At 68.8% G+C, this 57,041-nt stretch carries 57 protein-coding genes (2 of these 57 running past the window's edge); 27 read left to right on the forward strand and 30 right to left on the reverse strand.

Annotation, left to right across the window (positions count from 1 at the left end):
- Both QUE68_RS24760 and QUE68_RS24765 read right to left on the reverse strand, forming a co-directional pair.
- Positions 1-993, reverse strand: partial view of a long-chain-fatty-acid--CoA ligase gene (locus QUE68_RS24760; RefSeq protein ID WP_286274581.1) — the 5' portion only. 570 nt of this gene lie to the left of the window's left edge; the window shows 993 of its 1,563 coding nt (coding positions 1-993); its start codon is at positions 991-993; its stop codon lies off the left edge, out of view.
- A gap of 30 nt (positions 994-1,023) precedes the next feature.
- On the reverse strand, positions 1,024-2,631 hold the full coding sequence (locus tag QUE68_RS24765) for an amidohydrolase (RefSeq protein WP_286274582.1): 1,608 nt from the start codon (positions 2,629-2,631) through the stop codon (positions 1,024-1,026).
- Positions 2,632-2,772: 141 nt separating this feature from the next.
- On the opposite strand from QUE68_RS24765, the gene QUE68_RS24770 reads away from it, so the two are divergent.
- The gene (locus QUE68_RS24770) at positions 2,773-3,201 is read left to right on the forward strand and encodes a YciI family protein (RefSeq protein WP_284229033.1); all 429 of its coding nucleotides are present in this window, start codon (positions 2,773-2,775) and stop codon (positions 3,199-3,201) included.
- A gap of 50 nt (positions 3,202-3,251) precedes the next feature.
- On the opposite strand, the gene QUE68_RS24775 is transcribed toward QUE68_RS24770, so the two are convergent.
- Positions 3,252-3,959, reverse strand: coding sequence for a hypothetical protein (locus QUE68_RS24775; RefSeq protein ID WP_284234994.1), 708 nt, complete (start codon positions 3,957-3,959; stop codon positions 3,252-3,254).
- Between the two features lie 125 nt (positions 3,960-4,084).
- Positions 4,085-4,309 carry a DUF3253 domain-containing protein gene (locus tag QUE68_RS24780; protein ID WP_286275939.1) on the reverse strand — a complete coding sequence of 75 codons (225 nt, stop codon included), beginning with the start codon at positions 4,307-4,309 and terminating at the stop codon, positions 4,085-4,087.
- 106 nt (positions 4,310-4,415) lie between these two features.
- On the opposite strand from QUE68_RS24780, the gene fadD8 reads away from it, so the two are divergent.
- A complete protein-coding gene (gene fadD8, locus QUE68_RS24785; RefSeq protein WP_284234992.1) occupies positions 4,416-6,017 on the forward strand; it encodes a fatty-acid--CoA ligase FadD8 in 1,602 nt (533 codons plus the stop codon).
- A 78-nt stretch (positions 6,018-6,095) separates the two neighbouring features.
- Here the strand turns inward: fadD8 and QUE68_RS24790 are convergent, their stop codons facing one another.
- Complete coding sequence (locus QUE68_RS24790; RefSeq protein WP_286274583.1) at positions 6,096-6,761, reverse strand: FadR/GntR family transcriptional regulator; 666 nt, start codon at positions 6,759-6,761, stop codon at positions 6,096-6,098.
- 47 nt (positions 6,762-6,808) lie between these two features.
- Here QUE68_RS24790 and QUE68_RS24795 point away from each other — a divergent pair, with 47 nt between their 5' ends.
- From QUE68_RS24795 to QUE68_RS24820, 6 genes are all read left to right on the forward strand, one after another.
- Complete coding sequence (locus QUE68_RS24795; RefSeq protein WP_284234990.1) at positions 6,809-8,005, forward strand: CynX/NimT family MFS transporter; 1,197 nt, start codon at positions 6,809-6,811, stop codon at positions 8,003-8,005.
- Between the two features lie 67 nt (positions 8,006-8,072).
- Positions 8,073-9,275, forward strand: coding sequence for an RNA polymerase sigma factor (locus QUE68_RS24800; protein WP_284231339.1), 1,203 nt, complete (start codon positions 8,073-8,075; stop codon positions 9,273-9,275).
- Entirely contained in the window at positions 9,272-9,958 is a 687-nt protein-coding gene (locus QUE68_RS24805) for an HAD family hydrolase (RefSeq protein WP_284229042.1), read from the forward strand. Before QUE68_RS24800 ends, QUE68_RS24805 begins: the two co-directional genes overlap by 4 nt.
- 10 nt (positions 9,959-9,968) lie before the next feature.
- Positions 9,969-10,424, forward strand: coding sequence for a nitroreductase family deazaflavin-dependent oxidoreductase (locus tag QUE68_RS24810; RefSeq protein ID WP_286274584.1), 456 nt, complete (start codon positions 9,969-9,971; stop codon positions 10,422-10,424).
- A 14-nt stretch (positions 10,425-10,438) separates the two neighbouring features.
- Positions 10,439-11,353: a 1,4-dihydroxy-2-naphthoyl-CoA synthase gene (locus tag QUE68_RS24815; RefSeq protein WP_284229045.1), complete on the forward strand. Its 915-nt coding sequence runs from the start codon at positions 10,439-10,441 to the stop codon at positions 11,351-11,353.
- A gap of 10 nt (positions 11,354-11,363) precedes the next feature.
- Entirely contained in the window at positions 11,364-13,505 is a 2,142-nt protein-coding gene (locus QUE68_RS24820) for a thiamine pyrophosphate-dependent enzyme (protein WP_454786308.1), read from the forward strand.
- A 64-nt stretch (positions 13,506-13,569) separates the two neighbouring features.
- Here the strand turns inward: QUE68_RS24820 and QUE68_RS24825 are convergent, their stop codons facing one another.
- Entirely contained in the window at positions 13,570-15,009 is a 1,440-nt protein-coding gene (locus tag QUE68_RS24825) for a PucR family transcriptional regulator (protein ID WP_284229047.1), read from the reverse strand.
- A gap of 119 nt (positions 15,010-15,128) precedes the next feature.
- Here QUE68_RS24825 and QUE68_RS24830 point away from each other — a divergent pair, with 119 nt between their 5' ends.
- From QUE68_RS24830 to QUE68_RS24845, 4 genes are all read left to right on the forward strand, one after another.
- Complete coding sequence (locus QUE68_RS24830) at positions 15,129-16,226, forward strand: Zn-dependent alcohol dehydrogenase (RefSeq protein WP_286274585.1); 1,098 nt, start codon at positions 15,129-15,131, stop codon at positions 16,224-16,226.
- Positions 16,227-16,252: 26 nt separating this feature from the next.
- Positions 16,253-17,698 carry an APC family permease gene (locus QUE68_RS24835; protein ID WP_284229051.1) on the forward strand — a complete coding sequence of 482 codons (1,446 nt, stop codon included), beginning with the start codon at positions 16,253-16,255 and terminating at the stop codon, positions 17,696-17,698.
- A 25-nt stretch (positions 17,699-17,723) separates the two neighbouring features.
- Positions 17,724-18,599: an SDR family oxidoreductase gene (locus QUE68_RS24840; RefSeq protein WP_286274586.1), complete on the forward strand. Its 876-nt coding sequence runs from the start codon at positions 17,724-17,726 to the stop codon at positions 18,597-18,599.
- A gap of 97 nt (positions 18,600-18,696) precedes the next feature.
- A complete protein-coding gene (locus QUE68_RS24845; RefSeq protein WP_286274587.1) occupies positions 18,697-19,083 on the forward strand; it encodes a VOC family protein in 387 nt (128 codons plus the stop codon).
- A 15-nt stretch (positions 19,084-19,098) separates the two neighbouring features.
- On the opposite strand, the gene QUE68_RS24850 is transcribed toward QUE68_RS24845, so the two are convergent.
- From QUE68_RS24850 to QUE68_RS24860, 3 genes are read right to left on the reverse strand one after another with little or no spacing between them, the layout of a single operon-like run.
- A complete protein-coding gene (locus QUE68_RS24850) occupies positions 19,099-19,407 on the reverse strand; it encodes a DUF3349 domain-containing protein (RefSeq protein WP_284229057.1) in 309 nt (102 codons plus the stop codon).
- Between the two features lie 11 nt (positions 19,408-19,418).
- The gene (locus QUE68_RS24855) at positions 19,419-19,703 is read right to left on the reverse strand and encodes a hypothetical protein (RefSeq protein WP_284229058.1); all 285 of its coding nucleotides are present in this window, start codon (positions 19,701-19,703) and stop codon (positions 19,419-19,421) included.
- A gap of 39 nt (positions 19,704-19,742) precedes the next feature.
- Positions 19,743-20,984 (reverse strand): inorganic phosphate transporter, encoded by a 1,242-nt coding sequence (locus QUE68_RS24860; RefSeq protein WP_284229060.1) that lies wholly within the window; start codon positions 20,982-20,984, stop codon positions 19,743-19,745.
- A 254-nt stretch (positions 20,985-21,238) separates the two neighbouring features.
- On the opposite strand from QUE68_RS24860, the gene QUE68_RS24865 reads away from it, so the two are divergent.
- Genes QUE68_RS24865 through QUE68_RS24880 form a run of 4 tightly spaced genes read left to right on the forward strand, consistent with a single transcriptional unit; the run spans position 21,239 to position 24,158 of the window.
- Positions 21,239-21,568: a DUF3349 domain-containing protein gene (locus QUE68_RS24865; protein ID WP_286274588.1), complete on the forward strand. Its 330-nt coding sequence runs from the start codon at positions 21,239-21,241 to the stop codon at positions 21,566-21,568.
- Positions 21,569-21,615: 47 nt separating this feature from the next.
- Positions 21,616-22,713 (forward strand): o-succinylbenzoate--CoA ligase, encoded by a 1,098-nt coding sequence (gene menE / locus QUE68_RS24870; protein ID WP_286274589.1) that lies wholly within the window; start codon positions 21,616-21,618, stop codon positions 22,711-22,713.
- A gap of 29 nt (positions 22,714-22,742) precedes the next feature.
- On the forward strand, positions 22,743-23,009 hold the full coding sequence (locus tag QUE68_RS24875) for a DUF6131 family protein (protein WP_284236246.1): 267 nt from the start codon (positions 22,743-22,745) through the stop codon (positions 23,007-23,009).
- A 15-nt stretch (positions 23,010-23,024) separates the two neighbouring features.
- Entirely contained in the window at positions 23,025-24,158 is a 1,134-nt protein-coding gene (locus QUE68_RS24880) for an AI-2E family transporter (protein ID WP_286274590.1), read from the forward strand.
- 4 nt (positions 24,159-24,162) lie between these two features.
- Here the strand turns inward: QUE68_RS24880 and QUE68_RS24885 are convergent, their stop codons facing one another.
- Positions 24,163-25,728, reverse strand: a complete 1,566-nt coding sequence (locus tag QUE68_RS24885) for a cation:proton antiporter (RefSeq protein WP_286274591.1) — start codon at positions 25,726-25,728, stop codon at positions 24,163-24,165.
- A 207-nt stretch (positions 25,729-25,935) separates the two neighbouring features.
- Between QUE68_RS24885 and QUE68_RS24890 the strand changes: the two genes are divergently transcribed.
- A complete protein-coding gene (locus QUE68_RS24890) occupies positions 25,936-27,114 on the forward strand; it encodes an NAD(P)/FAD-dependent oxidoreductase (RefSeq protein ID WP_286274592.1) in 1,179 nt (392 codons plus the stop codon).
- Between the two features lie 31 nt (positions 27,115-27,145).
- Here QUE68_RS24890 and QUE68_RS24895 read toward each other — a convergent pair whose 3' ends face one another.
- Positions 27,146-27,805 carry a phosphate signaling complex PhoU family protein gene (locus QUE68_RS24895; RefSeq protein WP_284234978.1) on the reverse strand — a complete coding sequence of 220 codons (660 nt, stop codon included), beginning with the start codon at positions 27,803-27,805 and terminating at the stop codon, positions 27,146-27,148.
- A 157-nt stretch (positions 27,806-27,962) separates the two neighbouring features.
- Between QUE68_RS24895 and QUE68_RS24900 the strand changes: the two genes are divergently transcribed.
- The gene (locus QUE68_RS24900; protein ID WP_284229077.1) at positions 27,963-28,112 is read left to right on the forward strand and encodes a hypothetical protein; all 150 of its coding nucleotides are present in this window, start codon (positions 27,963-27,965) and stop codon (positions 28,110-28,112) included.
- A 4-nt stretch (positions 28,113-28,116) separates the two neighbouring features.
- Here QUE68_RS24900 and QUE68_RS24905 read toward each other — a convergent pair whose 3' ends face one another.
- Positions 28,117-28,887: an endonuclease/exonuclease/phosphatase family protein gene (locus QUE68_RS24905; RefSeq protein ID WP_286274593.1), complete on the reverse strand. Its 771-nt coding sequence runs from the start codon at positions 28,885-28,887 to the stop codon at positions 28,117-28,119.
- A gap of 130 nt (positions 28,888-29,017) precedes the next feature.
- Here QUE68_RS24905 and QUE68_RS24910 point away from each other — a divergent pair, with 130 nt between their 5' ends.
- Positions 29,018-30,373: a hypothetical protein gene (locus tag QUE68_RS24910; RefSeq protein WP_284229081.1), complete on the forward strand. Its 1,356-nt coding sequence runs from the start codon at positions 29,018-29,020 to the stop codon at positions 30,371-30,373.
- A 102-nt stretch (positions 30,374-30,475) separates the two neighbouring features.
- Here the strand turns inward: QUE68_RS24910 and QUE68_RS24915 are convergent, their stop codons facing one another.
- The 3 genes from QUE68_RS24915 to QUE68_RS24925 are packed head-to-tail and all read right to left on the reverse strand — an operon-like array spanning position 30,476 to position 32,410.
- Entirely contained in the window at positions 30,476-31,108 is a 633-nt protein-coding gene (locus tag QUE68_RS24915; RefSeq protein ID WP_284229082.1) for a methyltransferase domain-containing protein, read from the reverse strand.
- Positions 31,098-31,766, reverse strand: a complete 669-nt coding sequence (locus QUE68_RS24920; protein ID WP_284236123.1) for a TIGR04282 family arsenosugar biosynthesis glycosyltransferase — start codon at positions 31,764-31,766, stop codon at positions 31,098-31,100. The genes QUE68_RS24915 and QUE68_RS24920 overlap by 11 nt, the downstream gene beginning before the upstream one ends.
- 14 nt (positions 31,767-31,780) lie before the next feature.
- The gene (locus QUE68_RS24925; RefSeq protein ID WP_286275940.1) at positions 31,781-32,410 is read right to left on the reverse strand and encodes a glycosyltransferase family 2 protein; all 630 of its coding nucleotides are present in this window, start codon (positions 32,408-32,410) and stop codon (positions 31,781-31,783) included.
- A 129-nt stretch (positions 32,411-32,539) separates the two neighbouring features.
- Here QUE68_RS24925 and QUE68_RS24930 point away from each other — a divergent pair, with 129 nt between their 5' ends.
- Both QUE68_RS24930 and QUE68_RS24935 read left to right on the forward strand, forming a co-directional pair.
- Positions 32,540-33,229 carry a response regulator transcription factor gene (locus tag QUE68_RS24930; RefSeq protein ID WP_284234974.1) on the forward strand — a complete coding sequence of 230 codons (690 nt, stop codon included), beginning with the start codon at positions 32,540-32,542 and terminating at the stop codon, positions 33,227-33,229.
- A complete protein-coding gene (locus tag QUE68_RS24935) occupies positions 33,216-34,244 on the forward strand; it encodes a sensor histidine kinase (protein WP_284229088.1) in 1,029 nt (342 codons plus the stop codon). The genes QUE68_RS24930 and QUE68_RS24935 overlap by 14 nt, the downstream gene beginning before the upstream one ends.
- A gap of 64 nt (positions 34,245-34,308) precedes the next feature.
- On the opposite strand, the gene QUE68_RS24940 is transcribed toward QUE68_RS24935, so the two are convergent.
- From QUE68_RS24940 to QUE68_RS24950, 3 genes are read right to left on the reverse strand one after another with little or no spacing between them, the layout of a single operon-like run.
- On the reverse strand, positions 34,309-35,439 hold the full coding sequence (locus QUE68_RS24940; RefSeq protein ID WP_284229091.1) for a nitronate monooxygenase: 1,131 nt from the start codon (positions 35,437-35,439) through the stop codon (positions 34,309-34,311).
- Positions 35,440-35,497: 58 nt separating this feature from the next.
- Complete coding sequence (locus QUE68_RS24945; protein WP_284234973.1) at positions 35,498-36,538, reverse strand: NAD-dependent epimerase/dehydratase family protein; 1,041 nt, start codon at positions 36,536-36,538, stop codon at positions 35,498-35,500.
- Positions 36,535-37,311, reverse strand: coding sequence for an S-methyl-5'-thioadenosine phosphorylase (locus QUE68_RS24950; RefSeq protein ID WP_284234972.1), 777 nt, complete (start codon positions 37,309-37,311; stop codon positions 36,535-36,537). The genes QUE68_RS24945 and QUE68_RS24950 overlap by 4 nt, the downstream gene beginning before the upstream one ends.
- A 61-nt stretch (positions 37,312-37,372) precedes the next feature.
- On the opposite strand from QUE68_RS24950, the gene QUE68_RS24955 reads away from it, so the two are divergent.
- Genes QUE68_RS24955 through QUE68_RS24965 form a run of 3 tightly spaced genes read left to right on the forward strand, consistent with a single transcriptional unit; the run spans position 37,373 to position 42,026 of the window.
- The gene (locus QUE68_RS24955; RefSeq protein ID WP_284234971.1) at positions 37,373-40,420 is read left to right on the forward strand and encodes an arabinosyltransferase domain-containing protein; all 3,048 of its coding nucleotides are present in this window, start codon (positions 37,373-37,375) and stop codon (positions 40,418-40,420) included.
- Between the two features lie 23 nt (positions 40,421-40,443).
- A complete protein-coding gene (locus QUE68_RS24960) occupies positions 40,444-41,313 on the forward strand; it encodes a 1,4-dihydroxy-2-naphthoate polyprenyltransferase (RefSeq protein WP_284234970.1) in 870 nt (289 codons plus the stop codon).
- A 47-nt stretch (positions 41,314-41,360) separates the two neighbouring features.
- Entirely contained in the window at positions 41,361-42,026 is a 666-nt protein-coding gene (locus QUE68_RS24965; protein WP_284234969.1) for a hypothetical protein, read from the forward strand.
- Positions 42,027-42,058: 32 nt separating this feature from the next.
- On the opposite strand, the gene QUE68_RS24970 is transcribed toward QUE68_RS24965, so the two are convergent.
- Positions 42,059-42,340, reverse strand: coding sequence for a DUF4229 domain-containing protein (locus tag QUE68_RS24970; protein ID WP_284236122.1), 282 nt, complete (start codon positions 42,338-42,340; stop codon positions 42,059-42,061).
- 111 nt (positions 42,341-42,451) lie between these two features.
- On the opposite strand from QUE68_RS24970, the gene QUE68_RS24975 reads away from it, so the two are divergent.
- Positions 42,452-42,613 carry a hypothetical protein gene (locus QUE68_RS24975; protein ID WP_454786309.1) on the forward strand — a complete coding sequence of 54 codons (162 nt, stop codon included), beginning with the start codon at positions 42,452-42,454 and terminating at the stop codon, positions 42,611-42,613.
- A 13-nt stretch (positions 42,614-42,626) separates the two neighbouring features.
- On the opposite strand, the gene QUE68_RS24980 is transcribed toward QUE68_RS24975, so the two are convergent.
- The 9 genes from QUE68_RS24980 to QUE68_RS25020 form a co-directional block, all read right to left on the reverse strand.
- Positions 42,627-43,760 carry an AAA family ATPase gene (locus QUE68_RS24980; protein ID WP_284234968.1) on the reverse strand — a complete coding sequence of 378 codons (1,134 nt, stop codon included), beginning with the start codon at positions 43,758-43,760 and terminating at the stop codon, positions 42,627-42,629.
- A gap of 2 nt (positions 43,761-43,762) precedes the next feature.
- Entirely contained in the window at positions 43,763-44,746 is a 984-nt protein-coding gene (gene ccsB / locus QUE68_RS24985) for a c-type cytochrome biogenesis protein CcsB (protein ID WP_284234967.1), read from the reverse strand.
- Complete coding sequence (resB, locus tag QUE68_RS24990; protein ID WP_284234966.1) at positions 44,743-46,317, reverse strand: cytochrome c biogenesis protein ResB; 1,575 nt, start codon at positions 46,315-46,317, stop codon at positions 44,743-44,745. Before resB ends, ccsB begins: the two co-directional genes overlap by 4 nt.
- The gene (locus tag QUE68_RS24995) at positions 46,314-47,066 is read right to left on the reverse strand and encodes a cytochrome c biogenesis CcdA family protein (protein ID WP_454786516.1); all 753 of its coding nucleotides are present in this window, start codon (positions 47,064-47,066) and stop codon (positions 46,314-46,316) included. Before QUE68_RS24995 ends, resB begins: the two co-directional genes overlap by 4 nt.
- Positions 47,067-47,104: 38 nt before the next feature.
- The gene (locus QUE68_RS25000; protein ID WP_284234964.1) at positions 47,105-47,689 is read right to left on the reverse strand and encodes a TlpA disulfide reductase family protein; all 585 of its coding nucleotides are present in this window, start codon (positions 47,687-47,689) and stop codon (positions 47,105-47,107) included.
- Positions 47,686-48,300, reverse strand: a complete 615-nt coding sequence (locus QUE68_RS25005; protein WP_284234963.1) for a histidine phosphatase family protein — start codon at positions 48,298-48,300, stop codon at positions 47,686-47,688. The genes QUE68_RS25000 and QUE68_RS25005 overlap by 4 nt, the downstream gene beginning before the upstream one ends.
- On the reverse strand, positions 48,297-49,598 hold the full coding sequence (hemL, locus tag QUE68_RS25010) for a glutamate-1-semialdehyde 2,1-aminomutase (RefSeq protein ID WP_284234962.1): 1,302 nt from the start codon (positions 49,596-49,598) through the stop codon (positions 48,297-48,299). Before hemL ends, QUE68_RS25005 begins: the two co-directional genes overlap by 4 nt.
- A gap of 93 nt (positions 49,599-49,691) precedes the next feature.
- On the reverse strand, positions 49,692-49,994 hold the full coding sequence (locus QUE68_RS25015) for a hypothetical protein (protein WP_284234961.1): 303 nt from the start codon (positions 49,992-49,994) through the stop codon (positions 49,692-49,694).
- A 46-nt stretch (positions 49,995-50,040) separates the two neighbouring features.
- Positions 50,041-53,472 carry a YVTN family beta-propeller repeat protein gene (locus tag QUE68_RS25020; protein WP_284234960.1) on the reverse strand — a complete coding sequence of 1,144 codons (3,432 nt, stop codon included), beginning with the start codon at positions 53,470-53,472 and terminating at the stop codon, positions 50,041-50,043.
- A 130-nt stretch (positions 53,473-53,602) separates the two neighbouring features.
- On the opposite strand from QUE68_RS25020, the gene QUE68_RS25025 reads away from it, so the two are divergent.
- Together QUE68_RS25025 and QUE68_RS25030 are read left to right on the forward strand one after the other, a co-directional pair.
- Positions 53,603-53,800, forward strand: coding sequence for a hypothetical protein (locus QUE68_RS25025; protein WP_284234959.1), 198 nt, complete (start codon positions 53,603-53,605; stop codon positions 53,798-53,800).
- Between the two features lie 97 nt (positions 53,801-53,897).
- On the forward strand, positions 53,898-56,507 hold the full coding sequence (locus QUE68_RS25030) for a LuxR C-terminal-related transcriptional regulator (protein WP_284234958.1): 2,610 nt from the start codon (positions 53,898-53,900) through the stop codon (positions 56,505-56,507).
- 1 nt (position 56,508) lies between these two features.
- On the opposite strand, the gene QUE68_RS25035 is transcribed toward QUE68_RS25030, so the two are convergent.
- A complete protein-coding gene (locus QUE68_RS25035; protein WP_284234957.1) occupies positions 56,509-56,907 on the reverse strand; it encodes a nitroreductase/quinone reductase family protein in 399 nt (132 codons plus the stop codon).
- Between the two features lie 32 nt (positions 56,908-56,939).
- On the reverse strand, positions 56,940-57,041 hold the end of the coding sequence (locus QUE68_RS25040; RefSeq protein ID WP_284234956.1) for a pyridoxamine 5'-phosphate oxidase family protein. It continues 384 nt past the right edge of the window; only the last 102 of its 486 coding nucleotides appear in the window; its start codon lies off the right edge, out of view; the stop codon is at positions 56,940-56,942.

Consider the following 57,041-nt stretch of genomic DNA (forward strand, 5'->3'; position numbering starts at 1 on the left):
GTCACCGTTGCGGTGATCTTCGGGCGCCAGCAGGCTGATGACGCCGCCGACCTCGGTGAGCCCGTAGGCCTGGATGAAGTCCGTATCCGGCCACGCCTCCAGCGCCTTGCGCAGAAGCGGTAGCGGCATCGGCGACGCCCCGTACCCGTAGGTCTTGAGCGCACTGAACAACTTCACCGCGTCGTCACCGGACTCCAGCACCTTCGCCAGCACGGCAGGCACCAGGAAGGTCCGGTTGGCGCCCGACAGGATCCCGCCGGCCAGTTGCGCCCCGTCGACGTCGCGCGTCATGTAGCTCGCTACCCCGGTGTGGAGCCCCAACTGCATGTACGACGAGCCGCCGACGTGGAACAGCGGCATCGCGACCAGGTTCTTGTCGCCCTCTTCGAGTTCCCACCCGGCGAAGGCGCTCTCGGTGTGCGCGATCAGGTTGGCCTGCGTGAGCGAGACACCCTTGGGCCTCCCCGTGGTGCCGGACGAATACATGATGATCGCGACGTCGTCGGGCTCGACGTCCTTCGACCGGCCGACCGGTGTCGCGGCCGCCAACATCGCCTCGTACTCGTCGCCCTCCCCGCCCTCGGGAGTCACCACGACGACGTGCTTCAAGCTGGTCAGCTTGTCGCGAATCTTCTCGACGGCGGGCTTGAACTCCTCGCCGGTGATCAGGAGGGTGGCGCCGCTGTCGTTGAGCACGTAGTCCAGCTCATCGGCGGCCAGCCGGAAGTTGATGATCGCCGTCGCAGCACCCAAAGACGCTGCGGCCAAGGTGGTTTCGACGCACGCCGGGTGGTTCTTGTCGAGGAACGCGATGACGTCCCCGCGGGTGATGCCCCGTTCGGTCAACGCGCCGGCGAGCCGCCGGATGCGCTCGTACCACTGCGACCACGTCCAGGTGCGGTCCTTGAACGTAATGGCCTCGTCATCGGGCCTGGTCTGCGCCCAGTGGGCCGTGCGTTCGTCGAGGAAGCGGGGTGTTGGCAACTCGGACATGAGCAGAGCGTGCCACGACGACACCGGCCGCTAGTCAGATTTCGAATAAACGCGACGACCCGCCAGGTAGGTGGCGCGGATCTCGAGGTCCGCGATGTCTTCCGCCGGCACCGACCGGGGATCTGCCGACAGCACCACGAGGTCGGCGTACTTGCCCACCTCCAGTGAGCCGATGACGTCGTCGGCAAACAATTGCCACGCCGCGTCCAGCGTCTGCGCCCGGATCGCCTGGTCTACCGTCAGCCGCTGCTCCGGGCCCAGCACCCGACCGCTCGGAGCGACGCGGGTGGCCGCGACGCTGATGTTGCGCAGCGGTTCCTCGGGCGTCACGGGCGGATCGTTGTGCAGGGAGATGCGCATCCCCGTCGCCACGGCCGACCCGGCAGGCATCCATCGCGAGCCGTGGTCCGCGCCGAACAACCCGTCGACCAGGACGTCACCCCAGTAGTGAATCTGGTCGACGAAGATGCTGCACGTCACCCCGAGATCATGGGCGCGCTGGAGTTGCTCGTCCGAGATGGCGCCGACGTGCTCCAGCCGCAATCGGTGATCATCGCGCGGATTCGCTTGCAGCGCTTGCTCGTACACGTCGAGAATGGTGTCCACGCCGGCGTCGCCCTGGACGTGGCAGGCCATCTGCCAGCCCAGTGGGTAATACGCCGCGACGATGTCGGTCAGCTGTTCGCGGGTGTAGTTGGCGTGCCCGCAGGACCCGGGCGTCACTCCGATGGCCCGGGTGGCGTCGGTATCCAGGTACGGGAACGACAGGTCGATGTTGCCGATCCAGGGCGACCCGTCGACCCAGATCTTGATGCCGACCTGACGGACCACGTCGTCGCCGTTGACCGGTACCGCGGCGGTCGTCATCGCCGCCGTCGACATCTCGTAGGTGCGCAGCCGGACCGTCAGGTCGTCGTGCAGCGACTCCAACGCTGGACGAAACATCGGGTCGAACGCCATCTCCGAGCATGTCGTCAGACCGGCGCGGTTAAGCCGCCCGCACTCGGCTAGCAGCATCGCCGGGTAGCCGCCAGGGTCGATCGCGCCGCCGATCAGCGAGAAGACGGCACCGGCCTCCTCCGCGGTGCCGTCGAGGTCACCCGCCGCGTCGCGGCCGTACCTGGCCCCCTTCGGGTCGGGGGTGTCGCGGTTCAGCCCCAGCTGCCGGGCGGCCGCGGTGTTGAAGTACGCCTTGTGCCCGGAGTTGTGGATGATCACCAGCGGGGTCTCGGGGGCCGTCCGGTCGAGCCACTCCAGCGTCGGCTCGGGCAGTCCGACCTGAAGCAACGGATCCCAGCCGTTGAGGTAAGCGCCGGAGGCCCCGCGGTGCTCGACCTCCCCCGCCACGGCCGCCGCGACGTCGTCCGCGCTGGGCATGGTGACGGGCCGGATGTCGACGATCCGATCGGCGAGCACGATCGCCTCCATCAGCGGATGCCCGTGCGCCTCGATCAGCCCCGGAAGCAGGCAACCGTCACCGAGCTCGACGACCTCGGTGTCGGGTCCGACCAGTCGCTCGACGTCGGCCCGGTCACCGACCGCGACGACCTTCCCGTCGGCGACCGCGAGCGCCTCCGCCGTCGGGCGGTCCTCGTCGACGGTGAGGACGGTTCCGAAGAATGCCAGGTCAGCGGCCATCGGGCCATCCTCGCAGGAGCCCGGCGAGAATTCGCTCGAATCCATCGTCCCGCCGTGTCGATTTCCGGGGGGTGCCGTTCGACGTAGTGGCGAGGGCACGATGGACGGTGCCCCTTCCCACCGATAGAAGGAGACATCGAAATGCGGTACATGCTGATCATGCGGTCCACGCCGGAGGCCGAGGAGTACGTCCAGGAGAACGTCGATTTCAGCGAGATCATCGCGGCGATGGGTCGCTTCAACGAGGAGCTCACGAAGGCCGGAGTGCTACTCGCGGGCGAGGGCCTGGCCGGACCCGAAGAGGGTTTCGTCGTCGACTTCAGCAGCGACCCGCCGGTCGTGACGGACGGTCCGTACACCGAGGCCAAGGAGCTGTTCAACGGCTTCTGGATCCTGGACGTGTCGTCGGTCGACGAAGCCAAGCAGTGGGCGAGCAAGTGCCCGCTGGGCGCCGGCGTGAAGCTCGAGGTGCGTCGTGTATCCGAGACCGAGGACTTCGACCAGAACGACGAATGGATCCAGAAGGAGACGAAGTGGCGAGAGGAGAACGATCCCCGCTACGCGAAGTGAGTCCCCGGCGTCCCCGGCGGCCGTCCCCCGGCCGCCGGGGACCGCGCGTCCTAGAAGAACTCGCTGGTGTTGGTCGTGGTGCCGTTGTCGCACTTGACGGTGACGTTCCAGTTCTGGAACTTCGGGATCGCGGGCACGATGACCAGGTCGTAGGTCTGGTTGGCGGGCAGGAAGAAGCTCCGCTGGTAGAAGTCCGACGTGTACGTGCACTGCGAGGCGACGCCGCTGCGATCGGTGATGTGGGCCGTGAGACCACCGATCCTCGGATCCCACGACACACCCGGCCCCTGCTTGGGTGCCGGCGGCGGGGGTGGCGGCGCCGGGGCGGGCGGCGGAGGTGGCGCGGGTTGCGGAGCCGGCGCGGGTTGGCTGGTCTGCCTGCGGGACGTCGCCGCCGCATTGTCCGTGGCAGCCTGATCGCGGACCGCGGGCACCACGCACACCTGATCGCCGCCCCAAGCGTCACGCCAGACGAAGCCCTGTTTGCAGGTGTTGGGGCCATAGGCGCCGCCGCCCGGCTGCCGGTTCGCCGCGGCCGCGGCGTTCTGCGCCGCGGTCTGACTGCGGACGTCGGGGGTGACGCAGACGTGGTCACCGGCCCGGCCGTCCCGCCAGACGAAGCCCTGGATGCAGGTGTCGGGCCCATACGGCAGTGGGTCGGCCGACGCCGGTGGTGCGGCGGCGAGGGAGCTCAGGGCCCCGAGTGCCGCGGCCGAGAGTGAGGCGAGCGTGCCCGCCCTCGTGAGTTGACGGTTCATGGTTCATTCCTCCATTTGGGATGCCCGCGAATGAGCAAGCACCGCTGCGTTTCTCGGTTGCGCTCGAGTGCACCAGCGCAAGATCGACGCTATGGAGGGCGGCAACGAAGGGCGCGAGTAGTGCGCTACTCGATTTCGTCGCGGAGCGTGCGGATCCGAATCGGACCGCGCCATGCGGCGTCCGGATCGAGCGCGTTGCCCTTCTGGGTGATCTCGACGTCACCCGCCTTCGCGAGCTCGCGCGCCACGTCCCGGGCGTCGTCCATCAGACCGCGCCAGTCCTGGCCGCCGACCGCGCGGGCGGCGTCCGAGGGACAGATGGTCTTCGACGGCCCACGCTCCCGGGTCATGTCGAGGATGGCGTCACGCAGCTTCGCCCGAGGAGTCACGGCATCGAGTCAAGTCGAATGCCGCGGCCCTTGCCACCGTTTCTGTAACACGTTCTAATCTGTTGCCATGAGTGATGCAATGCTGCGCCATCCCATCCACTCCGGACACCTCACCGTGGGTGCGCTCAAGCGTCATCGCGACAAGCCGGTGCTGTTCCTTGGGGACACCACGCTGACCGGTGGCCAGCTCGCCGACCGCATCAGCCAGTACATTCAGGCGTTCGAGGCGCTCGGTGCGGGCACCGGCGCCGTCGTCGGACTGCTGGCGCTCAACCGGCCCGAGGTGCTGATGATCGTCGGCGCCGGGCAGACGCAGGGCTATCGCCGCGTGGCACTACACCCCCTTGGTTCACTCGACGATCACGCGTACGTGCTGAGCGACGCCGGCGTCACCTCGTTGATCGTCGACCCGAATCCGATGTTCGTCGAGCGTGCGGTCGGGCTGGTGGAGAAGGTGCCGTCGCTCAAGCATGTCTTGACGATCGGGCCGGTGCCGCCCGAGTTGGCCGACGTGGCAACCGATCTCAACGCCGAGGCGGCCAAGTACCCGCCGCGGCCGCTGGTCGCTGCGGACCTGGCCCCCGACACCGTCACCGGGCTGGCCTTCACCGGTGGAACGACCGGCAAGCCGAAGGGCGTCATGATGACGTCTCAGGCCACCACCACGATGACGACGATTCAGCTCGCCGAGTGGGAGTGGCCGGAGAATCCGAAATTCCTGATGTGCACCCCACTTTCGCACGCCGGTGCGGCCTTCTTCCTGCCGACGATCGTCAAGGGCGGCGAGATGGTGGTGCTGGCCAAGTTCGATCCCGCCGAGGTGCTGCGCACCATCGAGGAGCAGAAGATCACGGCCACGATGCTCGTGCCGTCGATGATCTACGCGCTGATGGATCACCCCGATTCGCACACCAGGGACCTGTCGTCGCTGGAGACCGTTTACTACGGCGCGTCCGCGATGAACCCGGTGCGGCTCAAGGAGGCGATCGCCCGCTTCGGTCCGATCTTCGCGCAGTACTACGGCCAGTCCGAGGCCCCGATGGTCATCACGTACCTGGCCAAGGCCGAACACGACGAGAAGCGACTGACCTCTTGCGGGCGCCCGACGCTGTTCGCCAGGACGGCACTCCTCGGCGAGGACGGGCAGCCGGTACCGCGCGGTGAGGTCGGTGAGATCTGCGTGTCGGGGCCGCTGCTGTCCGGCGGCTATCTCAACAAGCCCGAAGCGACGGCCGAGACGTTCCGCGACGGGTGGATGCACACCGGCGACCTGGCCCGCGAGGACGAGGACGGCTTCTGGTTCATCGTGGACCGCACCAAGGACATGATCGTCACCGGCGGGTTCAACGTGTTCCCCCGCGAGGTGGAAGACGTCGTCGCGGAACACCCTTCGGTCGCACAGGTCTGCGTGATCGGTACCCCCGACGAGAAGTGGGGCGAAGCAGTGACGGCCGTCGTCGTGCTGCGGCCCGACGCGCCGACCGACGAGGCGGCGATCGCGACGATGACCGCCGAGATCCAGGCCGCGGTCAAGGACCGCAAGGGCTCGGTGCAGTCGCCCAAGCAGGTGATCGTCGTGGAGTCGGTCCCGGTGACCGCGCTCGGCAAGCCGGACAAGAAGGCCGTCCGGGCGCAGTTCTGGGCGGGTGCGGGCCGCGCCATCGGCTAGCTAACTCCCCGCGAGCAGACGCAAAAGGCCCTAAATGCGCATGTTTCAGGGCCCTTTGCGTCTGCTCGCGGGAGGGGGCTAGGGAGCGAGGCCCGCGAGGATGGTGTCGAGCAGTTCGCCTGCCGTCCTGGCAGCCTGCTCGACGTCACCGGCCGCGACGTGCTCGAGCAACACCCCGTGGTCGACGATCTCGACGGGCAGCTCGGTGGTGGTCGCGACGCTGGCGGTGATCGCCTCCATCAGCCCGCGATACAGCTCGGTCAGCATCACGTTGTGCGAGGCGCGCACGACGGCGAGGTGGAATTCCGCATCGGCGCGGGCGAACTCGTCGGTACGACCGTCACGCTCACATTCGTCGCGCTTGGCCAGCAGGGTGCGCAGCTCGGCGACGTCGGCGGGCGTGCGGTGGGCGGCGGCCAGCCTGGCGCCCTCGACCTCCAGCCCGCGGCGCACCTCGAGCACGTCGCGTAGCTCGGCGCCGCACAGCCGGCGCAGCGCTCCGGACACTTCGCTCGTCGCCCGGACGTACGTACCGTCACCCTGCCGGACCTCCAAAATGCCGGCGTGCGCGAGCGCCCGGACGGCCTCGCGGACGGTGTTGCGGCCGACCCCGAGCGACTCGACGAGTACGGCCTCATTGGGGATGCGGTGGCCGACCGGCCATTCGCCGGTCGAGACGGAGTGCCGGAGCTGGTCGATGACCTGGTCGACCAGGCCCGTGCGGCGTGCTGTGCTCAACGGCACGGGGACATCCTTTCAACCAATCATGGGATGTATGGCAATGTAGCAGCGTGCGCGTCCAGCAGCAGGAGGAACGAACCGTCCCGACCCTCGCGGGCGGGATCCTGCTGGCCGTCGCGGTCATCCTGACGGCGCTCAACCTTCGGCCCGCCGTCACCAGCGTGGCGCCGCTGCTGGGTGACATGCGTGCGGATCTGGGCACCTCGGCGACGTGGGCCGGGCTCCTCACGACCATGCCCGGCCTGTGCTTCGCCGCCGCGGGCCTTGGCGCGCCGCGGCTGGCGAACCGGTTCGGGCTTGGACGCGTCATCTCCCTGGCCCTGCTGACGCTGACCGTGGGCCTGGCGATCCGCGGCCTCGACGGACCGGTGGTCGTGATCGGCGCGACACTGCTCGCCTGCGCGGGCATCGCGCTGATCAACGTCCTCATCCCCGTCGTGATCAAGGGGTCGTTCCCCGCCAGGATCGGCCTGATGACCGGCATCTACACCGCCGCTCTGCAGGGTGGCGGCGCGCTGGGATCCGCCGTCACGCCCGGCCTCGAGGAGCCCCTGGGCGGCTGGCGCGTGGCCCTGGCGGCATGGGCGGGAATCGCCCTGGTCGCCCTGTTTGCCTGGCTTCCCGCGTCGCGGCGGCACCGAGGGTCGTGGGCCGCGACGACCGCACCGACGGGTGAACGACGCTCACTGTTGCGCAACCGACTCGCCTGGACCGTGACGCTGTTCTTCGGCTGCCAGGCATTCATGGCCTACATCGTGATGGGGTGGCTGCCGCAGATCTTCATCGACAACGGCGTCGGCAAGGTCCAGGCCGGGCTGCTGGTCGGACTGGTGTCACTGATCGGGGTGCCCGTGGCGCTGATCATCTCGCCGCTGGCGGCGCGGTCGGCCAGCCAGAGCGGGTGGATCGTCGCGCTCGGCGTGCTCGGTGTGGGCGGCGCGGTGGGCCTGTTGCTCGCGCCAGGAGCCGCCCCCCTCGTGTGGAGCGTGCTGATCGGCATCGGCATGAGCGCCTTCTCGCTGGCGCTGACGATCATCGCGCTGCGGGCCCGCAACGCCGAGGACACCGCCCAACTCTCGGGTATGGCACAGGGATTCGGTTACCTGTTCGCGGGCACGGGTCCGTTCCTGTTCGGGCTGCTTCACGACCTCTCCGACGGCTGGACCATTCCGTTCGTCATGTTCCTGGCGGTCTACGTCGTCCAGATCATCGCCGGAGCGGCGGCGGGTCGCGCTCGGTACGTCTGACTACGGTGGGTACGTGTCCGACCCCGAGATCCCCGACGTCACGCGAACCGTGGACGCGGTGTGGCGCATGGAGGCCGCCAAGATCGTGGCGACGCTGACCCGCGCCGTCGGGGACGTCGCGATGGCCGAAGACCTGGCTGCCGACGCCCTGGTCGACGCGCTGGAGCAGTGGCCCGCGACGGGCGTACCGCGCAATGCCGCCGCCTGGCTGGTCACCGTCGCCAAGCGCAAGGCGATCGACCACTGGCGCCGGCTGGGCCGCCTCGACGCCAAGTACGCGACGATCGCGCGCGACCTCGAGAGCCGGGTCGACGAACCGTGGGACCCCGACCGCATCGACGACGACGTCCTGCGGCTGATCTTCGTCGCCACGCACCCGGCGCTCCCACCGGAGGGCCAAATCGCGTTGACGCTCCGCATCGTCGGCGGACTCGGCACCGACGAGATCGCGCGGGCGTTCCTCGTCCCCAAGGCCACGGTCGCGCAGCGCATCGTGCGGGCCAAGAAGACCCTCGCCGACGCCGACGTGCCATTCGAGGTGCCCGATCCCAGCGAGTATCCGACCCGGCTGGCAGCGGTCCTCAGCGTGATCTACCTGATTTACAACGAGGGCTACTCCGCGTCGTCTGGCCAACGCTGGATCCGTGACGAATTATGCACGGAGGCAATGCGTTTGGGTCGGGTCCTCGCGGCGCTGACACCCGACGAAGCCGAGGTGCACGGCCTGGTGGCGTTGATGGAGTTCCAGTCGTCGCGGTTCGCCGCCCGCACCGCGGCCGACGGGCGGCCCATTCCGCTCGAGGATCAGGACCGCAGGAAGTGGGACAGGGCGCAGATCGTGCGGGGCACCAACGCCCTACGACGCGCCGCCAAGACGCTGCGCGGCAACGGAATTGGCTGGGGACCGTACGCGCTGCAGGCGGCGCTGGCCGAATGCCACGCCTGCGCGCCAACCGTGGCGGACACCGATTGGGCCCGCATCGTGGCGCTGTACGACGGTCTCCTCCAGATCGCGCCGTCCCCGGTGGTCGAGCTGAACCGTGCGGTCGCGGTCGCGATGCGCTCGGGGCCCGCCGAGGCGCTGACCATCGTCGACCAGATCGGCGGGCTCGCCGGCTCCTACCTCCTGCCGAGCGTGCGCGGCGAGTTGCTGTCACGGCTCGGCAGGCAGTCCGAAGCGGTCGGCGAGTTCCAGCGGGCCGCGAAGATGGCCACCAACGACCGGGAGCGCGACGTGCTGGTCGACAAGGCAGAGAGGGTCAGGACATGACCACCACCCGCGCCGTTCTGTTCGACTTCTCCGGGACCCTGTTCCGCCTCGAGGAGGACGCCAGCTGGTTCACCGACATCCAGGTCGACGAGCGGGAGGTCGACGGTCACGTGCAGGCCGAGCTGATGCGGCGACTGACCGCACCGACGGGCGCCTCGGTCCACATGGACGAACGGGCGCGTCAGGCCTGGGTGAACCGCGACCTGGCGCCGCATCTGCACCGCGAGGCATATCTGCACGTGCTCCGCGAATCCGGGCTGGCCGACCAGCACGCCGAATCCCTCTACGGCCGGGCGATCGACCCCGCGAGCTGGCACCCGTACCCCGACACCGCGACGGTGCTCGCGAGCCTGCGCCGGCAGGGTCTCAAGACCGCCGTGGTGTCCAACATCGCGTTCGACGTCCGGCCCGCGTTTGCCGCGCTCGGCGTCAAGGACGACGTCGACGAGTTCGTACTGTCCTTCGAAGTCGGCGCGGTCAAACCGAATCCCGACATCTTCCGCACCGCGCTGGCACGGGTGGGGGTGGACGCCGAATACGCGTTGATGGTCGGTGACAGCGAGGAGGCCGACGGGGCCGCCCGCGCAGTCGGGTGCCGCTTCGCGCTGGTCGATCCGCTGCCCACGTCGATGCGCGAGGACGGCCTCATCGCGGCTCTGCAGAGCGCCGGTGTCGCGGTCTAGGCTCGAACGCATGCCGAGTGACGCGGACATCAAGCCGCCGTGGTGGCTCAAACCGATGAACAAGGTCATGATGACCGCGATGCGGCTGGGGCTGATGCGCGAGGGCCCGCTCGTGCTGACCGTGGCGGGACGCACCTCGGGCACACCCCGCCCGACGCCGGTCACCCCGTTCACCGTCGACGGCAAGCGCTACGTCGTCGGCGGCTTCCCGAAGGCCGACTGGGTCAAGAACCTTCGTGCCGCCGGTGAGGCGACGCTGACGCAGGGCCGCCGCGACGAGCGCGTGTCGGTGGTCGAGCTGACCGCCGAGCAGGCCAGGCCGCTGCTGCGCCAGTTCCCCGCCCTGGTGCCCACCGGCGTCAGCTTCATGACGCGCTCGGGTCTGGTGACCGGGCCCAACCCAGACGAGTTCGAGGCACTCGCGGGCCGGTGCGCCGTCTTCCGGTTCGACCCGATACTGCCCTAGCTACAGTCAACCGGGTGAGTGCTGACAACCCGTTCGACCCGACCGTGTGGCAGCCCGTCCCGGGCTTCGAGCTGACCGACATCACCTACCACCGGCACGTAGTGGACGGTGTCGCCAAGCCGACGGTCCGCATCGCGTTCGATCGGCCCGAGGTGCGCAACGCGTTCCGTCCGCACACCGTCGACGAGTTGTACCGCGTCCTCGACCACGCCCGGATGAGCAATGACGTCGGGGTGATCCTGCTGACGGGGAACGGACCATCCGAGAAGGACGGCGGCTGGGCCTTCTGCTCGGGCGGAGACCAACGCATCCGCGGCCGCACCGGCTACCAGTACGCCGCCGGCGAGACGGCCGACACCGTCGACCCCGCCCAAGCGGGCCGGCTGCACATCCTCGAGGTGCAACGCCTCATCCGCTTCATGCCTAAGCCGGTGATCTGCCTGGTGAACGGCTGGGCCGCAGGCGGCGGGCACAGCCTGCACGCCGTGTGCGACCTGACGCTGGCCAGCCGCGAGCACGCCAGGTTCAAGCAGACCGACGCCGACGTCGGCAGCTTCGACGGCGGTTACGGCAGCGCGTATCTCGCCCGCCAGACCGGACAGAAGTTCGCCCGCGAGATCTTCTTCCTCGGCAGGCCGTACACCGCGGAGCAGATGCACGCGATGGGCGCCGTCAACGAGGTCGTCGATCACACCGAGCTGGAAACCGTTGCGCTGCAATGGGCGCATGAGATCAATGGAAAGTCGCCACAGGCCATCAGGATGCTCAAGGCCGCGTTCAACCTGCTCGACGACGGACTGGTCGGTCAGCAGATCTTCGCCGGCGAGGCCACGCGACTGGCCTACATGACCGACGAGGCGGTCGAGGGACGCGACGCCTTCCTGGAGAAGCGCGATCCCGACTGGACGACGTTCCCGCGCTACTTCTGAGGGTGGGGCCGTGACCGAGAAGATCGACGAGTACTTCACCGCGACGGTCCGCGCACTGCCCGCGGGCAGGGGCGGTTCGCCGCTGACCGGTTCGCTGCTGAGCACGGCGGACGTCCTCGGCCTCTTCGACTCTCAACTCGGCAGCCGACATCTCGACCTCGCCGCCCGCTGGTTGCGCGGCCGCGGCAAGGGCTTCTACACGATCGGCTCGTCGGGCCACGAGGGCAATGCCGCGGTCGCGGCGGCGCTGCGCCCGACCGATCCCGCACTGCTGCACTATCGTTCGGGCGGCTTCTTCCTGCAGCGGGCGCGTCAGGTGGACGGCAGCAACCCCCTGCGCGACGTGCTGCTCGGGGTATGTGCCGCGACCGACGATCCGATCAGCGGCGGCCGGCACAAGGTCTTCGGTCGCCACGACCTCGCCGTGATCCCGCAGACGTCGACGATCGCCTCCCATCTACCGCGGGCCGTCGGGGTGGCGTTCTCGATCAGGCGGGCCGCGAAGCTCGGCGTCGACACACCGTGGCCGCGCGATGCCGTCACCGTCTGCAGCTTCGGCGATGCGTCCGCCAACCACTCGACGGCGGTTGGCGCCATCAACACCGCCGTTCATGCTGCCTACCAAGGACTTCCACTGCCGCTGCTCTTCGTCTGCGAAGACAACGGCATCGGCATCAGCACCAGGACGCCGACGGGCTGGATCGCCGCCAACTTCGCCGGCCGGACGGGCCTCGAGTACTTCAGCGCCGACGGGTCCGACGTGGTCGACACCCATGCCGTCGCCACGCGCGCCGTCGAATACGTCCGCAAGCATCGCAAGCCCGCGTTCCTGCACCTGCGCACCGTGCGACTGATGGGTCACGCCGGTTCGGACGTCGAAGCCGCCTACCGGGCGCCCGGCGAGATCACCGCGGACTTCGACCGAGACCCCCTACTCCACACGGCGAAGCTGTTGGTGGAGCGGACTGGCATGTCGCCCGCCGAGGTCCTGGAATGCTATGAGGCCAAGCGCGCCGAGGTCATCGGAATCGCCACGCAGGTGGCCGAACTGCCGCAGTTGGACAGTGCCGCCGCGGTCATGGAGCCACTACTCGACGGGCTCGCCGAGGCGATGGCGAGCACCGCCCGCGACCGCGCGGCGGGCGGGGAACCCCTTACCGTCGCCCAGTCGATCAACCGTGCCCTGCTCGACGTGTTGGCCGAGCATCCAGGCGCGCTGGTCTTCGGCGAGGACGTGGCACGCAAGGGCGGCGTCTACGGCGTGACGCGCGGTCTCGCACAAAAGTACGGTCCGGCAAAGGTATTCGACACCCTCCTCGACGAACAGGCGATCCTCGGGTTGGCGCTCGGCGCCGGGCTGGCCGGCCTGCTGCCGATCCCGGAGATCCAGTATCTGGCCTACCTGCACAACGCCGCCGATCAGATCCGCGGCGAAGGCGCCACCCTGCAGTTCTTCTCCGACCGGCAGTACCGCAACCCGATGGTGGTGCGCGTCGCCGGCTACGGCTACCAGAAGGGGTTCGGGGGGCACTTCCACAACGACAACGCCATCGGAGCCCTGCGCGACATCCCCGGCCTCGTCATCGCCTCCCCCTCCCGGCCCGACGACGCCGCGGCCATGATGCGGACGTGCGCATCGGCTGCCCGCACCGCCGGCGCTCTCTGCATCTTCCTGGAACCCATTGCGCTGTATCACGTTCGAGACCTGTACGAGGCAGGCGACGACCAGTGGCTGGCTCCCTATCCGTCGGCGGGCGTGCCGATCGGCCGGGCGCGGGTCTGCGATGATGGCACCGATCTGACCATCGTCACGTTCGGCAATGGCGTGCCGATGAGCCTGCGCGTGGCGCAGCGGCTCGCGAGCCGGGGCATCACCACCCGCGTCGTCGACATGCGTTGGCTGGCACCACTTCCCATCGCCGACGTGATGCGGGAGGCCAACGCCACCGGTCGCACGCTCGTGGTCGACGAGACGAGGGCGACCGGCGGCGTCGCCGAAGGCGTGCTGGCCGCGATGATCGACCACGGGTACAGCGGCTCACTGGCGCGGGTCGCCAGCGCCGACAGCTTCATCCCGCTGGGCGACGCCGCGCTGAAGGTGCTGCTGTCGGAGGACCAGATCGAGGCAGCCGCGCTAAAGCTCACCTCATGAGCGATTTCGGCGCGCAAACGTTCGGTGAGCGACGGTTAGCGCGCCGAAATCGCGAAGGGGTGAGTCAGCGTTCGAGGGCCCGCAGCGCCAGCCAGGCCGCGGCGCGATCGTCTGGGCTCGACATCGACAAACCCGTCAGTTCCTCGATCCGGCGAATGCGGCTCGCGAGCGTCTGCCGGTGCACGCCCAGCTTCTCGGCCGTGATCCCCCAACTACCGTTGTGAGCCAGGAAGTTTCGTAGCGTCCGAGTGAGTTCGCCATGGGTACCGTCGTCGTCGCGGAGGGGATCGAGCACAGTCGCCAGGCGTCGCGCATCGACGGGATCGAGACGGTCGAGCACGTAGGCCACCGTTGGCAGCGTCTGGTACCGGACTGCGTCGCGACCGTCAGCGACCGCGACCTCGTGCGCCTGGCCAGCCTCCGCCACGCTGCGAGTCAGCGCATCGGTGGGCGCAGGCGTGCCGAGTCCGAGGCGCAGCGGAAGCCGCGGCTGGGTGGTGGAGTTCTGCACCCGCTCCGCCAGGGCGTCGGACTGGTCGTCGCGGACGAAACCCTGCACGGTGCCGCGATCCGCGGTCACCATGTGGACGGCGCCAAGTTCGTCGAGCCACCGGATCACCAGCCGTTCGAGGTCGACCGACCGCGACCGGGCGGTCAGGACGAAGGCGGTCAACGACGGCTCGTGCACGCCCCATCGCCGCAGCAGGGCAGAGGCCGCAGGCCCGCCGGCCAGCAGCGTGCCCATCATGACCTCGCGACCGAGCCGTTCGGTGCCGGTGTAGTCGTGGGTGCGCAGGATCAGGTCGAGCAGCGCCGCCGCCTGCGACGCCAGGTCGCGGCTGCGACTGGTCGAGCTGTTGCGCGACGAGATGACCAGATAACCGGTGAGGTCCTCATCGGCCCCTACCGGATGGACCTGCAGACCCCGATGACGCAGGCGTACCGGTCGGTGGAACGCCACCGTCACGGCGTCCTTCACGTGCAGTCCACCCGCCCCGGCGGTGGTGATGGTCTGCCCATGCGCGTCTAGCAGGACCGCCCAGCCGTCGATGCGGTGGGCGAGCTGCGCAACCACGCCTTGGGCGCCACCGCGACGGGCCACCTGGGTGAGCACCTTGGTGCCCGTCGTCACCAGGCGGTCCTCGGCCGCCCGGTCGGCGGCGAGGAGGGCGACGAGCCGCGCGTGGAGCAGCTCATCACCGGCCTCGTCGACGACGATCGCGCAGGCGTCCTTGGCACGGAACAGCTCTCGGAGCGCAGGCCGATCACCGCCGACGACCAGGACGGTGCCGGTCAACGCCAGGCTCCGTTCGTCACCAGCCTTGAGGGCCGCCTCGACCGCACCAGCCGAGCCCACCACCAGCGTGGCGTACGAGGGATGACCGACGACGGCGAACTCGTCGAGCCGGACGGCGGCATCCACCGGCGTCGACGCCTCGGCGCCACCAGCGACGAGTAGTTCGCCGCCCAGCACGTGGGCGATGGAACTCAGGTCGCGGGGCACGGGGGCAGTGTACGAAATGTCGAATCTGGCGCCGCGTCTCCACACTTCTTCTCAGTGCTTCGGGGCGGCTGCCGTGCCTACGATCACCCGCATTCGACCGCCACCGAATCTGGAGGGGCATGAAAGCCATCGTCTTCCGCGACCCCGGGACACCCATCGAGGTCGCCGACGTCCAACTCGCCGCTCCGAAGTCGGGCGAAGTGCGCGTCAAGATCGCCGCCGCTGGGGTCTGTCACTCGGATCTCCACGTCAAACGCGGGGAATGGGAAGCCCCTGCGCCACTGGTGATGGGCCACGAGGGCTCCGGGGTCGTCGTCGAGCTCGGCGAGGGTGTCAATTCACTGGCAGTCGGGGACCACGTCGTGCTCAGCTGGGTGCCGCCCTGCGGTGAGTGCCGGTACTGCCGATCGGGGCACGAGGCGCGCTGCCACAAGGTCGCCACGATCGTCGCCCCGAAGGGTGTTCTCTACGACGGCACCTCGCGTCTGTCCAAGGACGGTGAGACGATCCACCACTACCTCGGCGTCTCGTCATTCGCCGAAGAGGTCGTCGTACCGGTGTCCGGGGCGGTCAAGGTGCGCGACGACGCACCGCTCGACGTGATCGCGGTCGTCGGCTGTGCGGTCGCGACCGGCGTAGGGGCCGTACTCAACACCGCCGCGGTAGAACCTGGATCGACCCTGGCCGTGATCGGCTGCGGCGGCGTCGGGCTGAACGTGGTGCAAGGCGCCCGTCTCGCAGGCGCCGAGCGGATCATCGCGATCGACGTACTCCCCGGAAAGACCCAACTGGCAATGCAATTCGGCGCGACCGACCGGATCGACGCCAATAGGGGTGACGTCGTCGAGCAGCTGTTCGAGCTGATCCCCGACGGCGTGGATTACGCCTTCGACGCGATCGGCCGCACATCCACCACCGAGCAGGCCATCCGGATGCTCGGCCTCGGCGGCGCCGCCGTGATCGTCGGGCTTCCACCCACCGGCGCGAAGGCGTCCTTCGAGCCCCTCGTCCTGGCCGAAGCGGATCAGCGCATCCTCGGGTCCAACTACGGCTCGGTCCGCCCCTCGATCGACATCCCCGCGTTGGTCGATCGCTACATGGATGGCCAACTCAAGCTCGATCCGCTGATCTCCGCGCACCGGCCGCTGGTCGAGGCCGCCGAGGCGTTCGCCGACCTCGAGACCGGTGAAGCATTGCGCACCTTGCTCATTCCTTGATTCACCCGTCCGACGGAGAGTTCGCCATGTCAGCACCTTCCAAGTCCACCGGGCCCTCAGCCCAGGCCACGACCGACGCTGGCCTACGTCGCGGCGTGATGTCCGCGCCCGAGGTGTCCGCCCAGGCGATTGCGAACATCGCGCCGAGCGCGGTGATCGCGTTCACCGCGGCGGCCATCTACCTCGGCGCGGGTAACGGCACCGTGCTGTCGTTCCTGCTCGCCACGCTGGTCATCCTTGCGGTCGGCTACTGCGTCGTCGTGTTTGCGCGCAGGCACGCCTCGGCGGGGTCGCTGTACACCTATGTCGCCAAGGGGCTAGGTCCGACCGGCGCGTATCTCGCCGGTATCGCGCTGGTCGTCGGCTGTTGGGGCATCACGGCCGGTTCTCTTGGTGGGGCGGTGTCCTACATGAACCAGTTCCTCGTCCTGCTTGGCGTGCCTGCCACCGGAATTGGTTGGCAGCTGGGACTTGCCGTCGTGCTCGGCGGCCTCGCGACGCTGTTCACGATTCGTGGGATCCGGCTCTCCGCGCGCGTTTCACTGGTGTTGGAGTTGGTGTCAGTCACCATCATCGTGGTCCTGCTGGTACTCGCCCTCGTCTGGGCCGGGCCCAACGCCTGGGACCCGTCGCAATTCAGCTTCGAGGGCGCACCGCCACAGGGCGTGGCGGCCGGAATGGTCCTCGGCATCCTCGGCTTCGTCGGTTTCTCCTCCGCCGACGCATTGGGCCGCGAGGCGAAGAATCCGTACACCACGATTCCGCGGGCGATCATGTGGAGTGCCGTCACCGTCGGCGTTCTCTACGTGTTCGCTGCCTACACGCAAATCGCGGTCCTTGGCGAAGGACTCGCCGAGAGCGCCAGCCCCCTCGAGGACATCGCGACGCTCATCGGCATGCCGTCGTGGTTCGCCCCGATCCTCACCTTCGGCGTCGGAGCGTCATTCTTCGCGGTGGTCGTGGCCCCGCTCAACGTCGTCGGACGCATCATCTACGTGATGGGCAAGGAGGGCGTGGTCGGCGACCACTTCGGCCGCACCCACGACCGCCATCTGACACCGCACCGCGTCCTACTGATCGCGGGTCCTACGGCGATCGCGCTCAACCTGGTGCTGCTGGCGATGAGCGTCGACCCCATGGAGATCGTCGTCTGGGTCGACACCTACGGCACCTACGGCTACATGGTCGCGTACGCGCTCGTCGCGATCGCCTGCGTGGTGTACACCCGGCGCGAGGGCATGCCCAACCGCCTGGTGTGGACCTGCGCGGTCGTCGTCGTCCTGGCGATGGCCTACGTGTTCTTCGCCAACGTCTGGCCGGTGCCGGCGTGGCCGTTGAACATCATCCCCTACCTGTTTCTCGCGACGATGGTCGTGGCGGTCGGGTGGTACCGGTACCGCGTGGCGCGCCGGCCCGAGATCGTCGCGAACATCGGCAACACGGAGACCGACATCCTCGAAGGCGTCGGCTGATGGGCGACACCTAAGCTCGGCGACCGTGAGCAACAATCCCCTGCGCCGACTGGCCGACTCGGTGTTCCTGGCCGGTATGCGTCCGCCCCTGACCGCCCGGCTACTGCAGCCCGGCCGCGACGTCGACCCCGCGGGAAAACGGATCCTGATCACCGGCGCCTCATCGGGGATCGGTGAGGCCGGTGCGCTGAAGCTGGCCGGCCAGGGGGCGCGGGTCATCGTGGTCGCGCGCAGGCAGGAGCTGCTGGACTCGGTGGTGGCGCGGATCGGGGACGCCGGCGGCGACGCCACCGCCATTGCCTGCGACCTGTCCGACCTCGACGCGGTGGACGCACTGGTCGCCGAGGTCGAGGACCGCTTCGGCGGGATCGACGTGTTGATCAACAATGCGGGCAGGTCCATCCGGCGACCGCTGGCCGAATCACTGGAGCGCTGGCACGACGTCGAGCGGACGATGCAGCTGAACTACTACTCACCGCTGCGGCTGATCCGCGGGTTCGCACCGGGGATGCGGGCGCGGCGCGATGGACACGTCGTGAACGTCTCGACCTGGGGCGTCTTGAGTGAATCCTCGCCGCTGTTCGCCGTCTACAACGCCTCGAAGGCGGCGCTCACCGCCGTCAGCCGTGTCATCGAGACCGAATGGGCCCAGGACGGGGTGCATTCCACGACGCTGTTCTATCCGTTGGTCAAGACGCCGATGATCGCGCCGACCCGGGCCTACGACGGCCTCCCCGGGCTCTCGGCCGACGAGGCGGCGGACTGGATGGTCACCGCCGTCCGACGCAGGCCCGTGCGCGTGGCGCCGAGGATGGCCGTCACCGCGCACGCGGTGAACAGCTTCGCCCCCGCGGCCGTGGACGCCATCATGAAGCGGCAGCGCGTCCAACCCACCGGCTGAGCCCCCGCGAAACCGCATTCCCTGTCGCTAGACCGCACAATTGGTGACAGGGAATGCAGTTTCGGGCGCGGGCGGGCGCTGTGTTACAACGGACGGTATGGAGATCCTGGCCAGTCGGGTGCTGTTCCGGCCGACCGACTACCAGCGATCGCTGACCTTCTACCGGGATGCCATCGGTCTCGCCATCGCGCGCGAGTACGGTGCCGGCACGGTCTTCTACGCCGGTCAGTCGCTCATCGAGTTGGCCAGCCACGGCGGCGGATCACCTTCGGCGCCACCGTTTCCCGGTGCCCTCTGGCTCCAGGTGCGCGACGTCTACGCCACGCAGAAGGAGCTCGAGGATCGCGACGTCGCCATCGCCCGGGCCGCCGCCAAGGAGCCGTGGGGTCTGCACGAGATGCACGTCGACGACCCCGACGGCGTCACCCTCATCTTCGTCCAGGTACCCGACACGCACCCGTTGCGGCGTGACAACCGAACCTGAACGCCGACAACGCCTTTAGTGCGCTGGCAGCGCGAGCGGCCAACCCACCGACGCCAGCCGCGCGGCGACCTGGTGGATCTCGTCCGGGGTGGGTTCATGGCCGTCCACGGTTTCGATCGCCGTGCGGATCTCGTCCTCGGCGACCGTGTCACCGCTGGCCGACTTCAGGACGAAACGCGCGGCGTTGACGACCTCTTCCTCCGTCAGCGAGCGCTTGAGCAGCGCGAGGACCGGGGAGTAGTCCTTCGGTGGGACTCCCTCGGGGTAGCCCGCATTGAGCCAGTGGAGGACATTGTCGAACACGCTCTTGTGATGATCAGTCATGGTCAGTCAGCTCACTTCTTGAAGCCGAAGAACGGGTCGAAGCCCGTGTGGTGGATGATCGTGCCCCTGGTGATCCAGAGCAGTGCGACGAAGATGACGAACCCGACGACCACGAAGAGCAGCAGGCCCAGCATCCTCAGCATGGCGTTGGGCGCGTCGATCGAGCCGTCGGCCTCCGCACCGCCGACGCCCGTCGAGTAGGCCCTCAGTCCGATGGCGAAGACGGCGGGAAGGCCGGCTCCCAGGACGAGCCCGACGCCCAGGACGGTCAGGAGCGGTATCACAAAGGTGTTCATCGGTGATTCTTTCCGTTGAAGGGCATTCGCTTGCGGAGGCTAAACCGAGGCCTTGGGCGCCTCGGCCGACGCGGCACGCGCCTCGGCCGGGACGACCGAGTTGGTCGTGTGGTCCCAATCGGCGTTGACGTTGCTGCTGTCCACCTTCTGCTTCTGCGCGCGCCAGTACATGTAGCCGGAGAGTCCGACGAGGATGAGGAAGATCAGGCCGTCGCCCACCAGCTGCGTGGTGGCACCGGCGACGAAGTGCGAGATCCAGAAGGCGATGGCGCCGACGAGCGCCGCGGCGGGCAGCGTGATCAGCCACGCGGCCGCCATGCGTCCCGCGACGGCCCAACGCACCTGTGCGCCCGGCTTGCCCACGCCGCTGCCGAGGATCGAGCCCGTCGCCACGTGCGTGGTCGACAGGGCCATGCCGGCGGCGCTGGAGCTCAGGATGATCGCGGCCGACGACGCCTCGGCGGCCAGACCCTGCGGTGACTCGATCTCGACGAGCCCCTTGCCGAGGGTGCGGATGACCCGCCAACCGCCGATGTAGGTGCCGAGGCCGATGGCCAGGGCGCAGGAGAAGATCACCCAGAACGGCAGGCCGTTCTCCTTCACGTCACCGGAGAGGTGCCCGGTGGTGATGAGCGCCAGCGCGATCACGCCCATGGTCTTCTGCGCATCGTTGGTGCCGTGTGACAGCGCGACGAGCGAAGCGGTGGCGATCTGGCCCCAGCGGAATCCCGTCTCGCGCCGCTTGTGCTCTATGTTGCGGGTGAGTCGGTAGACCAGCCACGTTCCGCATGCCGCGACGAGCCCGGCGATGAACGGCGCCGCGACTGCGGGAACCAGCACCTTGCTGATGACGCCGGTCCAGTTGACCCCGGCCATGCCGATGGCCGCGATACCCGCACCGATCAGTCCACCGAACAGTGCGTGCGACGAACTCGACGGTATGCCGAAGAGCCACGTGAGCAGATTCCACAGAATGCCGCCGATGAGTCCGGCGAAGATGATCGTGAGGCCCACCGATTGGTCGATCGACGGGACGAGGGCACCCGTCTTGCTGTCCTGGATCTTCAGGACCGAGGTGGTGACGGTGACGGCCACCTCGACCGAGAGGAAGGCACCGACGAGGTTGAGTACGCCGGCAAGCAGCACGGCGACCTTCGGCTTGAGAGCACCCGTGGCGATCGACGTCGCCATGGCGTTGCCCGTGTCGTGGAACCCGTTGGTGAAGTCGAACGCCAACGCCGTGACTATCAACAACACGAGAATGATCATGGTTGTGCTCATGGCTACAGATTGTGGGGCCTGCCGCGTAGATTTGACCAACCGGCGAAAGCCTCAAAGAAGCCCCTCACCAGGGCCTTTGCGCGTCTTCCTGGAGCTGTTCGTTTACTGTTCACCCAGAGGGCGTGTGGCGTTGGTCCTGGGAACCGAAACACCACGCCGGCGCCACACCAGTACTGCCGATGGCCGGGAGCGCCGATACCATCGATCCATCGCCGCGGCCGAAACCCCGCCGCGGCCGAAGGGAAGTAGCCACCGTGAACACTTTTCTCGCAAAGATCGTCGCGTGGATCACCGCCGGCTATCCGGAGGGGGTGCCCGGACCCGACCGGGTTCCGCTGATGTCGCTGTTGAACCGCCGCCTCAGCGAGGACGAGGTCAAGACCGTCACCCAGGCACTGATGGATCGCGGCGAGTTCGACCACGTCGACATCGGCGTGCTGATCACCCAGACCACCGATGAGCTGCCTCGGCCTGAAGACGTCGAACGAGTTCGGCAACGCCTGGCCGCGAAGGGTTGGCCACTTGACGATTCGCGCGAGGACAACCCCACCGGCCTCGGTAGCGACGGCGAGGAATCGGCATAGCGCCGCTACGCGCGGTCGTCATCCCGCCGATTCCCTCACCCGAGCCGTTGCTCGCGGTGCTCGAAGGTGTCCTCGACGGCAGGGATCCGGCGATCTTGCCGGTGCCCGCCGACGCCCGCTCGGCCGAACTGCTGACCGAGCATCTCGGCGTCGGTGACGACATCGACGACGACGTCGCCCTCGTGGTGCCGACGTCTGGCACCACCGGGATTCCCAGGGGGGCCATGCTCACCGCGCGTGCACTGATCGCCAGCGCGTCGGCGACCCACGACAGGATCGGCGGCCCCGGCAGCTGGCTTCTGGCGCTGCCCGCCCATCACATCGCCGGCTTGCAGGTAATGGTCCGCAGCCTGCTGGCGGGGACCGTGCCCGTGGCAATCGATCCGAGTTTCGACGTGGGTGTGCTGCCTTCGGCCATCGAGGCACTGGGCAGCGGCGCGCGGTACGCGTCGCTGGTCGCGGTCCAGCTCGCGAAGGCACTCGCCGACCCAGGTGCCACCATCGCGCTGGCCGAACTCGACGCCGTCCTCATCGGCGGGGGGCCGATGCCCACGGCGGTCCGCGACGCCGCTGCGGCAGCGGGCATCCGGGTGGTACGCACCTACGGCATGAGTGAGACCGCCGGCGGGTGCGTGTACGACGGAACGCCACTCGACGGCGTGCGCGTTCGAATCGACGACGGGCGCGTGGTGCTCGGCGGCGACACCGTGGCCATGGGCTACCGCAACCCCACGGAGCCGGACCCGTTCGCCGAACCCGGCTGGTTCCGCACCGATGACGCTGGCGTCGTTGATGATTCCGGCGTACTGCGAATCTTGGGACGCATCGACGACGCCATCGGTACGGGTGGACTCACCGTGATGCCGCAGCTCGTCGAAGCCGCGCTGGGGTCGCACCCGGCGATCACCGACTGCGCGGTCTTCGGCGTCGGGGACGACCGGCTGGGTCAACGCGTCGTGACGGCGGTGGTCCTCGCTGCCGGTGTGGAGCCACCGACGGTGGCGGAGCTGCGCGCGCACGTCGAGAAGACGTTGGACGCCACCGCCGCACCTCGCGAGGTGTACCTCGTCGACGAACTTCCGCGCCGCGGCATCGGAAAGCTCGATCGCCAAGCCCTCGTCACCCGGTTCGACACCGGCGTCTGACGTACGCCGAAGCGCGTGTTCAACGGGTCGTGGCACTGCCGAACGCCGGGCCTTCAGAATCCCCTGAAAGTAATGGGTTTCGTTTTGACGGAATGGGCAATTCTCTTCCCGGCAGTTCCCCTCTACGGATCGGATTGATCATGATCGTGCTTGGCATCGTTCTCCTGTTGATTGGCTATTTCGCAGGAATATCGATCCTGTACACAATTGGCGGCATTCTCGTGGTGGTCGGGGTGATCCTGTGGATCCTCGGCGCAGTCGGACGTCCCGTCGGCGGCCGAAAAGTCTGGTTCTAGCGCACTAACGCCGTCGTGCCCCCCGCTGCGGAACGCGCTGATCCGTGGGTCAGTCCACTGGTACGCGCGTCCGCGGCGTGGGCGTGGCGGCTCCTCGTCCTTCTCGCCGCCGCCTACGTACTGTTCGAAGCGCTCGTCCACTTCGGCGTCGTCGTCGTCCCGGTGGCCCTAGCCCTCATCCTCACGGCACTACTGCAGCCGGCGGTCGACTACCTCGACCGCCTCGGCGCAGCACGCGGAGGCGCGGTCGCCTTCGTCCTCGTTCTCAGCCTCGCCGTCTTCGGCGGGCTACTCGCCTTCGTGGTCAACCAGTTCATCGAAGGAGCCCCGCTCCTCGTCGAGCAGGTGACCCGCAGCATCGAGAGCACGCGAGACTGGCTCATCAACGGTCCGGCACGGCTCAGCGGTGACCAGATCAACCGGGCAGTCGATTCCTTCACCGAGGCGCTTCGCAGCCATCAGACCCAGCTGACCAGCGGGGCCCTGTCCACCGCAGGCACCATCGTCGAGATTCTCGGCGGCGCGTTCCTGTTGCTGTTCACGGTCATCTTCTTCCTGCTCGGTGGACGCAGCATCTGGCAGTTCGTCACACGCCTCATCCCCGCGGAGAACCGCGCCCGCGTGCGCGAGGCCGGCTCCGCAGGATTCCATTCGCTGGCCGGCTTCGCCCGCGCCACCTCGCTGGTCGCGTTGGTAGATGCCGTCGCCATCGGCAGCGGACTCGCGATCATGGGCATTCCGCTCGCCTTGCCGCTGGCCTCGCTGATCTTCCTCGGCGCCTTCATACCGGTCGTCGGCGCCTTGATCACGGGCTTCCTCGCCGTGATCGTGGCGCTCCTGGCCAAGGGGGTCATCTACGCGCTCATCACGCTCGGGCTGATCGTCGCGGTGATGCAGCTCGAGGCGCACGTCCTGCAGCCGTTGGTGATGGGCCGCGCGGTCTCCATCCATCCGCTGGCCGTGGTCCTCGGCCTCACCGCGGGATGGGTGCTCGCGGGCGTCATCGGCGCACTGCTCGCAGTGCCCGCGATCGCCTTCTTCAACAGCTTCGTGCGGGTGCTGAGCGCCGACGACCCCGGTGCGCGTAACGAAGCCCTCGAGGCCGACGACGGGTCGATGATCGATGCGCAGGCAGTCGACGAAGCTTGATCGTCTACTCGGGTTGAGTACCGCGCGCGTCGAGTCTCCGTAGCACTCCGTCGACGATGGTCGGGTCGACTCCCGATTCCTTTCGAGCGGAACCTATTTCGTCGCGGGCGGCGGCAAGTATCTCGTCCTTGACCGCGTTCAGCGTGGCCGCGTGCTTGGCGTTGCGCTCGCTCTCCGCTTCGGAATGCTCACCCGGATCGAAGCCCATCGAGTGCCACATGCGTTCGGCGTTGTCCTCGGCGTGCGCGATGGTCTCGGAGTCGACCTCGCTGTCCGCCCGAAGGTCGTCGAGGCGGCGAAGACCGGCATCACGGGCTCGACGGATGAGATCGCGGGCCGCCTCGTCCGTCTGATCGACGGATGCCATGACGCCCAGGCGCTTCACCACGAACGGCAGCGTCAGACCCTGCACGATGATCGTCACGACGATCACCACGAACGCAATGAAGATCAGCCGTTCACGTTCGGGGAATGCCTTCTCGCCTGCAGGCAGCGCGAGCACGGCCGCCAGGGTCACCACGCCGCGCATCCCGGCCCACGAGGCGACCGTCATCTCGCGCCAGCCCACCGGTTCCCCCTCGACCCCCTTGCGGAGACGCAATCGTTCGTCGAGGAAGGCGACCGGGAAGATCCAGACGAATCTGATGACGATGGCCGCGGCCGTTACGGCAAGCGCCTGCCAGATGGCGGTGTCCAACGAACCCTGCAGACTGCCCGCGACGTTGCGCAGTTCGACGCCGACGAAGGCGAATGCGGCACCCGTCAACAGTAATTCGACGATCTCCCAGGTGGTTCCGGACACCAGGCGGGTCTGCGACGATTGGGTATCGCCGTAGCGGCTCAACGCCAACGCGACCGTCACCACGGCGAGCACACCACTGCCGTGAATGAAGTCGGCGGCCGCGTAGGCCGCGAACGGGAGCACCAGAACCAGTCCGCTACCGGCCGGGTGGGCGGGTAGCCGGGTGAGCAACCACCGCGCCGCCACCGCGAAGGCCAACCCCACCGCGACGCCGATCCCGACGGCGAGGCCGAGCGCACTCGCCGCCGTCGTGGGCGACAGCGCTCCGGTCATGGTCGCCGCCGCCGCGACCTCGTAGAGCACCAGTGCGGTCGCGTCATTGGAGAGACCCTCGCCCTCCAGCACCGTGCGAAGCCGGCGCGGCAGATTCAGCTTCCGGGCCACGGCCGTGGCCGCCACCGGGTCCGGCGGCGCCACTGCGGCGCCCAACGCCACGCCGGCGATCAGCGGGAGGCCGGGCACGACCGCGCTGGCCACCACCCCCACGACGAAGGCCGTCACGGCGACCAGCGCAACCGCCAGCAGCCCGATCGCCCGCCGGTTGTCGAGAAACTGCCGCCAGGACGTCCGCCGTGCGGCGGCGAACAGGAGCGGCGGAAGTACTACGGGGAGAATCCAATCCGCGTCGACGGTCGGCACCGTGATGCCGGGCACCAACGCCAACAGCAGCCCGAAGAGCAACATGACCACCGGATATGGCACCGTGATGCGCTCCGCGAGAGGAGCGAGGATCACGGTGGCCAGCACCAGAAGGAGTACGAGAGCCACGGGCGTATCTCACCTTTCGAGATCGGACACAGTCGGTGGTCATTCCCCGGTTCGGGGGTGTGTAACCGCTCGCTCTTCGGCTCGTCATGACCGGGATGCCGACTGCCAGCAGGGGCAGCGTCAGCAGGAACCAACCCGCCCCCTGCCAGCTCGGCCAGGTGCGGCGGATCGACGTGTGGCAGTCTGCGACCGGGGTAATCGGCCACGGTGAGCAACCCGGGATTGATCGTCGTCGGAAGTGGGCCCGCGGGCATCAGCGCCGCGGAATCGTATCGAAAGCACGGCGGCTCGGGCCCGGTGCTGGTGCTGAGCGCGGACGGCGATCTGCCGTACGAGCGGCCGCCGTTGAGCAAGGACTTCCTGCAGGGGGACACCGACGACGTGGCGTTGCACCCGGCGGAGTGGTTCACCGATCGCGACATCGACCTGCGCCACGGATGTCCCGTCGACGCGATCGATACCGACGGGCACAGCGTCACGGTCGACGGTGAGCGAATTCCCTATGGCGCGTTGGTCGTGGCACTCGGCGCCGGCCCGTCACCTCTTCCCGTGCCAGGTGGTGACCGCGCCCTCCTACTACGCGCCCTGACCGACGCGCGGCAGTTGCGAAGCGCGGCCGCGAATGCGACCTCGGCCGTGGTGATCGGGGCAGGATTCATCGGTTGCGAGGCCGCCGCGTCGCTGGCCATGCGAGGCCTTCCAGTCACGCTGGTGGCTCCCGACCGAGTGCCGCAGGAGAAGCGCCTCGGCGCGGAGGCGGGCGAACGGCTGCTGAACCTCGTCACGAGTACCGGCGTGCGCTACGTCGGCGGGGCGTCGGTCGAGGCGATGGAGGGCGACGGGGTACGGCTCGACGACGGCGTGACGATCGCCTGCGATCTGGTGCTCGCCGCCACCGGCGTCAGCCCCCGCAGCAGCGTCGCCGCCGCGGCCGGACTGCAGATGCAGGATTCGCGCATCGTCGTCGGCGCCGACATGCGTACGTCGGCGACCGACGTCTACGCGGCGGGTGACGTCACATTCGCGTTCAACACCGTCGCGGGCCGACACCTCGCCGTCGAACACTGGCAGGACGCCATCGACCACGGGACCGTCGCCGGTGCCCAGGCGGCGGGTGCTGCCGCCACGTGGGACGCGGTGCCGGGCTTCTGGTCCACGATCGGGGACGCGACGATCAAGTATCACGCCTGGGGCGATGGTTACGACGGCCGTCGCCTCGTGGACCACGACGACGGCTTCACCGTTTGGTATGAGGCCGGTGGCGCGGCGGTGGGCGTCCTCACCTACAACGCCGACGACGACTACGACCTCGGCGAGACACTCATCGCGGCGGGGCGACCGGCCCCGGTGTCGACGTCACGGGATGCGGCCGACCGCCCGGAGTGACGTCGGGGGGAGCGCAGTTCGCGGACAGCGATCAGCCGGCCTTCGCACGCCTCACCGGGTCACCGCTGGTTTGAAAGATCATTCGACGCGCGATCTCGTCGGCGTGGTCGGCGAACCGCCCGTAGAACCTCCCCAGGAGCACCACGTCGGACGCGACGCCGGCACCGTGGCCCCAATGAGGGCTCGACACGGCGTTGAAGAGCTGCTGGTGAATCGCCTCCATCTCCTGATCGTCGCGTCGAACTCGTTGCGCCCGTGCGCAATCGCCGGTGCCCAGAATTGCGTGACAATTGTCGGCCAGATTCACGGCGATCCTGCCCATTGCGGCGAAGGTGTCGTTCATCTCGTCCGGGATCACGGAGTTCGGGTGACGGCGCAGGCTCAACTTGGCGATGTGCGAGGCCAATCCACCCATCCGATCGGCGGCCGCCGCGATGTGAATGGCACTCACCACGGTCCGCAGGTCACCGGCGACGGGCGCCTGCGTCGCCAAGATCGCCAACGTGCGCCTCTCGACGTCGTTGTGCAGGAATGTCAGTCGCTCTACGTCGGACAACACGCTGTGGGCGGCGTCCAAGTCGACGTCGAGCAGACTGCGCGTCGCGTTGGCCATTGCGGCGCCGGCCAATTCGCACATTCCGCCCATGTCCGCCCGCAGCGAATCGAGTTGGTGCCGAAAGTCCGCGCGCATTGAACGCTCCTGTGTCGCTGGTGGTGTGGGCGTCTTACCCCCACCCGGTCGTCGACAAACCCGAATCATGAAGCTCGTCGGCCCCGGGGCCGCGCGGGCCGACGTTTGACCGCCGCCCTCACGGGCATCCGACCTCGACTCGACGAAGGAGCACCACATGCCTCGCGGCAGCGGAATCTACGAAGACGAACCCCGGGACCACCGCAAGACCTACAAGCCGGAACCAGGCCGGGACGAGGACAGCACCGGCGAGGACCCGACGCCGGACGACTCGTCGTCCGAACTGGCGCAGGAACCCTCCGGCTAAGCCCTCAGTCGGGTCGCTGCAGATCGGCGATCAGCGGCCGATGGTCGGAGATCGTCATCTGGGGCGCGCCGACCATGCTCGCCACCAAACCCGGATCGTCGGTGAGGAGATGGTCGAGCTGTCGCTGGGGCCGGTCGAACGGGAACGTGGGCGCCGTCGCCAGGGCCCGCATGCCCGAGAGTCGTCGCACGACATAGGGCGTGAGGTTGAGGTCCCCCGCCAGCACGTGGGGACCCGGCAGTCCGCGGAGGTCGCGCACCAGGCGCCGCAGCTGCCGCCGATTCCAGCCCGGCACGAAGGACAGGTGCGTGTTGGCGATCGTGAGCGGTCCGAGGGGCGTCTCGAAACGTCCGATCACCGCGGCCCGCGGTTCCTCGTCGACCACGATGAACCGGTTCGGCCCGCGCAGGTACAAGGGCACCTTGACCGGGATGCGCGCCATCCGGACGACCTGCCACGCGCTGGCGGGATATCTCGAAAGCAGCGAGATGCCGTACGCCGCGGCTCCGGGTCGTTCCCGGCCCGTGGCCGCGCTCCACGTCGCACCGGGGGTTCCCGCGATCGCCGCGACGAAGCGATGGCTGACGGCGCCCATCGCCTCGGCTGCCGCGGCGGTCAGGTCGGCCATGTTGGACCGCGGTTGTTCGTGGTCGACCTCCTGCAATGCCAGCACGTCGGCGTCGATGGCGCGCACGCAGTCCTGCAGCCGTTCCACGTCGACGACACCGTCGCCGACCGTCCGGCCGTGCAGGATGTTGAACGTCGCCAGTCGCATGGGGTCATTGATACCCGCCATGACAGGCCGGTCATGCCGCCGGGCACGGTGACCATTCTCATCGCTGAGCGCAGTGGTGACGCTCTGACTCCGGCTACCCCGCCGGGCGCCACGCCTAGGGTGGGTAGGCGTGAAGTCTGCCCGGCGGGAAATCATTGCGGCCATCCTGGCGGTCGTGCTCGTGGCGGCGGCGTTCGCCGTACCACACCTCGACCTGGGCATCGTGACACCGCTGATCAACAGCACGCCGCGCCAGATCGAGATGTACGCGGCCGCGGCGCCGATCTTCGGGTGGTGGAACGCCCACGTCGGGTGGGGCACCATCCCGGCCGTCGTGATCGGTCTCGGCACGACGATGTGGGGCCCGGCGGTGGCGCAGCGCCTACCTTGGCGGGCCGTGCCATGGGTGACGTGGGCCACGTCGTGCGCGTGGGCCTTCGCGCTGGCGATGATCGACGGCTGGCAGCGTGGTTTCGCCCGCCGGCTGGAGACCACCAACGAGTATCTGCGCCAGGTGCCGTCGGTCACCGACATCCCCTACGCGCTGCGGTCGTTCTCATCGAGGATCCTGGACTTTCAACCAGATTCGTGGATTACCCACGTGTCCGGCCACCCGCCGGGCGCCCTGCTGACCTTCGTATGGCTCGACCGCATCGGCTTGAGCGGTGGCGCGTGGGCGGGTCTGCTGTGCTTGCTGGTCGGGTCGAGCGCCGCCGCGGCGATCGTGGTGGCGGCGCGAGCCCTCTCCGGTGAGGACCTGGCGCGGCGTGCGGCACCCTTCGTCGCCGTGGCGCCCACCGCGATCTGGGTCGCGGTGTCGGCAGATGGGTACTTCGCGGGCGTCGCGGCGTGGGGTCTGGCGCTCCTGGCCCTCGCCGCGCGAGGCACCACCCGACTGCCCCTTCTCGCGGGAGCGGGCGCCGGTCTCCTGCTGGGGTGGGGAATCTTCCTCAACTACGGCCTCGGCCTCATCGCGCTGCCCGCCGTCGCCGTGCTGATCGCCGCCGAGAACGTCCGATCCGCCCTGCGCGCCTTCGTGCCCGCGGTGCTCGCGGCGCTCGCCGTGGTGGCGGTCTTCGCCGCCGTCGGATTCTGGTGGTTCGACGGCTATCTCCTGGTTCAGGACCGTTACTGGCAGGGAATCGCCGCGAACCGGCCGTTCCAGTACTGGTCGTGGGCGAACTTCGCGTCGGTGGTGTGCGCCGTCGGAATTGGCACGGTGGCGGGTGTATCCCGCGCCTTCGACGTCTCGGCGGTGAGACGACGGTCCGGCCTCTACCTGGTGATCCTCGCGACGCTACTGGCCACCGTCCTCGCGGATCTGAGCATGCTCAGCAAGGCGGAGGTCGAGCGAATCTGGTTGCCCTACACCGTGTGGTTGACCGCGGCCGGGGCGCTGCTGCCGCCACGCTCGCATCGGTGGTGGCTCGGGCTCAACGTGATCGGCGCGCTAGTGCTCAACCACGTCATCCTGACCAACTGGTAATGGAGTCGGCGCTCGCGCCGAGCGTGCGCAAAGTCCGATTTCGACGCGGCGTGTCGGCCGCAAACACGCACGCTCGCGGGGAGGGGGCTAGGCGGGGAGGGGTTAGGCGGCGACGAGGCTGGCCAGCACCCTCTTGCCGACAGGCATCACCGCCGAGACCGCGAGACCTACGTCCTCGGCGAGGTGCTTGGCGCAGTCCATGCCCACCGACGCCCAACGAAACCACGGCCCAACGGTCTTCGAGGATTCGAGTCGGACCCAGCGGGACTGGACACCGCTGATGGCCGGGTCGAACTCCACGACGCACCGGCCACCGGTGCGCATCAACTCACTGGCGCGGCGCAGGACGCGAGTCGGATCTCCGCCGAGGCCCACGTTGCCGTCGGCCAGCAGCACGGTTCCCCAGCGCCCCGTGCCCGGCAACCGTTCGAAGACGTCGCGGCGCAGGGCGGGGGCACCGCTGCGACGCGCCAACTCGACGGCGGTCTGCGACTGGTCGACACCCAGCGCGGGGATGCCCAGCTTGGTCAGATGAGCGACGAAACGCCCTGGACCGCAACCCAGGTCGATGGTCGGTCCGTGACACAGGGCCAGCACGGCCTCGTCGAACGCCTTGTCGAGCCGACGTCCACCGGGTAACCAGCTGTGCACGGGCAGGCCCTGCACGCTGCCGTCGTCGTACCGGATCCAACATCGTTCACCCGTCAGGGCCTGGTCATACAGGTTACCCAGCACGCTCCACCTCCATGGCCAGTATCACCTGGCGAAATCGACTGTCCGGCAGGCACTCTCGACCAACCACCTCGATGTCGTCGACGGTGTCGACATCGACCAACTGCGACACCTCTGCCACGCCGAGGCCCGTGGCACGCAAGGCGGCCAGCGTTGCAGTGCCGGTCTCCGCCGTCGACATCGGCACGCCCCGGAGACACTCGGCGGCCGTCGCGTCGGTGAGGCCGAGGACCCACCAGCCGCCGTCACGGGCCGGGCCGAGCACCGCGTCGGCCGAGGCCAGAGCAGTCGCGCACTCCACCAACAGAGCCGCGGTGACCTGCGGGGTGTCCATGCCGATCTGCACCACCGGCAAGCCGCCCACCGCGCGCGAGGTATCCGCATGGGCATTCGCGAGCCGGTCGGCGAAGTCGTCGCCCCGCTGCTCTATGACGATGAACTCGGCCAACCGGCAACGAATTTCAGCGCTGCGGCTCGCAGCGGACAGGTCGCCGGTCATGGCGACGACGCGGGCGGCCACCGGAGCGGCCGCCACCGCGTCGAGGGTGTCGAGCAACGCCGCCGCGGCGACGTCAGCGGCCGCGGCATTGCCCATCGTGGCCGCCAGGCGGGTCTTGGCTAGGCCCGGCACAGGCGCCTTCGCGACCACCAGCACCGCCATGTCGAAGTCCACCCTCAAGAAATCACCCGCCAAAAGTCAAGTATTGCAAAGAAACTGCCTCGCACCGAACCACTGACCTTCGACTTCCCCCCCGTACGCGATCCGTAGGCAACGTCGTGCTCAGCTACCACCCACCCCGCGGCGGCAGCACGGACCAGTAGTTCGAGGGGGTACCCAGATCTCCGGTCGGCTACACCAAGGCCGACCACGGCCTCGCGACGGGCTACCCTCATCGGCGCGATGTCGTGCACGGCGATCCCGTGCCGCCTGCGCAATCGCCAGCAAACCAGCTGTGTGCCCAGGCGCGCGTGCCACGGCCAGCCGACCCCCGGCAAGGGGCGGCGACGGCCGACCGCCATGTCGGCGCCACGGTCGAGTTCGTCGACCAGCTTCGGCAGTTCCTGCGGGTCCAGCGACCCGTCGCCGTCGAGCACCGCGACGATCGGCGTGGCCGCGGCCACGATGCCCGCATGCACGGCCGCCCCATAGCCCGGCTGAGACTCCTGCACCACCGTGGCTCCGCACCGACGCGCGACCTCCGCGGTTCCGTCGGTGCTGTTGTTGTCCACGACCAGCGCCCGGTAGCCCTCCGGCATCCGCGCGAGCACCCCCGGCAGCGATTCCGCTTCGTTCAGACAGGGCATCACCACCGTCACTCGAGAAGATTCCACCAAGCGAGGTTAGCCACCCACCTCGGCATCCCGCGCGGTGAACGCTGACGATTTGGTGACGACGGCGCAGGTAAGGGCGTTGCACGAGTAGGCTGGAACGTTGTGACCCGAGTCCTGATCGCCGACGACGACAACGTCGTCCGTGACGTCGTGCGCCGATACCTCGAGCGCGACGGACTGGACGTCTCCGTCGCACGCGACGGAAACCAGGCGTTGCGGGCGCTGAAATCCGAGCAGATCGACGTTGCGGTGCTCGACGTGATGATGCCGGGGCCCGACGGTCTAGCCCTGTGCCGCGTCCTTCGCGAACGCGGCGGATACGCGGTGCCGGTCATCCTGCTGACCGCGCTCGGCGAGGAAGACGACCGCATCGCCGGGCTCGAGGCCGGTGCCGACGACTACCTGGTCAAGCCGTTCAGTCCCCGCGAGCTTGCGCTGCGCGTGCGTTCGGTGCTGCGGCGCGCACCCACCGCGGCGGGCCCCCAGTCGGCCATCGTCACCCTCGGTGACATGACGGTGTCGGCGGCCGCCCGTTCGGTGACCATCAAGGGCCAGCCGATCAGCCTGACCAACCGCGAGTTCGACCTACTGCTGTTCTTCCTCACCCACAAGGGTGTCGTCTTCACCCGCGAGGAGCTGCTGAAATTGGTGTGGCAGTGGGACTTCGGCGACCTGTCCACCGTCACCGTGCACGTCAAGCGCCTTCGATCCAAGCTCGGTGAAGAGCACCGGGTGCAAACGGTCTGGGGCCGCGGTTACATGTGGAGCGAGGAACGGTATGCCAACGACTGACATCTGGGAGATCGTCGGCCTCGCGCTGGCGTGCTCGGTGCCGGTCGTGGTGGCGGGCGCAATCCTGATCCGGTTGGCGCGGTCGTGGTCACTGACGCTCAGCATGGTGGTGCTGGTGCTGATCCCGACGGTCGCCACGTTCACCGGGGTCTTCGGCGCCAGCGGCTTCATGCTGTCGCCCAACTTCGAGGGCATCGTCGTCGTCCTCGTCATCGTGTCCGTCGTGACGATCCCCGCCGCCATCATGCTGGCCGGTTACCAGGCCAGGCGCACGGTCTGGGAGCAGCAGATCCACGAGGCCGACGAGGTCGCCGAGCAGTCCCGTCGCCAGCTCGTCGCCTTCGTCAGCCACGATCTCCGGACGCCGCTGGCCGGGATCCGCGCCGTCTCCGAGGCGATCGCCGACGGCGTGGTCGAACCCGACGAGGTGCGCTCGCACGCCAAGCACATCGAACACGAGACGATCCGGCTGTCGGAAATGGTGGACGACCTCTTCGAGATGTCGAAGATCAACGCGGGCGCCGTCCAGCCCGCCTACGACAAGGTGTCCCTCGACGAGGTCGTCGACGACGTGGTATCCGCCCACCGAATCGCCGCCGAACGCGCGGGGGTCGCACTCCACGCCAGGGTGCCGGCCAAGCCGGTCGGGGTGATCGGCAGCGACCGCGCGCTGGTGCGGGTGCTGTCCAACCTGGTCGCCAACGCCATCGCCCACACCCCGGAGGGCGGCACCGTCGAGCTGGCCATCGGATCCGACGGGCACGGCGCCTGGGCCAGGGTGGACGACACCGGCGTGGGCATCAACGAGGCCGACCTGGCCCGCGTCTTCGACATCGCCTACCGCGGATCCAACGGCAGGGTGCCGCGCGAGGACTCGTCGCTGCCGAGTGGTTCCGGACTGGGTCTGGCCATCGCCGCGGGGCTGGTACACGCCCACCACGGCACGGTATCGGCCTACAACCTAGAGAACGGCGCCCGCTTCGAGGTGCGGCTGCCACTGGCCGGCGAGGAGTAACCCCGCCCCTGCGATCCGCGCACGCTTACCCGCGGTGAGCGCGGTCGCGGGTGCACGAACCGCGTCACTCGGGCAGTGAGTTGCCCAGCCGCTGCGCTGCCGCAAGGTAGTCCTCGATGAACTCCAGCACCACGTCGCGCGCGGGTTTCACTTTGTTCATCAATCCGACGCCCTGCCCGACGAAGTACGTCGCCAACTGCCTTGCGCCGGGATGCCCCTGATCGGCGAGCGCGTCGATGCGCCGCAGCACCGGCTCGCTCAGCATCGACTGCAACGGCAGCGGCAGCGTCGGGTGCCCGTCGGCGTTCGGCGCCCAGGCGTCGGTCCAGTCCGAGACCAGTTGGCGCGACGGCTTTCCCGTGCGACCCGCCGAACGCACGGTGTCGCGGGACGTCGCGGCGAGCATCTTCTGCACCGTGTGTGGCGCGGTCTCGGCCTCCTCGGTGGTCAACCACACCGAACCGGTCCATGCCCCGTCGGCACCCATCGCGACGGCTGCGGCCATCTGACGGCCCGTGACGATCCCACCCGCAGCGAGAACGGGGATGTCGATGCCGATCGCCGCCAACGCGTCCAGGACCTCGGGGATGAGCACAAGCGTGCTCACCTCGCCGCAGTGCCCGCCGGCCTCGGTGCCCTGCGCGACGATCAGGTCGACACCCGCGGCCACCTGCTTGACGGCGTGTTCCTTGGCGCCGACTAACGCGGCGACCGGCACCCCGCGCTCGCGGCCCGCCTCGATCATGTAGTCCGGCGGCACGCCGAGGGCGTTGGCGATCAGCTTGATCGGGTGACTCATCGCCACGTCCATCAACTCCCGGCCGGTGTCGCCGGTCAACGCCGATCCGCCGAGACGCGGCTCCGACTCGCTCTCGATACCGTGCTCGGCCAACAGCCGGGTGACGAAGTCCCGGTACTCGGCGGGGATCCGGTCCACCAACTGCGTGCGGGACAGGTTCTCGCCCTTCCCCTCGAACTTCGCGGGGACGATAATGTCGGCGCCGTACGGCTTGCCGTGCACGTGCTCGTCGATCCAGGTCAGCTCTTGGTCGAGTTGCTCGGGCGTGTAGGCAGTGGCACCGAGCACGCCGAAACCGCCGGCGTTGGTGACCGCGGCCACGACGTCGCGGCAGTGGCTGAACGCGAAGAGCGGAAAGTCGATGCCGAACCGTTCGCAGAGCGCTGAGGTAGTCACCTGAACATTCTCCCGTCGCTTCGCTCGCCCCGGCTCAGAGTATTACTAACCGCAGTTACTAGCCGCGCAGCGGCGCGAACGCGAACTCCCGCAGCCCGTCCGACGGATCGACCGCCGCCCGGAAGCCGAGCACGTCGGCCGCGGCGGCGGGATCGGCCACGATGTGGCGGACGTCGCCGCTGCGGTACTGGCCGGTGACGACGGGCGGCTGCCCATCGCGGGCGGCGCAGATCTTCGTCGCCACGTCCAGGATGGGGATCGGCCGTCCCGAGCAGACGTTTAGGGCGGTGAAGCCCGCCAGCCCTTCCGCGTCCGCGGCCACCGCCGCGGCGTTGACGGCCGCCACGTCGTCGACGTGGACGAAGTCACGCATCTGGCCACCATCCTCGAATACCCTTGGCGGCTCGCCTCTTTCGATGGCCGACCGAAAGATCGCCGCCACCCCCGAGTACGGCGTGTCGCGCGGCATCATCGGTCCGTAGACGTTGTGGTAGCGAAGCGCGACCACCGACCCGCCCGTCGCCTCCGCCCACGCGAGCGAATAGTGTTCCTGCGCAGTCTTACTGGCGGCGTAGAGGCTGCGCGGCCGCAGCGGGGCGTCCTCCCCCACCAGGCGCCAGCGCAGCTCTTCGCCGCCGAGCGGGCAGCGGTGCTCGAAGACACCGGCGTCCAGGTCGGCGATGGTGCGCGGCAGCGGATCGACCGGACCGTGCACCGGGCAGTCGTAGCCGCCCTGGCCGTAGACCACCATCGACGACGCCAGCACCAGCCTGGTGCAGCCCGCGGCGAACATCTCGGCGAGCAGCACCGTCGTCCCATAGTCGTTGTGGCTGCCGTAGTTCGGGGCGTCCGACGCGTCGACGCCCGCGCCGACCACCGCCGCCTGATGGCAGACCACGTCGACACCCGGCAGCAGCGACGCGATCCCCGACGCATCCCGGACGTCGACTTCCAGCACGCCGTCCGGCGGCGTGGTGGCGTCGCCGTGCGCGGCGGACAGCATCGCGTCGAGGGCGACCACCTCGTGGCCGGCATCGGTGAGCGCCGCGCACACCTTGCTGCCGATGAAACCCGCTGCGCCCGTGACGAGAACCTTCACGGCAGCTCGATGGGCAGCGTGACACCCTCGTGCGGGCGGCAGTGCGCGCAGGTGCGTTCGGCGGGCACCTGATCGATCGCCTCGTGCACCAGCTTCTTGAACGGCACCAGGTTCTTCTCGAACTCGGCGAAGACGTCCACCGCCGTCACGCCGGCCCCGGACTCGATACCCGCGTCCAGATCGGTCACCAAGGCGATTGCGGCGTAACACATCTCGAGTTCACGGGCGAGCACCGCCTCGGGGTAACCGGTCATGTTGACCAGCGTGAAGCCTTGGCTCGCGAACCAGCGGCTCTCCGCGCGCGTCGAGAACCGCGGCCCCTGGATCACCACCATGGTGCCGCCGTCGACCACGCCGGGAAGATCGGCCGCGTTGGCCCGCAGGCTCGGGCAGTACGGATCGGCGAACCCAACGTGGATACCGCCGGCGTCGAAGTAGGTGTCGGCCCTGGCGCTGGTCCGGTCGACCAGCTGATCGGGTACCACCATCGAGCCGGGACCGAGGTCGGGCGTCAGGCTCCCCACCGCGCACGGTGCGAAGATCCGGCGCACGCCCAGCGCGCGCAGTGCCCACATGTTCGCGCGGTACGGCACCGAATGTGGCGAGAACTCGTGGTTGGCCCCGTGCCGAGGCAGGAACGCCACCTCGTGGCGACCGACCGTGCCGACGGTGATGGCGCCGCTTGGCGGGCCGTACGGGGTGTCGACGCTGATGCTGCGGGCATCCGCGCCGAAGAACGTGTAGAAACCGCTACCGCCGATCACTGCGAGCATCTGCCCATTGTGGTTCATGCTCGGAGCAGCTCGGACGGCGAGGTTGGATCATGACGATGGTGTGACGACCGAGTGGCGATCCGCCCGCCGGCAAACAACGGCTGACAACCTTCTATCGGCCTCCACCACCGAACCGGCAAGGTATGCACTGACTACGTCACCGACGGCCGACCGCCGAACCGCAGGCACCTGGCTGATTGCTCTGCTGGGACTGATCGGCGTACTGGCCGGGTGCGCGCTGCCCTTCGCCCCGGTCTGGGTCGACACCACGACCGTGACCTGGCCTGCGCCCGGTCAGGCGGTCGCCCCGAGCTCGGCGGTGGTGGTGCCGTACCGGCCGACCGAGCTGAAGGCCACCATCGGCTGCCCGGCACTGCGTGCGGCGAGGGCCGCAGGGCCGTCGGTCACCGCCCTTGCGACCGGCAGCGGGCCGGGCGCGCTCGTCGTGACCGCCGACACCGCACGCATCGGCCAGACTCCGGTCGATGTCCGTCCCACCGGGGTCACCGACTGTCGCGTCGTCGTCACCGCAGGCCCCGGCGGCGTCTCGGTCGTCGCCCCCGACGGGCGCCGCACCGACCTCGCCGACCAACCGGTGCCCGAGGTCTTCGGCTTTCGCACCGACCTGGCTCCGGCCGACGCCGCCGGCATGTCCGTCACCATCCGCATCACCGACCCGTTCGCCACCACACCGAGCGCACTGAAGTACGGGCTCATCGCGGCGCAGCTGGTCGCCGCGGGCCTCCTCCTGGCGGTGTGGTGCCGGCGGCCCGGCCCCCGACGCCGCCGGCGGGTGCGGTGGCGGCGCGTGTGGTGGGTCGACGTCGCGGTGCTCGCGACGCTGGCCGGGTGGGCGGTGATCGGGCCACTGGCCGTCGACGACGGCTGGGCGTCGACGATCGCCCGCAACGTCGTCGCGACCGGCAACCCCGGCAACTACTACCGGTGGTGGAACGCCGCGGAGGTGCCGTTCGCGTTCAGCCAGGAACTGCTCGCCCCACTGACGACCGTCAGCATCGCGCCGCTGTGGTTGCGCCTGCCGAGCACGCTGCTGGCAGTGGTGACGTGGTTCGTCCTCAGTCGCGGCGTACTGGGCGCGGCGCTGCCGGTCAGGTCGCGCACGGGCCGGATCCGCCTGCTCGCGGCCGCCTGCCTACTGGCCGCGTGGCTGCCGTTCAATCTCGGCACCCGGCCGGAGGCCTATGTGGCCCTCGGGGTGACGGCCGCGCTGGCCGTCGCGATGCGTGCACGCAGCATGCGCGAGCTGAGCCTCCTCGCCCTCATCGTGGGCCTCGTGGTGCCGATCAGCCCCTCCGGCGTGCTGGTCGCGGCGCCGATCGTGGGTTATGCGCCCCGCCTGCTCCTGGCACTGCGGGCGACGGCGCCCACCCGATGGCGCCTCGGCGCCCAGCTGCTGGCGCTGGCCGGTGTCGCCGCGGTCGGGCTGGTGGTGATCTTCGCCGATCAGACGTGGGACGCCCTGATCACCGCCAGCGACTGGCACACGTTCTACGGGCCCGCGCTGCCGTGGTACGACGAACCGGACCGGTACCGCTACCTCCTGGGATCCGATCAGCAGGGCAGCGCGCCGAAGCGACTGCCGGTCCTGTTGGCGCTGAGCATGATTCCGATCGTCGCCCTGCTGGCGGTCCCGCGCCGGTATCGCGACTTCGGGGGCCGCACGGCGCTCAGGCTCGCGGCAGTCGTGGTGCTCGCCCTGCTGCTCTTCGCCGTCTCGCCCTCGAAGTGGTCCTATCACCTGGGTGCGGTGGCAGGGCTGTTCGCGGCGTTGCTGGTGGTGGGCGTCGCGCTGGTGGCGCGTCGCGCCCGCACCCCCGACCGCTATCTCGCCGTCGTCGGCGTCGCCGGATCGGCGCTCCTCGTCGCCGCGGTCTGCGTGGCGTTCGACGGTCCGAACGCGTGGTGGCTGCCCTTCGTCTACGATGTGCCGTGGGCTACGGAACCGCCTCGGCCACTTGGCATTCCACTGAACAGCCCGTTGCCGTGGCTGGTCGCGGTGGTCGCCCTTTCGATCCTGGTCCACCGTGGGCGTCACCTCGGGCGGGGGTCGGCGGGCAGCCCCGCGGTCGTCGTCCCGCTCGCGCTCGGCGTAGTGCTCGCACTCCTGCTGGGATCGTTCGTCGCCGCGCCACTGCGACGGCCCGAGGGCTCGCTGGCCATGATCAACCTGCACCGCATCGAGGGCAGCCGGACGTGCGGCCTGGCCGACGACGTCCAGGTCCTCCCCGACGGGCCGGTCCTGCCGGTCTCAGCCGACGGCGGCGAGCAGTCGACCGGCTTCGACCGGCAGGCGGGCTTCCTGCCCGCCGCACCCCCGCCCGATCCGCCGGGAATGGGCACGTCGGCCTACCTCTGGGGCAGCCGCGCTCCCGACGAGCGGGCCACCGGCACCCTTACGAGCGCATGGTTCGTCCTGCCGCCGCAGCCCGCGAATGGCGGTGTGGCCGTATCGGTGTCGGGTCGCACCGACGGCGCGAACCGACTCGGCTTCGAGTTCGGCCGGTCCGACGAGGCAGGCGTCATCCCGCTGGGTGACCTCGTCCCCGTCGACAGACCGGCGGTCGACGAGGATCCCGCGCACCCCCTCTGGCGGTCGATAGGGGTCGACTCCGCCGACTTCCCCACCGGCGCGGATCGCGTCCGCATCCGCGCGGTCGACAACCGCGTCGACCCCCTGGGCTGGCTGGCCGTCACCGGACCCCGGTCGCGCACGGCGATCGGGCTGACCGACTTCCTCGCGGACCAGGGGCCGGTGTTGGTCAGTTGGCCGTCGGCGTTCCTGTTCCCCTGCATCCGCGACACCGTCACGGTATCGGCCGGGGTGGCCACCACACCGCGGACGGTGATCGAGTCACCGCGCCCATGGCTGGCCGACGACCGTCGCCGCGAGATCGGCGGCGCCTGGGCCGCGCTCACCGACTCCGGCGTGCTGCACGAGGTTCCCAGCCGCCTCGTCGGCCACCCCGACGTGGACTGGGGCAGCGTGCAGGTGTCCGACGCCGCGGCCCTCGACGCCTACCAGCGCACGGTGTCACGCACGCTGGTGCCGGGCCTCGGCGGTGCTCCCCACCCGCCCCCCGAACGCTGAGTCGCCATGCGACGATGACCGGCGTGGCCAGTCTCGCGCAGTGGGTCGAGGGCGCCCGTCCGCGGACGCTGCCCAATGCAATCGCCCCGGTGATCGCCGGTACGGGGGCAGCGGCGTGGCTCGGTGACGCCGTGTGGTGGAAGGCCGTCCTCGCATTGATCGTCTCGCTGGCCCTGATCGTCGGGGTCAACTACGCCAACGACTACTCCGACGGCGTCCGCGGCACCGACGACGTCAGGGCGGGTCCGCTGCGGCTCGTCGGCTCGAAGCTGGCGTCACCGCGCGCCGTCGCGAGCGCCGCGGCGCTGAGCCTCGCGGTGGGGGCCGCGGCCGGCTTGGCCCTGGCCCTCGTCAGCCAGCCCTGGCTGATCGCCGTCGGGGCGGCGTGCATCGCCGGGGCGTGGCTGTACACCGGCGGTTCCAAGCCCTACGGCTACATCGGTCTGGGCGAGGTCGCCGTCTTCGTGTTCTTCGGCCTGGTGGCCGTCCTCGGCACGCAGTACACGCAGGCGCTGCGCGTGGACTGGGTCGGTGCGGTGCTCGCCGTCGCGATGGGTGCGCTGTCGTCGGCGGTGCTGGTGGCCAACAACCTTCGCGACATCCCGACCGACCGGGAGTCCGGCAAGATCACGCTGGCGGTACGACTCGGCGACGGGCGCACCCGGCTGCTGTATCAGGGGCTGCTGGCGTTGGCCTTCGTGTTGACCCTGGCGCTGATGCTCGCGACGCCGTGGTGCGCCGTCGGCCTGGTGGCGCTGCCATTGGCCGGCCGGGCCGCCGCGCCGGTGCGGTCCGGCCGCGGGGGCAAGGATCTCATTCCCGTGCTCCGCGACACCGGCCTGACGATGCTGGTGTGGTCGATCGCGGTGACGGCGGCGCTGGCGCTCGCCTAGCGCCACGTCCGGTGCGGGCCCGGGCCCGGCAGTGGCATCCTGGCGTGATGGGCATCGTGTTTCGGTTGGCGGAGCTTCTGCTGCTGCTGGTGCCCGTGGCAGGCGTGGTCATCGCCGGAGTGAACATTTGGCAGCGGGTGCAACGGTCGTCGTCGCCCGATGCGCAGGACCGTGCGCCCGACGACCAGAACCCCGCAGGCACGCCCGGAAATCCCGCCGCCATGTGGCGCATCATCACGCGCACCCTCGACGAGCACGCCAGGACCGACACCCGCTGGATGGAGTACGAGCTCGACACGGACAAGCTCCTCGACTTCCCGATGATGACCGACATGCGCGCCCCGCTCACGACGGCGTTCCACAAGGCCAAGCTGCGCGCAGAGCTGTTGCGGCCGGCCAAGGCCGAAGACCTGTTCGACGACCGCGAGTCCGCCGCCCAGTACCTCGCGGCCGTCGAGGACTACACGACGGCGTTCGACGCGGCCGAGGCCGAAGCGGTCCGTCGGCGCCGCAGCGACTTCTCCGCCGACGGGCAGCAGCGCCTGGCCCGCGCCCGCAGCCTGCTGAGCGTCGCCTCGGATTCCGCTGCGACGCAGAACGAACGCGAGCGTGCCTACGAACTCGCCTGCAAGGAACTCGACGGGCTGGTCGTGCTGCCGTCCACGACGCGGGCGGGCATCGAGCGCGGGATCGCCGGCGAGCTCGACGGCTGATCGCCTCTCACATCGGCGACGTCATACTTCCGTCACACGTCGCGGGGCTCGTCACCGCGCAGGCGCGCGCGGAGCTGTTCGCGGTCGTGACGGCGGCGTTCGTCGATCACGGCCATGCTCGCCGTCGCACGGCGGCGCAGGGGGGCGAACAGCCAAATGCCCAGGGGCAGAGCGATCACGATCGCGAAGAGCAGCGGCACGACGATGGGAAACTCGTCGATGCCCAGCAGGTGGCCGCCGAGATAGATCGCCGCCGTGAGCACGACCACCAGCAGAAGGCGCGCCACCGTGTAGATCACGACGTCGACCACCATCCGCGAACCGGGTCGTTCTCCGGTCGTCTCGCTCTTGTCCTCAACTGCATCCGCACCTGACACGGACCCGAGCCTACCGACGGCGCGTATATTTACAGCAAGGAGGTTTTTGTGCTGCAGTTCGTTCTCCTCATCGTCATCCTGGCGTCACTTGCCTACGGCGCCTGGCGTCTGGTGCGGGCGACCGCCAACCGGCCGGGGACTAGAACCATCGGGCCCGATGACGACCCGGATTTCCTCAACCGGCTCAACCACGGCAAGGATCCTCGCTGAGCGGGTTCGAGTTTCAGTGGGCGCCGGGAAATCCGCTGGCCACTACGGCGGCCAGTTCCAGCAGCGCGTCGCGAGTCTCGGGCCGCAACCGTTCCAGGCTGATCTCGGCGCCTTCTTCGAGGTGCGGATCGAACGGCACCTGAAGCACCGCCTTGCATCTGCGGGAGAAGTGGTCGACGACCTTTTGTTGGTCGACCCTCGAACCACCCCGACCCGCTTGCGGCCGAACGGCGTTGATGACGGCGAGCGAATTGGCCACCAACTGCTGGTAGCCGTGCGCGTCGAGCCAGTCGAGCGTGGCCGATGCACTGCGCGCGCCGTCGACGGAACCCGAACTGACCACGATCAGGACGTCGGCGTTGTTCAGCACGGCCGACATCGCCGAATGCAGCATCCCCGTGCCGCAGTCGGTGAGTACCAGGCTGTAGAAACGTTCGAGCACCTCGAGCGTCCGCTTGTAGTCGTCACTGCTGAACGCCTCGGACACGGCCGGATCACTCTCGGAGGCAAGGACTTCCAGCCGACTTGGGCCCTGCGAGGTGTAATTGCGGACGTCGCTGTAGCTGTTGATCCCCTCGGCGTCGCGCAGCAGATGGCGGACGGTCGACGGTGTCTCGAGCGGTACCTTCTGGCTCAACGTGCCGCGGTCGGGGTTGGCGTCGACGGCGATGACGCGGTCACCCCGCGCCGAGGCGAACGTCGCACCCAGCGTTGCGGTGATCGTCGTCTTGCCGACCCCGCCCTTGAGTGACAGCAGCGCGATCCGGTAGCAGCCGCGCAGTGGCCGGCTGGCCTGTGCGGTGAGCTCCTTGCGGCGGATCGCCTGGCGGCCTTCACCGAGGTTCACCACGGTGAACGAACCCAGGTAGAGCCAGCGCCGCCACCCCGAGCTCGGCTTGCGCTTGGGCTGGCCGAGCAGGGCGACGGTCGACAGATCGAGATACGGCGGCGTCTGCACGTCGGGCTCGGGCCGCGCCGGCGGGACCTGCGGCACAGGTGGCGCCTCGGACGCCTGGGACAGCCGCACGACGGGCATGCCGTGCGGGGGTGTCGGTGCCGTCCACTCCGGCGGGATGGCCTCGGACGGGTCGCTGAACCGTTGTTGCGAACGGAAGTTCGGCGATTGGTCGGACGACGGAGGACTCAACCTCAGCCCACCCCGGCATACGAGTGCAGCCCGGTGACCACGAGGTTGATGAAGAACAGGTTGAAGACCATCGCGACGAACCCGACGACGTTGATCCATGCGGCCTTGCGGTCCCGCCAGCCCGCGGTCGAGCGGGCATGCAGATACGCGGCGTAGACGACCCACGCGATGAAGGCGACGGTCTCCTTGGGATCCCAGCCCCAGTAGCGGCCCCACGCCTCCTCGGCCCAGATCGCGCCGAAGATCACGCCGAAGCCGAAGATCGGGAACGCGAAGATCGTGGTGCGGTAGGCGATGCGGTCCAGCGTCTGGGCGTCGGGCAGCCGCTGCAGGATCGCGGCCACCCTGCCCTCGCGGTCGGGTTCGCCGAGCGGCGACATCTTGGCCAGGAACAGCATGCTCGCCACGCCGGCGACCAGGAAGACCCCCGAGCCGAGACTGACGACCGACACGTGAATGGGCAGCCAGTAGGACTGCAGTGCCGGCATGACGGGTGCGGCGTTGGAGTACAGCCACTTTCCCGAGACGGCCAACAGGATCAGCACGGGCAGGAGCACGAACGCCCACAGGGCGCGGTACTTGGGCCGACGCAGGGTGATGGCCGCCGCGACGAGCCCGCAGAGGCAGGTCAGGTTGATGAACTCGTACATGTTGCCCCACGGCACGCGTGAGGTCGCGAGCCCGCGCAGCACGATGCACGCCAGAAGCATCGCCGTACCGACGTAGACCAGCGCGAGTCCGGCGCGGCCGATCCGTTCGTCGAACGGGCGCTTGGGGGTGTCGACGACGACGCCGGGCTGAGCGCTGTTGGCGGTGACCGCACCCACGCCCGCCGACACCAGCTCGCGGGCGTCGGCCCGGCGGCTGCCGCTGTAGGCGAGTTCCACGGCGAGCAGGAGAAGGGCGATGAGCAGCACGACCAGCGTCGAGGTGAAGGCCAGGTCGGAGAGTCGGGCGAGCCCGATGTCGATGTTGGGCGTGTTCACGAACGCTCTCTCCCGCCTGTCTCCGCCGATGGCACCAGCCGTGCGGTCAGCTTCTCGAACTCGTCGCCCCACCCGGAGTTGTCCGTGCGGGCGAGACCACCAAGCTCGACTTCAACGGTACCCGCCGGCCCCGGGCTGATCCGAACCCATACCCTGCGACGACGCACCACCAATGACACCAGCAGGCCGGCCATCATCGCCATCGCCGACACCAGCACCCAGATCTGCGCCGGGTCGTGCGACACCTGGACGTTGATGAACGGCACGGCGCCGTCGAAGCTCACCTTGGTGCCGTCCTTCAGCTCCGTGGACTGGCCCGCCTTCAGGTTGACCCTGGCCTCCTTGTTGAGCCGCTTCTGCTCGATCAGCCGGGAGTCGAGGGTGAACAGCGACTGCGGCCGCCCGGTGTCCAGACCCGTGTCACCGCGATAGATGTCGACGGCGACGGCCGGATCGTTCAACTCGGGGAAGCTCGACGACAGCAGCTTGCCGTCGAGCTGTTCGGTCGGCGCCAGCAGGCCCTGGATCGCGATCTGGTTCTTGCGTCGGGTGCCTGCGTCCGGATACGTGCCACCGGGCGGGTCGACGCGGATGACGCCCGACGACAGCAGGGTGATCGGGTCGTCGGGCCGCCACTGCAGGGTCTGCGTGCGGGTCTGACCGTCGGGGAAGGTGACGGTGAACGTCGGGGCGTAGCCGTGGCCCTGCAGGTAGAGCCGGTCCCCGCCGAGGCGTAGAGGATGGTTGACCTCGAGCCGGTACGGGCGCCAGGTATCGCCGGCGAGGTCGTCACCGGCCTGGTACTCGACGTTGGCCGCGAAGCTCAACGCCTGCCCACTCGGCAGGTAGGTGGCGTCGAAGTCGTTGACGCGCAGGCAGATCGGATTCAGCGAGGTCCCGTCGACCGTGTTGCCCGCGCGGAAGGAGTCGAAGGCCGCCGGTGACGCCGAGCAGAAGCCCGGCCCGCCGTTGGCCACGACGATGACGTTGCCCTCGTAACCGAACAACTTGCCCGCGGCCACCGCGACCAGCAGACCGAGCAGCGAGAAGTGGAACACGATGTTGCCGAACTCGCGGAAATAGCCCTTCTCCGCTGATATTTCAATGGTGTCACCGTCATGGCGGCTGACCCGTCGCCAGCCCTTGAGGCGTTGCTCGACCTCGGCGGCGACGGCCTCCGGTTGACCCGGTGCGGACACGGCGGCGTGCTTGGGCAGCCGCGTCAGGTTTCGGGGCGCGGCGACGGGTGTGGCGCGCATGCTCTTGACGTGCTCGGCCAACCGCGGCGTGAGACAACCGACCAGCGAGATGAACAGCAGCGCGTAGATCGCGGTGAACCAGAAACTGGAGAACACGTCGAACGCCTGCAGGCGGTCCAGCCACGGGCCGATCACCGTGTGCTCGGCGAGATAACCCTGCACCTTGGACTCGTTGAGGCTGCGCTGGGGCAGCAGCGCACCGGGAATAGCCGCGAGCGCCAGCAGGAACAGCAGCACCAGCGCCGTGCCCATCGACGTCAGGGTGCGCCAGGTGTTCCTGGCATATGCGGCAAGGCGTTTCAGCACCCTCATAACGGCAGCCGCACGTCGCTGACGAACGCATCCCGCACCCAGGAGACGAAGTCGGCCCACAGGCCCGACACCAATGCGATGCCGACCAGGATCAACAGCACGCCGCCGAAGATCTGGATGCCCCTGGTGTGGCGGCGCAGCCAGCCCAGCCCCTGAACGGCCCGCGAGGAACCGAACGCCAACAGCAGGAAGGGAATCCCCAACCCCAGGCAGTACGCGATGACGAGTACCACGCCACGCGCCACGCCGGCACCGTCGGTGGCCGACGCCACCGCGATCACCGCCGTCAGCGTCGGGCCGAGACACGGCGTCCAGCCGAGGGCAAACACCGCCCCCAGCAGCGGCGCGCCCCCGATGGTGGACAGCAGCTTCGGCGTGAACCGCGCCTCGCGTTGCAACGCGGGGACGAACCCGACGAACACCAGGCCCATCGCGATCGTCACCACACCGCCGATGCGTTGCAGCAGAAGCTGATTGGTGAGCAGTGTCGTCGTCAACCCCAGTACCGCCACGGTGCCGAGCACGAACACGACGGTGAACCCGGCCACGAACAGGGCGGCGGCGCCGACCACCCGCAGCCGTGCGGTCCTGACCGTGACGGCGCTGGCATCGCGGTCGTCGACGCCGACGACCGCCGCGAGATAGGACAGGTAGCCGGGTACCAAGGGCACCACGCACGGGGAGGCGAACGACACCAGTCCGGCGAGGACGCTGACGAGCAGGGCGAGCACCAGCGGCCCGGCCGACATCAAGCCGCCGACCTGGTCCAGACTCACCGCGAGAGGCGTCACTTCTCCGACGCCAACCTCTGCACGACGGGCAGCAGATCCTCGGCCAGGAGCTCGCGCAGGAAGACCGCGGCGACGCGGTGTTGGCGGTCCAGCACGACGGTGGACGGGATGACGGTGGTGGGGTACCTGCCGCCGAACGCGATCATGGTGCGCATGGCCGGGTCGTAGATCGACGGGAACGTCACCTTGCGGTCGGTGACGAAATCGACTGCGGCGTCGCGGTTGTTGTCCCGGACGTCGATGCCCAGGAACGCCACGCCGTCGGCCCGGGTGGCGTCGTAGACCTTCTGCAGCTCGGGGATCTCGGCGCGGCACGGTCCGCACCACTGTCCCCATACGTTGATGACGACCACCTTGCCGGCGAAGTCATCCAAGGAGACCGTCTTCGACGGGTCGGTCAGCTCCGGGCCGCTGATCTTGCCCGGCCGGCTGCGACTGTCGGGCGGGTCGTAGAGGATGTCGGTCTTGCCGCCCGGCGCCACGAATTCAAAGGTGCCGCCCTGGGCCACCGCGTCATCACCCGTCGCGCACGAGGTCAGCGCGACAGTCGCCGACACCAAGACGGCCAGCAGCCATCTCACTGCCCGGCCAGCTCCGCGTAACTCCAGCCGACCATCGCGTCGTCGTGGAAGTAGAAGGACGTCAGCGAGGCGTGGTTGCACATCCGGTTGGCCGCGGTCGGAAGATGGTGCAGCGTCTGCCCGGTCAGGGAACGGCGCAGCGTCGCCGTCGGCAGCTGGTGGCTGACGCACACCGCCTCGTGGCCGACGGCGGAGTCCCTGGCCCGGTACAACGCGGCCTGCATGCGGTCGGCGATGTGCCGGTACGGCTCACCCCAGGACGGCGTCCGCGGATTGCGCAGATGCCACCAGTTGCGGGGATTGCGCAGCGCACCGTCACCCGGCGACACCCGCTCGCCCTCGAAGACGTTCTCGGACTCGACGAGGTCGGCGTCGGTGCCGATCGACAGGCCGTGCGCCGCGGCGATCGGTGCGGCGGTCTCCTGCGCGCGTTCCAGCGGTGAGGAGACGACGTGGACGACGTCGCGAGCCGCCAGCCAGTCGGCCACCCGCTGCGCCTGGGCGCAGCCCTTGTCGGACAGGTGGAAGTCGGGCAGCCGCCCGTAGATGATCTTGTCGGGGTTGTGGACCTCGCCGTGTCGCATCACGTGCACGATCGTCGTCACCGTCATGAGGGCCGCTTCGCTTCTGCGGCAGCACGGGCCGCGGCGGGCAGGGCGGCGGCGATCCGTTCGAACGCGTCGTCGTCGAGCGCCGTCGACACGAACCACGCCTCGAAGGCGCTGCAGGGCGGATACACCCCCGCGGCGAGCAGCGCGTGGAAGAACGCCGGGAAACGCCAGGTGTCGGTGGCGCGCGCGCCGGCGAAATCGACGACCTGCTGGCCGGTGAAGAACACGCTCAGCATGTTGCCGCACCGCGAAATACGATGTGTGACAGACGCTTCGGTCAGCGTACTGGTGAGCAGGTCGGCCAGGCGGTCGGCGTTGGCGTCCAGGGTGGCATACGTGGCGTCGTCGGCGGCGCGCAGCGTGGCGAGTCCGGCGGCCATCGCCACGGGGTTACCCGATAGCGTGCCGGCCTGGTAGACGGGGCCCAGCGGTGCCAGCCGTTCCATCACCTCGGCACGACCGCCGAAGGCCGCCGCGGGCAGCCCACCGCTCATCACCTTGCCGAACGCGAACAAGTCGGCGTCGACGGGATCCTTTCCGTACCAACCAGATCGGCTTACCCGGAAGCCCGTCATCACCTCGTCGAGGATCAGGAGCGCGCCGTGCGCGGCCGTCACGCGGCGCAGACCGGCGTTGAAGCCGGGCAGCGGAGGCACGGCGCCCATGTTGCCCGCCGCGGCTTCGGTGATCACGCAGGCGATGTCGTCGCCAAACTCGGCGAACGCCGCCTCGACGGCGCCGATGTCGTTGTAGGGCAACACGATCGTGTCGACGGTGGCCGCGCCGGTCACACCCGGGGAGGACGGCAGCCCCAGCGTCGCAACGCCCGAGCCGGCATCGGCCAGAAGCGCATCGCTATGCCCGTGATAGCAGCCGGAGAACTTCACGATCTTCGCGCGTCCGGTGAAGCCCCTGGCAAGCCGGATCGCGCTCATCGTGGCCTCGGTACCCGAGTTGACCAGGCGGATCCTCTCGACGGGGGCCACGCGGCCGACGATCTCGCGCGCCAGCTCGCTCTCCGACGGCGTCGGCGCACCGAAGCTCAGCCCGTCGGCGGCGGCGCGCTGCACGGCCTCCACGACGGCCGGGTAGGCGTGGCCGTGGATCATCGGGCCCCAGGAGCACACCAGATCGACGTAGCGATTGTCGTCGGCGTCGGTGAGCCAGCAACCCGAGGCCTTCGTGATGAACCGTGGGGTCCCGCCGACGGCGTTGAAGGCACGCACCGGTGAGTTGACCCCACCGGGTATGACGGCCGACGCCTCGGCGAACAGCCGCGCCGACGTTTCGATACGCATGATCTCCAGTGTCCCAGTCGGCCCACCGGCGTCAACTACAGGGTGTAGGAGAAAGGTCTCACCTGACCGGGGTCGACGAGTCGGCGGGCCACCCTACAAACACCACGGGTAGCACCGATCGCTCGGCGGGGGGTTGTCGCCGTCCCAAATGTTCGACTCGGGAGGTGGCGGAGAGTTTCGTGGCACGTTGCCCTTCCCGAAGTCGACGCGGTACCAGGTGTGGCAGACGTTCATGTCCCAGAGAAATTCACCGCCCGGGCCCGGGTAGCTCATGGTTTGCCCCGGGCACCACACGAACGGGCCCTCGTTGACGGCCTTGGCGGTGCCCGCGGCCAGGCCGAGACCGCTCGATACCAGCGCAGCAGTTGCCAACCCCGCGATGAGTGTTCGTTTCATGGTGACTTCCTTTCCAAGGGCGGTGGACGGATGACGCTGGCCGGGATCAGTAAGGGAGGTCGATGGCCCACACGGTGCCGTCGTCGTAATGGGCGACGTAGACGGTGCCGTTGGCGCTGACCGCCACACCGGCCGGGCCGTCGCCGACGGCCTTGGTGGCGATGACGGTGTCGGTGGCAGTGTCGATCACCGACAACGTGCCATCGTTGAAGTTGGCGACGTAGGCCCTTGTGCCGTCGGGGCTGAAGGCCATTACGGCCGGCGCGTTGCCGACGGTGATGGTGGCGGTGACGGTGTTGGTGACGGTGTCGATCACCAGCACCGTGCTGTCGTTGACCCAGGAGACGTAGACGCGGGTGCCGTCCGGGCTGACCCACACCAATTCCGCGGGGCCGCCGACGCTGATGGTGGTAATCACGGATTTCGTCGCCGCGTCGATCACTGCCACGGTGTCGGTCATCGAGTCCGCGCCCATGGCGACGTAGAGGGTGGCGCCGTCAGGGCTGATCGCGGCCAAGGCGGGGGCACCACCGACGGTGATGGTGTCGACCACGGTGTTGGTGGCAGTGTCGATCACCAACACGGTGCCGGCATCGCGCTGGGTGACATACAGGATGGCGCTGTCGGGACTGACCGCCACCCCGTTCGGAACGGGGCCGACGTTGATGGTGTCGATGACGGTGTTAGTGACGGTGTCGATCACCGACACGGAGGTGTCCTGCCCGTTGTTTACGTAGGCAGTGGCGCCGTTGGGGCTGACCACCACCGTGAGGGGAAGGTCGCCGACCGTGATGGTGTCGACGACGGTGTTGGTGACGGTGTCGATCACCGACACCGTGTCGTCATTCGGGTGAGTGACGTAGACGGTGGCGCCGTCGGGACTGATCGCCACCCAGCCCGGACCGTCGCCGACGTCGAGGATGGTCGGGACCTTGAACAGATTGACGCTCGCCTTGACGAGGGTGGTGTGGCCGAAGCCGGGCGCGAACACGCCGAATGGTCCGTGCAGGTGGAATCCGGTGTCCGCGGACATGACGGTGAACTCGTCGGTGCCACCGGTGCGGGCGAATGCGGGGCTGGGCGTGTAGGTGAACGTGCCGTCCCGGTTGAGCACCACCGACCCGTACTTCGGCGCCTCGACGACCCTGAGACTGAGCGGGTCGCCATCGGGGTCTACCGCGGTGAGCTGACCGGTCACCACCCCGTCGCGGGTCTGGACGTTCAACTCGGCGTCGTAGCCGATGGTCGGCGCCTCATTGAAGAACGTGCGCTGCACTTGCTGGGCGACCCGGCCCAGCAGGCTAAACAGCACCGACACCACGCTCGTCTGTGTGGCTTGAGCGACCGGAGCATGTTGCAGCGCAACAATGTTCAGTTGTACCGCCGATGCATCGAGCACCGACACGGTGTCGTCGTCGAAGTTGCTGACGTAGAGGCGGGTGCCGTCGGGACTGACCGCCACAAAGGTCGGGTCTTCGCCGGTGGTGTGGGTAGCGATGACGGTTTTGGTGGCGGCGTCGATCACCGACACCGTGTCGTCGTTTTGGTTGGCGACGTAGACGGTGGCGCCGTCCGGGCTGACCGCCACACCGGCCGGAACAACGCCGACCGTGATCGTGGCGGTCACGGTGTTGGTGGCGGTGTCGATCACCGACACCGTGTCGTCGTTGTCGTTGGTGACGTAGACGGTGGCGCCGTCCGGGCTGACCGCCACCCCGAATGGGTCGTCACCGACGGTGATGGTGGCGGTGACGGTGTTGGTGGCGGTGTCGATCACCGACACCGTGTCGTCGAGGGCGTTGGCGACGTAGACGGCGGCGCCGTCCGGGCTGACCGCCAGCCCGTCCGGGTTTTCGCCGACGGTGATCGTGGCGGTGACGGTATTGGTGGCGGTGTCGATCACCGACACCGTGTCGTCGTCGCCGCTGTTGGCGACGTAGGCGGCGGCGCCGTCAGGACTGACCGCCACCCAGCGCGGGTTGTCGCCGACGGAGATCGTGGCGGTCACGGTATTGGTGGCGGTGTCGATCACCGACACGGTGTCCTCGCCAAAGTTGGTCACGTAGGCGCGGGTGCCGGAGGGGCTGACGGCCACCCCGAACGGATCGATGCCGACGGTGACGATGTTCGTGACGGTGTCGGTAGCGGTGTCGATCACCGACACGGTGCCATCACCTACGTTGGCTACGTAAGCGGTGGTGCCGTCCGGGCTGACCGCCAGCCCGATCGGGCCGTCGCCGACGTCGAGGATGGTCGGGACCTTGAACAGATTGACGCTCGCCTTGACGAGAGTGGTGTGGCCGAAGCCGGGCGCGAACACGCCGAATGGTCCGTGCAGGTGGAATCCGGTGTCCGCGGACATGACGGTGAACTCGTCGGTGCCACCGGTGCGGGCGAATGCGGGGCTGGGCGTGTAGGTGAACGTGCCGTCCCGGTTGAGCACCACCGACCCGTACTTCGGCGCCTCGACGAGGCTGAGACTGAGCGGGTCGCCATCGGGGTCTACCGCGGTGAGCTGACCGGTCACCACCCCGTCGCGGGTCTGGACGTTCAACTCAGCGTCGTAGCCGATGGTCGGCGCCTCATTGAAGAACGTGCGCTGCACCTCGCGGCGCACCCAGGCCAGCACTGCCAACAGCCCGACCGACTGCACCGGCGCAGCGGGGGCAGTCGTCATCGACGGACCAAAGCCCACCCACGCCAACAAACCCGACACGACGCGCGACACCACGTTCGACACGACGCCGAGCGGGTTCACCGGGGCCGCGGGCAGCAGCTGCGCCACCGTCACCGCGGCGGGCGCGGCCAAGGCGGGCGCAGGCGAGGCGGGGGCGGCGCCGGTACGCGCCGACGACCGCATCACCACCGGCTGATGTGAAACGACCACACCACCGGCGGCGGGCATCCCCCGGTCCGGACCGGCAACGTCGTGATCCGCCGCTGGGCGGTCGACGCTAACTGGCTGCGCGGGCGCGGGTTCTTCGTGATCGGAGGATGTGGTGGAGCCAACGGACCTTGCGACCTGCGCCGGCGCCGAGTCGTCCGACTTGATCGGCAGTTCTGGCACAAGCGGTTCGGTCCCCTCCGCGGGTTCGGAGTCCGCCGACTGGGAGTCCTCGGGTTCCGACCCATCCGCAGGCGTCGAGGTGTTCCCCTCGCTCGATGCGGCCGGCTCCTCGTCGGTGCTCGAGGTGTGGGCGCCACCGGAACTCTGCACGATCCCCGCCCGCGGGTCGCCCGTCGGATCATCTGTCCTCGTGTTCTTCGTGGGTGACTCCATACTCGCAATGTCCGGAGGAGACGCGGGCCTCTGGTCGTCGGTCGACGAGGAGTCAGCGTTGGCCGGCGATTCGCTGGCTGCCGAGGAATCCGACGGGGGCTCGGCCAACGCGACCCCCGGCGTAGTGACCACCGCCGTCCCGATGCCCAGTGCCACCGCCAGCGCACCAACCCGGCCGATGAATGTGGCGTTGCCCATATTGGCACCTCCGTCGACGCGACTCGCGATTGCGAATCGCCCTGCCAGGAAGGCTAAGTTCGCCCCCGCGGTCCGGCTGGGGTAGTCCACTACCCCACTCGCGCGTCCCAGGAGACGCAAGTCTTCGGGTATGGCCACTGATGCCCGCCGAGCCGAGTCACTGCAACGGTTGCCGCTCCCGTACGCGACCGCCTTGCGAATGCGCGATGCCGGGATTGCCGACGACGTCATCGCCGAGTGCGTCGGGTTGGACCCCGACGCGCTGCCTACGTTCATGCGAGTCGCCGATGCCAAGCTCGCCGCCGCATACGGGCGGCCACCGGCCTGATCGAGCGCCCGGATTGGCCTAGACGTTCACGCACACCCGGTGTTCGGGCCTTCTCGTACAACCAAACCCGGGCGCCCGTGGCGGTTAGAATCGGCCGGTGATCCGTCAGTGGCCACTGATCGGACGGTCGGAAGAACTTCAGGTGATCGCCGACGCCACGCAGGCACCCACTGACGGTGCCCGCGGAATCGTGTTGTCCGGCAGCGCCGGTGTCGGCAAGACGCGGCTGGCGCGTGAGGCCGTCGCAAGGTGCGGTCCACGTAACGCGCGCCAGCACTGGATCATCGGGACCGCATCGGCACGTGGCATTCCGCTTGGCGCCTTCGCCCACATCGCCAGCAACTTCGGGCCCGATCCCCTGCGACGGGTGCGCGAGGTGATCGCCGGGCTCATCGGCACTGCCCGCGACGGCGAGGTGGTCATAGGTGTCGACGACGCACATCTCTTGGATGACCTGTCGGCGTTCACTGTTCACCAACTCGCCACGCGCCGACTGGCTACCGTCATCGTCACGATCCGCTCGGGCGAGTCACCACCGGACGCGATCACTGCGCTGTGGAAGGACATGCACCTGGAACGCCTCGAACTGCAACCGCTGTCGCAGTCCGAGATCGCCAGCCTCCTCGAGCAGGTTCTCGACGGAACCGTCGATTCGGGTTCTGCACAACGACTTTGGCGTTACACCCAGGGGAACTCGCTCTATCTGCGGCACCTCCTCGAGAGCGAAGTGAACGCTGGTCGGATGACACGGCGGTCGGGCGTCTGGCTGTGGGACGGCCATCCCCGGCTCTCGCCGACGCTCACGGAGCTACTCGCGGCGCGGCTGGCCCAGGTGCCCGCCACCGTCCGTGACGTCCTCGACGCGCTCGCCGTCGCCGAGCCATTGGACGCGGACGTATTGGCCGCCGTGACGGATGCCCACGCACTCGCCGAGGCCGAATCACTCGGGTTGGCAAATGTCGACTCCGGCGTGCGACCTGCAGTGGTGCGGCTGGCACATCCACTGCTCGGTGAGGTCCGCCGCGCCGCCGAGTCCCTGCGACTGCGACGATTGCGCGGGCGCATCGCCGGCGAACTCGCCCGAAAGGACTCGACGGATCCCCGAGACCTGGTCCGCCGCGCGACGCTCACCATCGATTCGGACCTGCAGCCGGACCCCGCGTTCCTCCTCGGTGCCGCAGCGGCCGCGATGCAACTGCTAGACCATCGGCTCGCGGAGATGCTCGCCGAGCATGCCGTCGCCGCCGGTGGCGGCCCAGAGGCCAGGATCGTGCATGCGATGGCCATCACCTGGCAAGAGCGCGGCGCCGAAGCGGAGACCATCCTCGCCGACCTCGCCGAGCAGTCGTCGGGCCCCATGCGGACGCAGATCGCGATACTTCGGGCTCTGAACTTTGCGGTGGTCCTTGGTCAACTGTCCAACGTCGAGCGCGAACTCGAGATGCTGCCCGCCGACGACGAGTTCGCGCAGGCGATCGACACCGCGCTCCGCGCGCTGATCGACTTGGAGCGCGGACACTCCGAAGCCGCAGTCGAAGCGGCGTACGCCGCCTGCGCCGACTCTCCCGAGGGTGACATCGCGCAGATCCTCCTAGCCTGGGTCTTGGTCGCAGGCCTTGCTGACCTTGGGCGCATCGACGAGCTCGAGCCAGCCGCCAACAGCGGCTACGCCATCGCCGACAGGTCTGCGGGGGTGTCACACCTGCGGCACCCGGTGGCGTTCCTGCACGCCTACGGCTACCGACTCGCGGGTGCGCTGACACGACTGGACGCCGTGATCGCCCGGATTCGGCACGACACGCGCGACATTCCGTTCGAGGAGTCATGGCACAGCGTGCGGGTCGGCATGTCGGCGATGAGCCGGGGCGCTCTGGACGACGCGAGCCGCTCACTGCGGGAAGCCGTTGCGTATCTGGGTACCGGCGACAGCGGGCGCATGATGAAGTGCTTCGGACGGTCGTGGTTGACGACCGTGACCGCAATGGCCGGGAGAGCGACCGACGCACGCCGTGAACTCGACCAGATCGAGTGGTGGGCCGAAGACCCCGATGCCTGCATGGTGGATGCTGAGAAATCCATCACCGAAGCCTGGGTATTTGCCGCCGAAGGTGCTGTTTCACAGGCAATCTCGATCATCCGCGAAGCGGCGTCGAGGGAAGGCGACCGAGGCCGGTCCGCCTGGGAACTCGTGCTCCTGCAGACGGCGACACAGTTCGGGGACCGCACCACCGCTTGCAGACTGGCCGAGTTGACCGGCGTGGTCCAGGGCCCACGCGCAGGGGCGGCCGCCGCCCACGCCGCCGCGCTCGCGGCGGGAGACGGTGACGGTCTGATCGATGCGTCCCGCCGCTACGAGGCATTCGGCGACCGCCTCGCCGCCGCCGACGCCGCCGCCCACGCCGTCCTGGCCTACCAGCACGCCGGGCGGCGCGGTGCGGCGATGAGCGCGTCAGCCGCGGCTCAGCGTCTGGCCGCCGAATGCCAAGGGGCCCAGACTCCTGCACTACGGGCGGCGGCGACACTGCAGCCGTTCACCGCTCGTCAGCGCGAGATCATCTCGCTGGCCGCACGAGGGTTGTCCAACAAGCAGATCGCCGAACGACTCACGATGTCGACCCGCTCGATCGAGGGACACCTCTTCCGCGCGTCACAGCGCGTCGGAGCCAACAGCCGAGAACAGCTGATCGGCATCCTCCAGGGCTCATGAGCTAGGCGGACGCTAGGTCGCCCGGGGTCAGCGCGAAGACCGGATGATCGGCATCGTCGGGAAGCTTCGCCCAGTAGCCCTCGACGATCTTGCCCGCCAGCGGACGGTAGACGGCGATGATCGGGGCCCGCTCCTCGACCGGCACCTCGGTGGCGACGAAGCTGACGTCGTCGAGCGTGACGCTTGGATCGGCACGGACGTTGCGGACCCACTCCGATTCCCCGCGCGTCGACACCAAGTACTTCACCCCCTCGACCTCCGGCACGACCACGGGGATCTGCTGAGGCTGCTTGCTGGCGCGTTTGGTGACCACGAGCGTCGCGCTGCCCCCGATCCCGAACGCCATCGCGGCCTTGTTGAACACCTTGGCGGTGAACCACGGGGGCTTGAGGTAGGCCATGGGTCAATTGTGGTCCCGTTGCGGTGCGAAGGCTAGGCCGCTGTCCACAGCAGCGGTTCGCCCTCGCCGCGGGTCATCACGGTGCCCGCCATCACCCGCAGTCGGTGTGGGGCGAGTCGCAGCACCGCGAACTG

It is taken from the genome of Mycolicibacterium sp. TUM20985 (assembly GCF_030295745.1).
Classification (GTDB): domain Bacteria; phylum Actinomycetota; class Actinomycetes; order Mycobacteriales; family Mycobacteriaceae; genus Mycobacterium.

Coding starts and splice junctions, on each gene's coding strand:
- QUE68_RS24920 (WP_284236123.1), bottom strand. CDS start 31,766: ATGGCGGTGCTGGTGGTCGCGAAGGCGCCTGTGCCGGGCCTAGCCAAG.
- QUE68_RS24965 (WP_284234969.1), top strand. CDS start 41,361: ATGGGCATCGTGTTTCGGTTGGCGGAGCTTCTGCTGCTGCTGGTGCCC.
- QUE68_RS24860 (WP_284229060.1), bottom strand. CDS start 20,984: ATGAGCACAACCATGATCATTCTCGTGTTGTTGATAGTCACGGCGTTG.
- QUE68_RS24805 (WP_284229042.1), top strand. CDS start 9,272: ATGACCACCACCCGCGCCGTTCTGTTCGACTTCTCCGGGACCCTGTTC.
- QUE68_RS25005 (WP_284234963.1), bottom strand. CDS start 48,300: ATGACGGTGACGACGATCGTGCACGTGATGCGACACGGCGAGGTCCAC.
- QUE68_RS24970 (WP_284236122.1), bottom strand. CDS start 42,340: ATGGTGGTCGACGTCGTGATCTACACGGTGGCGCGCCTTCTGCTGGTG.
- QUE68_RS24810 (WP_286274584.1), top strand. CDS start 9,969: ATGCCGAGTGACGCGGACATCAAGCCGCCGTGGTGGCTCAAACCGATG.
- QUE68_RS24775 (WP_284234994.1), bottom strand. CDS start 3,959: ATGAACCGTCAACTCACGAGGGCGGGCACGCTCGCCTCACTCTCGGCC.
- QUE68_RS25035 (WP_284234957.1), bottom strand. CDS start 56,907: ATGGCCTACCTCAAGCCCCCGTGGTTCACCGCCAAGGTGTTCAACAAG.
- QUE68_RS24835 (WP_284229051.1), top strand. CDS start 16,253: ATGTCAGCACCTTCCAAGTCCACCGGGCCCTCAGCCCAGGCCACGACC.
- QUE68_RS24830 (WP_286274585.1), top strand. CDS start 15,129: ATGAAAGCCATCGTCTTCCGCGACCCCGGGACACCCATCGAGGTCGCC.
- QUE68_RS24995 (WP_454786516.1), bottom strand. CDS start 47,066: ATGTCGGCCGGGCCGCTGGTGCTCGCCCTGCTCGTCAGCGTCCTCGCC.
- QUE68_RS24780 (WP_286275939.1), bottom strand. CDS start 4,309: ATGACCCGGGAGCGTGGGCCGTCGAAGACCATCTGTCCCTCGGACGCC.
- QUE68_RS24855 (WP_284229058.1), bottom strand. CDS start 19,703: ATGAACACCTTTGTGATACCGCTCCTGACCGTCCTGGGCGTCGGGCTC.
- resB (WP_284234966.1), bottom strand. CDS start 46,317: ATGAGGGTGCTGAAACGCCTTGCCGCATATGCCAGGAACACCTGGCGC.
- QUE68_RS24925 (WP_286275940.1), bottom strand. CDS start 32,410: ATGCCCTGTCTGAACGAAGCGGAATCGCTGCCGGGGGTGCTCGCGCGG.
- QUE68_RS24770 (WP_284229033.1), top strand. CDS start 2,773: ATGCGGTACATGCTGATCATGCGGTCCACGCCGGAGGCCGAGGAGTAC.
- QUE68_RS24895 (WP_284234978.1), bottom strand. CDS start 27,805: ATGCGCGCGGACTTTCGGCACCAACTCGATTCGCTGCGGGCGGACATG.
- fadD8 (WP_284234992.1), top strand. CDS start 4,416: ATGAGTGATGCAATGCTGCGCCATCCCATCCACTCCGGACACCTCACC.
- QUE68_RS24900 (WP_284229077.1), top strand. CDS start 27,963: ATGCCTCGCGGCAGCGGAATCTACGAAGACGAACCCCGGGACCACCGC.
- QUE68_RS25020 (WP_284234960.1), bottom strand. CDS start 53,472: ATGGGCAACGCCACATTCATCGGCCGGGTTGGTGCGCTGGCGGTGGCA.
- hemL (WP_284234962.1), bottom strand. CDS start 49,598: ATGCGTATCGAAACGTCGGCGCGGCTGTTCGCCGAGGCGTCGGCCGTC.
- QUE68_RS24905 (WP_286274593.1), bottom strand. CDS start 28,887: ATGCGACTGGCGACGTTCAACATCCTGCACGGCCGGACGGTCGGCGAC.
- QUE68_RS25015 (WP_284234961.1), bottom strand. CDS start 49,994: ATGAAACGAACACTCATCGCGGGGTTGGCAACTGCTGCGCTGGTATCG.
- QUE68_RS24845 (WP_286274587.1), top strand. CDS start 18,697: ATGGAGATCCTGGCCAGTCGGGTGCTGTTCCGGCCGACCGACTACCAG.
- QUE68_RS24935 (WP_284229088.1), top strand. CDS start 33,216: ATGCCAACGACTGACATCTGGGAGATCGTCGGCCTCGCGCTGGCGTGC.
- QUE68_RS24850 (WP_284229057.1), bottom strand. CDS start 19,407: ATGACTGATCATCACAAGAGCGTGTTCGACAATGTCCTCCACTGGCTC.
- QUE68_RS24950 (WP_284234972.1), bottom strand. CDS start 37,311: ATGCTCGCAGTGATCGGCGGTAGCGGTTTCTACACGTTCTTCGGCGCG.
- QUE68_RS24800 (WP_284231339.1), top strand. CDS start 8,073: ATGGAGGCCGCCAAGATCGTGGCGACGCTGACCCGCGCCGTCGGGGAC.
- QUE68_RS25025 (WP_284234959.1), top strand. CDS start 53,603: ATGGCCACTGATGCCCGCCGAGCCGAGTCACTGCAACGGTTGCCGCTC.
- QUE68_RS24765 (WP_286274582.1), bottom strand. CDS start 2,631: ATGGCCGCTGACCTGGCATTCTTCGGAACCGTCCTCACCGTCGACGAG.